This window comes from Lysobacter sp. DMC97, assembly GCF_056313745.1.
This window is the reverse complement of sequence record NZ_JBQUZR010000008.1, coordinates 1-56211: the sequence shown is the minus strand read 5'-3', so window position 1 is coordinate 56211 and position 56211 is coordinate 1. Positions and strand designations below refer to the sequence as shown.

Sequence of the window (56211 nt, the reverse complement as noted above, 5' to 3'; positions counted from 1 at the left end):
GCGCGCGCGCATGGCTGACGCGTGCGCGCCCGTGCTCGACATGCACGCCATCGTCGGCAGCCACGACGTGCTGTTCATCGTGCTCGACACGCTGCGCTTCGATGTCGCGCAGGCGTGTTTCGAGGCGGGCCGACTGCCGACGCTGGCGCCGCACCTGCCGGCGGCAGGCTGGGAGCGGCGGCACACGCCGGCGACATTCACCTACGCCGCACACCGCGCCTTCTTCGCCGGTTTCCTGCCGACGCCCGCGTCTCCCGGGCCGCACCCGCGCCTGTTCGCGCTGGCGTTCGCGGGCAGCGAGACGGCCGACGCCAACACATTCGTGTTTTCGGACGACGGCGGCGCGGATCGCGCGGACATCGGCGGCGGCTTCGCGGCGCTCGGCTACCACACGCTGTGCATCGGCGGCGTCGGTTTCTTCAACCCGGCGAATGCGCTGGGCCGCGATCTGCCGGGACTGTTCGACGAAGCGCACTGGAATCCCGCGTTCGGCGTGACCGCGATCGACTCCACCGAACGCCAGGTCGCGCTGGCCTGCGCGCGACTCGATGCCGACGACCTGCGCGGCCGGCGCTGCTTCACGTATCTCAACGTGTCGGCACTGCACCAACCGAACCGGCATTACCTCCCGGGCGCCGTCGAGGACGATGCCGACACGCAGGCCGCGGCGCTCGAATACGTCGATGCCGCGCTCGCACCGCTGTTCGCGGCCGCGCGGCGACGCGCCCCGACGTTCGTGATCGTCTGCTCCGATCACGGCACCGCCTACGGCGAGGACGGCTATCGCGGCCATCGCCTCGCGCACGACGTGGTGCTGCATGTGCCGTACGCGCATTTCCTGCTTGGACACGCCCCGAACGGAAGCGACCTCGACGCATGAACGCCGCAACTCCCTTGCCGTCGCTGGACGCACTGCTGCAACTGCCGCCCTACCTGGCGTATTCGTACTCGTATCCGCACAAGACCGCGTACCGCGCGCTGCCGGCGCCGCGCGCACTGCGCGAGGTCTGGGCCGACGAGGCGCGCGACGCGCTGTTCCTGTACCTGCACATCCCGTTCTGCCCGTACCGCTGCGGCTTCTGCAACCTGTTCGCGCTGGCGAAGCCGAACGACGACGCGGTCGAGCGTTATCTCGACCAGCTCGCGCTGCAACTGGACGTCACCGTCGATGCACTCGACGGCGCGCGCTTCGCGCGCTTCGCGCTGGGCGGCGGCACGCCGAGTTACCTGACCACGCCGCAACTCGAACGCCTGTTCGCGATGCTGCAGCGCCACGGCATCGACCCGCGTGCGCTGCCGTCGGGCATGGAAGTGTCGCCCGACACCGTCGATGCGGAAAAGATGGCGCTGTGCCGCGAGGCCGGCATCGATCGCGTGAGCATGGGCATCCAGAGTTTCGGCGATGCCGAGGTGCGCGCGCTGGTGCGGCCGCAGCAACGCGATGAAGTCGAACGCGCGATCGCCGCGATCCGCGCGCAGCGTTTCCCCACGCTCAACCTCGACCTGATCTACGGCATCGCCGGGCAGAGCGTGGACAGCTTCGTGGCCTCGATCGACAGCGCGCTCGCGTTCGCGCCGGAGGAACTCTATCTGTATCCGCTGTACGTGCGTCCGCTGACCGGGCTCGGACGCATGGCGGGACGCGACGGTCGCACGCGCTTCGCGGTGCACACCGAGCCGCAGGATGATCGCCCGGCGCTGTATCGCGCAGGCCGCGATCGCCTGCTCGCCGCCGGCTACACGCAGGTGTCGATGCGCATGTTCCGCGCACCGCATGCGCCCGCGGGCGACGCCGGCCCGGCCTACTGCTGCCAGGACGACGGCATGGTCGGCATCGGTTGCGGCGCGCGCTCGTACACGCGCGGCCTGCACTACGCGAGCGAGTACGGCGTGTCGCGACGCAGCGTCGCCGAGATCCTCGCGCACCACCTCACGCTGACCGCCGGCGACTTCGCGCAGGTGCGGCACGGCTTCGTGCTCGACGGCGACGAACAGCGGCGTCGGTACGCGATCCAGTCGCTGCTGGTGAAGCCCGGACTGTCGTTCGATGCGTGGCGCATGCGCTTCGGCAGCGATGTCTTCGACGACCTGTCGCAACTGGCGTCGCTGGAACCGCTCGGCCTCGCCCGGCGCGACGGCGCATTGCTCGCGCTCACCGACGAAGGGTTCGCGCGCGCCGACACCCTCGGCCCGTGGCTGGCGTCGCCGGCCGTGCTCGCGCGCATGGCCGAGCATGCACCGCGCTGACATGCACGTCCCGCAGGCCGCGATCGACGCGATGCAGGCTGCCGACGCGCCCGGGCATCTTTCGCTGCTGTATCGCGGTCAGCTGAGCAGTTGCAACTACGACTGCGCCTACTGCCCGTTCGCGAAGACCCGCGACACCCGCGCGACGCTGCAACGCGATGCCGCGGACCTCGCGCGCTTCGTCGACTGGGCGACGGCGTGGCAACGGCCGCTGTCGATCCTGTTCACGCCGTGGGGCGAAGGCCTGGTGCGCAAGCACTATCGCGAGGCGATGATCGCGCTGAGCCAGTTGCCGCACGTGCGGCGGGTGGCGATCCAGACCAACCTCTGCATCGGCATGCGCTGGCTGGACCGCGTCGATCCGCGCGCGTTCGCGCTGTGGTGCACGTGGCATCCCACGCAGGTGCCGCTGGCGACGTTCGTCGCGCGCTGCCGCGAACTGCACCGGCGCGGGCTGCGTTTCAGCGTGGGCATGGTGGCGCTGCGCGACGCGCTCGACGACATCGACCGGCTGCGCGCGGCGCTGCCCGACGACGTGCCGCTGTGGCTGAATGCGTACGACGGCCGGGATGCGGACTATTACGCGGCGGACGACGTGTCGCGGCTGCGCCGCATCGATCCGCACTTCGGTTTCAGCCTCGATCCGCCGCCCAGCCTCGGCGCGCCCTGCGCCACCGGCGAGTCGGTGCTGTCGGTCGACGGCGATGGCGGCGTGCGCCGCTGCCATTTCGTCGCCGAATCGCTGGGGAACCTGTACGACGGCAGTTTCGTCGCGCAGCTGCGCCCGCGCGCCTGCCCGAACCGCGCCTGCGACTGCTTCATTGGCTACGTGCACCGCCGCGACCTGCCGTTCGCGACCGACTACGCCGGCGGGCAACTGGAACGGGTGCCGGCCCGCGGGTCATCGCGACCCTGAGCCCGGAAACGCGAAACCCCGCCGGAGCGGGGTTTCGATGCAACCGGTCGGGCGGGCCCGATCAGTCCTTGGCAGCGACCTTCTTCACCGCGGCCTTCTTGGCCGGCGCCTTGGCGACCGGCTTGGCGGCGGCCTTCTTGGCGACCGGCGCAGCGCCGGCGGCCAGGCCGGTGGCCTTCGGACGGGCGTTGCCGTAGCTGGAGTTGTAGCGCTTGCCCTTGGCGGTCTTGCGGTCGCCCTTGCCCATGTCGAAACCCTCGATAGCTGTCGTGTTCGGTGTGATCGTGTTGGTACGGATCCGCGGCGATGCGCGGGCCGCGAATGCTACCACGCGGGGGGCCTCCGCGGGCCCGGGCCGGGCCGGGCGCCCGGATTCAGCCCACGTCGGCAGCGGCCTCGGCGGCCAGATGGGTGAGGCGCAGGTTGGCCACGTGGGCCAGCGCCACGAACGTCCCGCCCAAGGTCATCACGATGGCGTGCGGCACCACCGTGGCGTGCAGCGGCGCGTACAGGACGCCGAACCACAGCGCCGCCAGCCCCGGCAGCAGCAGGCCCAGTGCCCGCACCTCGCGGTGGCGCCGGTAGCCCCAGACCACGCTGAACAGGCCGACCATCGAGGCGAAGACGACGAACCATTCCTCGGCGTCCTTGCTCAGCCAGGTCGCCACGCCGATGCTCGGCAGCAGCGCGATCAGCAGCGGCAGCAGCGCGCAATGCACGGCACACAGCAGGGAGCCGACGGCTCCCATGCGGTCGAGCAGGACGCGGTAGCGGTGTTCCAGGGCCATCGTCATTCCGTGGGGGCGGACCGGTTGCGTCCAAGGGCCAGCACCTGCGCCAGCAGCGCGCAGCCGACCAGCGTCCAGACGATCATCGCACCGCTGGGCAGGTCCAGCAGCGCCGACAGCACCAGCCCCGAGACGTAACCGAGGATGCCGATGGCGTAGGCGATGCCCAGCCGGCGTCCCAGCGCCACCGTGCCCAGCGCGGGCACGATCAGGCTGGCAAACACCAGGTACACGCCGACCAGTTGGACCGAGGCGGTGATCGCCAGCGCGAACAGCGCGTAGAACAGCAGGCCGCGCGGTTCGCCGCGCTTCCAGATCATCACCGCCAGCAGCGCCGCCGACAGGATCGCCGCCGGGATCAGCTGGCCGTAGCTCACCCACAGGATCTGCCCGACCAGCAGGTCCTTGAGATGCTCGCCGCCCTGCGGGTTGTTCGCCAGCAGCAGCAGGCCGCCGGTCGCCGCCAGCACGAACAGGGTGCCGATCAGCGGTTCCTGGTATTTCGGCCAGCGCTTGTCGGTCCAGGCCAGCAGGCCCGCGCCGGCGAGACCGGCCACCGCGGCGGCGATCTCGACACCGAAGCCGTGCTCGTCGACGCCGAGATACTGCGCCAGGATCACGCCGAGGCCGGCGACCTGCGCGATCGCCAGGTCGATGAAGATGATGCCGCGCGCCAGCACCTGCCGGCCCAGCGGCACGTGCGTGGACAGCACGATCAGCCCGGCCAGGCAGGCCGGGCCGAGGATCGAGACATCGAGGCCGTCCCAGTTGAGCGTCACTTGGCGGCGCCCAGCAGCTTGGACAGGGTCGAGTCGAACAGGCCGAACAGGTCCTTCGATTGCGCGTCGCCGCCGACCGTGTACGGCAGCGTCACCGCCGGCACGCCGGTGCGCTCGGCCAGCCAGTCGGCCGGCTTCGGGTCCTGGTAGGCGGCGCGGACGATGGCCAGCGTGTTCGACGCCTTGGTGGTCGCGATCAGGCTCGACAGGTGCGCGCTGGTCGGCGGCACGCCGGGCTTGGGTTCGAGCGCACCGATCTGCTGCATGCCCAGCCAGTCCCACAGGTACACCCAGCTGATGTGGTGGACCACGACCTTGCGGCCGCGCAGCGGCGCGGCCTGCGCCTGCCAGCGCTTCATCGCGGCGGCCCAGCGGCCGGAGAAATCGGCCAGCCGCTGCTGGTAGACCGCGGCGTTGGCGGGATCGAGCTGCGCGAGGCGCGCGTCGAGGCGCTGCGCGATCACCAGCACGCGGCGCGGATCGAGCTGCACGTGCGGATTGCCGTCCGGATGCACGTCGCCGTTGGCGCGGTCCAGCGCAGTCGGCTTCTCCAGCGTCTTCACCTGCATCGCGGCCATGAACGAGCCGTTGCCGGACGCCACCTTCGTGTTGCCCGACTGGCGGATCAGCTGCGGCAACCAGCCCACTTCCAGTTCGGCGCCGGTGCAGACCAGCAGGTCGGCGGCGCGCAGCTTGGCGATCAGGCTGGGCTTGGCCTCGATCACGTGCACGTCCTGCAGCGCGGAGGTGGCAACGTCGACGTCGACCTTGTCGCCGGCGAGTTCGCGCACGAGCGAGCCCCACTCGGGCTCGCAGGCGAAGACGCGCAACTTGGCCTGCGCCGGCGCGGCGACGGCGGCGCCCAGCAGCAGGGGGAAAAGCACGCGGGAAGCGAAGGACTTCATGATGACGGCGGACATGACGATCGGTTCCTCAGAACTTGTGGGCGCCGTGCGCGCCGAGGCTGGTCTGGTACTGCAGGGTGACGGCGGTGTCGGTGTCGTCGGCGTTGGGGCGATCGCGGCTCAGCTGCAGGCGGAACAGGCTGAATTCGCTGTTGCGCCAGGTCAGTTCGGCGGTGTGGCGGTCCGGATCGAACGGGCTCGCGAACGGGCCGCCGTCGTCCGCCCACAGGCGGTCGTAGCGATAGCCGACGTCCCAGGTGCGGTTGAAGCGGTACACCGCTTCGAGATAGCCGCCGCTGCGGCGACCATTCCACGGCAGCACGTTGTTCGCATCGAGCGGATCGATGTAGGTGCCGTCGCGATCGTCGCGCATGTATTCGCCACGCACGGTGACGCCGCCGTCCTTGAAGTTGCCCTGCGGCGCCCACTTCCAGGTCGCGTCGGCGACGTACAGCCGGCCTTCGCCGTCGAAACCGTCCTCGGCGCCGGCCGCATGCGTGCGCAGCATCGACAGGCCGGCCAGCCATTCGCTGTCGCTGCCGATCGAGCCGCCCACGTGCGCGAACAGGCTGCGCGTGCCGATGCCGCCGTGCTGCGCGCCGCCGGACGGGAACCGGTCGCCACGGAACATTTCGCCGCCGAATTCCAGGAAGAACGGCGTCGGTGCCAGCCAGCGCAGTTGCACGCCGTCATCGCCGTACTGGTTGCCGAGGAACGCCTGGTAGGCCAGCGGCCGGTCGGCGAAATTGTCGGTGTGGGTGTGGTGGCTGTTGAGGTAGCCGATGTTCGAATAGAACCGGCCCATGCGCAGGTTGAAGCCGGCCGGCAGCGCGGTCGCATCGACGAACGCCTCCTCGATGCCGACTTCGTCCTGGCCGTCCTCGGTGCCGACCGCCAGCGTCACCTGGCCGTAGAACTTGTCGTCGATGTTCGCCGACATCGACAGCTCGCTCTCGCCCAGCGACAGCCCCTGCGGCGACGGCCCGCCCTCGCCCACCAGCGGGAAGCCGCTGCGCACGTAGGCGTCCGGATCGAGCGAGTGATGGCTGTAGCTGCCGTTGAGGATCAGGCTGATCGCCGGATTGAAGGCGTTGGCGTTGCCGCCCGACGACGACGCGGACGCATCGGGCGCGGCGGCGACGGAGGTCGAGGAACCCGCGTCCGGCGTGACATCGGCGGGTGCGCTCACGTCGTCCGCGGCGACGGCAGACACGTCGTCAGCCGGTGCCGCCGGCAGCGGCGCGGCGGCTGACGCGGCGCCGCGGAGGCGGGCGATTTCCGCGCGATTCGCCTCGGTCTCGCGGCGCAGCGCCTCGACTTCGGCGCGCAGGGCGCGGAGCTGTTCGGCCATGGCATCGACGGTGACCGCAGGCGGATCGGCCGCGAAGGCCGGTGCGCTCGACAGCGCGGCGGCGACGCAAAGACCGGACAGGACAGTTCTCATGGCGCTCCGAAGGCGTGGTTTTGCATGGTTATAACGTAACAATCATCGCACAGCCGGGGCCGGCTTTGGACGCCCGCCCCCGGCGGATTCAGCCGGGGACGATCCGGACGCGGCCCGTTGCGGCGGCGTGGCGTCCTCGGGCATGACTTCCGGGGGGTTGCGTCGATGTGTAACGTTATAACATTCTTTGACGACCTCCTCCCGATCCAGAGCCGCCATGTCCGACCGCCGTCTTCCTTCTCCTGCCCGCACCCCGGCCCGCAGCCGCCTGTGGATCGCGATCGCGCTGCTGCTGCCGGCCCTGGCCTCGGCACAGGACGCCGCGACGCCGGCCCGCGACACGCCCGACCAGGACAGCCGACACACCGAGGCGCACGACCTCGACGCCGTGGTCGTGACCGCCAGCCCGCTGCGCCAGACCGCCGAACAGCTCAGCCAGCCAGCCGAGGTGCTGACCGGCGAGGCGTTGGACCGCGCCAAGGCCGGCACGCTCGGCGACACTCTCAGCAAGCTGCCCGGCGTGCAGACCTCGAATTTCGGCGCCGGCGTCGGCCGGCCGATCATTCGCGGCCTCGACGGCCCGCGCGTGGGCGTGCTGTCGGGCGGGCTGAGCAGCCAGGACGTGTCCACCATCAGCCAGGACCACGCGACCGCGGTCGAACCGTTCCTGGCCGACCAGATCGAAGTCCTGAAGGGCCCCGCCACCCTGCTCTACGGCAGCGGCGCGATCGGCGGCGTGGTGAACGTGGTGGATGGCCGCATCGCCGAGCGGGTACTCGACCAGACCCTCACCGGCCGCGCGGAGCTTCGCTACGACACCGTCAACGCCGGCACCACCGCGATGGCGCGCGTGGACGCCTCCGGCGCCGACGGCGCGCTGGTGCTGCATGCCGACGGCGTCTATCGCGAACAGGGCGATTACGACACGCCGCGCGGCACGCAGCAGAACAGCGACGTGCGCACGCGCACCGGTGCGCTGGGCGCTTCGTGGGTCGGCAAGGACGGTTTCCTCGGCTTCTCGGCGTCGCGCTACCAGGACCGCTACGGCAATCCGGGCGAACCCGGCGACGCCGCGCTGGGCGAGCCGGCCGTCTACCTCGACATGCTGCAGACGCGTTCCGAAGTGAAGGCGGGCGTGAACCGGCCGTTCCTGATCTTCGAAAGCCTGCGCGGCAGCGTGGCGCGCACGAACTACGAGCACACCGAGTTCGAAGGCAGCGTGCCGGGCACGCATTTCGTCAACGACGCCACCGACGGCCGGATCGAGCTGACGATGCAACCGTTCGGTGCGTGGACCGGCGCGCTCGGCGGGCAGTTCGGCGACCGCACGTTCGAGGCCATCGGCGAGGAAGCCTTCGTGCCGCGCACGAACACGCGTTCCCGCGGGTTTTTCTGGATCGAACACGGCGACTACGGCGCGCTGCAGTTCGATCTCGGCGCGCGCATCGATCGCGTGCGCACCTCGCCCGACGGCGGACGTGTGCGCGATTTCTCGCCGGACAGTTTCTCCGCCGGCGCCGTGTGGAAGTTCGCGGATGCGTGGCGACTGAGCCTCAACCTCGATCGCGCCGAACGCGCGCCGGCCGAGGAAGAGCTGTACGCCGATGGTCCGCACGCGGCCACCGCGTCGTACGAGATCGGCAATCCCGATATGCGCAAGGAACGCGCCGACCAGGCGGAACTCGGCCTGCATTACCACGGCCAGCGCTTCGAGGCGAAGGCCGCGGTGTACCAGACCGACTTCAAGGGCTTCATCTATCTCGTCGACACCGGCACGACCACGCCCGATGCCGAGGCGCTGCCGATCCGGCAGTGGTCGCAGGCGGATGCGCGCTTCCGCGGGATCGAGGCCGAAATCACCGCGCACCTGCTGGACGACGCGCGCGGCAAGCTCGACCTGCATGCCTTCGGTGACCGCGTGCGCGGCACGCTCGACGACGGCGAGCACCTGCCGCGCGTGGTGCCGGACCGGTTCGGCCTGGACCTGCGCTGGAGCGCGGACGCCTGGCGCGCGAGCGTCGGCGCCACCCGCGTGATGCGCCAGGACAAGCTGGCGCCGGGTGAAACCGAAACCGCCGGCTACACCTTCGTCGACGCGCACTTCGCCTACCACTGGGACACGCCGACGCTCGGCTGGGAAGTGTTCGCCGACGGCACCAACCTCACCGACCAGGTCGGCCGCGTGCACACCTCGTTCCTCAAGGACACCGTGCTGCTGCCGGGTCGCGGCGTCGCCGCCGGCATCCGCGTCTTCTTCTGAACCAAGGTTTCCGCGATTCCGCTTCTCCGCGTGCCCCCTGCGCGCGTCGCGTGCCCGAAGGACCTCTCCCCCTCAGGGCATGCGGCGCGCGCAGTCTTTCGCGACGACGGCGGCTGCGTCGTCGGCGATGAGCAAAGCGGGGAACGTGGTGCGCGAAGGACGCGCGATCAGCGCGGCGCGCCGGCGCAGCGCGCGCACAGGCCGTGCACTTCCAGCGTCTGCGCCTGCGGCACGAAACCGAGCGCGCGGGCCTTTTCGTCGAGCAGCGCGACGATGCGCTCGTCTTCCAGTTCGACCGCGGCATGGCAGCGGTCGCAGATCAGGAACGGCACCGAATGCTGCGCCGTGCTCGGGTGATGGCAGGCGACGAAGGCGTTGACCGATTCGAGCTTGTGGATGAAGCCGTTGGCGAGCAGGAAATCCAGCGCGCGATACACCGTCGGCGGTGCTGCGGAACCGGCGCTGTCCTCGTCATCGAGTTTGTCGGCGCGGATGCGATCGAGCAGGTCGTAGGCCTTGATCGGCTTGCCCTGCGCGGCGATCAGGCCCAGCACCTTGGCGCGGATCGGCGTCAGCCGCAGCCCGCGCTCGCGGCAGGCGCGTTCCACCGCGGCCACGAAGCCGGGGGCGTCGTGGACATGGTGGTGCGGGTCGGTGCAGTGATCGTGGGCCATGGCCGGATGATGGCGACGCGCGGGGAACGACTCAACCCCGCGCCGACGGACGCGCCGGGCGGACGGGTCGTTCAGCCCGCCGCCGCGATCTTCGCCAGCGCGGCGTCGATGCGCGCCAGCGCCTCGTCGCGGCCGGCGAGGAACACCGTGTGCGAGATGTCCGGGCTGACCTGGGTGCCGGTGATCGCCACCCGCATCGGCTGCGCGACCTTGCCCATGCCGATGCCTAGCGCCTCGGCGACGGCGTGCAGCGCGACGCTCACGGCCTCGGCGCTCCAATCGCCTGCGTCGATCGTGGCCAGGCGCTCGCGCGCCTCGCGCAGCGGCGCGGCGGCCTCCGGCTTCAGGTGCTTGGCGACCGCGGCTTCGTCATAGGTCGTCAGCGGCCCGAACCACACCGCGGCGCGCTCGGCCATGTCCTTCAGCGTCTGCACGCGGTCGCGCAGCGCGATGACGAGGTCGGCCGGCTTCGGGCCCTTCGCCAGATCGTAACCGGCGCGCTCCAGATGGAACACGAGATGCCTGCCCACGGCCTCGGGATCGTCGCTCTTGAGGTACTGCTGGTTGAGCCAGCCGAGCTTCGCCATGTCGAGGCGCGACGCCTTCGGATTCACGTCCTTCAACTCGAACAGCGACACCATCTCGTCGCGGGTGAAGATCTCCTGATCGCCATGCGACCAGCCCAGCCGCACCAGGTAGTTCAGCAGCGCATGCGGCAGGTAGCCCGCGTCGCGATAGCCCATCACGTCGGCGGCGCCGGTGCGCTTGGACAGCTTCGCGCCTTCCTCGTCGAGGATCATCGGCAGGTGCGCGAAATTCGGCACGGTCGCGCCGAGCGCGCGGTAGATGTTGATCTGCCGCGGCGTGTTGTTGACGTGGTCGTCGCCGCGCACCACGTCGGTGATGCCCATGTCGATGTCGTCGACGACCACCGCGAAGTTGTAGGTCGCGTAGCCGTCGGAGCGGAAGATCACCAGATCGTCGAGTTCGCTGTTGGCGATCTCGATGCGGCCCTTGACCTTGTCGTCCCACGCCACGGTGCCGTCGAGCGGGTTCCGGAAGCGGATCACGCGGTTCGGGTCGTCGCGGAAGCCGGCGTTCGCGTCGCGGTACGCACCGTTGTAGCGCGGCTTGAGCTTCGCGGCCTCGGCGGCCTCGCGCATCGCCTGCAGTTCGTCCTTGGTCTCGTAGGCGTAGTACGCGGTGCCGGCGGCGACCATCTGCTCGGCGACCTCGCGGTAGCGGTCGAGGCGATGGGTCTGGTAGATCGGGCCTTCGTCGTAACCGAGGTCCAGCCAGTCCATCGCGTCGAGGATGGCGTCGATCGCGCCCTGCGTGCTGCGCTCGCGGTCGGTGTCCTCGATCCGCAGCACGAACTGCCCGCCGTCGTGGCGCGCGGCCAGCCAGCAGTACAGCGCGGTGCGGGCGCCGCCGATGTGCAGGTAGCCGGTGGGGCTGGGGGCGAAACGGGTGCGGGTGGTCATGGCGACGGCATCGGCTGCGTGAAGCCGGCCATTTTACCCGACCGCCGGCGCCGCCCGGTCCGCGGCAGGCGTCGCCGCCCTACAATCGCCGCCATGACGACCCTGTTCATTTCCGACCTGCACCTCGACCCCGAGCGCCCCGACGTCACCCGCCTGTTCGGCGAGTTCATCGACGGCGAGGCGCGCACGGCCGACGCGCTCTACATCCTCGGCGACCTGTTCGAGGCCTGGGTGGGCGACGACGATCCGTCCGAAACCGGCGCTTTCGTCGCGTTGAAGCTGCGCGCGCTGGCGGACGCCGGCGTGCCGGTGGCGTTCCAGCATGGCAACCGCGACTTCCTGGTCGGCCGCGACTTCGCCCGTCGCGCCGGCGTGCGCCTGCTGCCCGAGCACGCGGTGATCCCGCTGTACGGCGTGCCGACGCTGCTGATGCACGGCGACACCCTGTGCACCGGCGACGCGGCCTATCAGGCGTTCCGCGCGCAGACCCGGGCGCCGGCGTGGCAGGCGCAGTTCCTCGCCCAGCCGCTGGCCGCACGGCTCGCGTTCGCGGCGCAGGCGCGCGCGGCCAGCCAGCAGCGCCAGCAGGCGATGAAGAGCGACGACCGCACGCAGTTCGAGACGATCACCGACGTCGCGCCCGACGCGGTGCACGAGACCCTCGCCCGCTACGGTGTGGACACGCTGATCCACGGCCACACCCATCGCCCGGCGATCCACACGCTCGACGTCGACGGCCGCGCCTGCCGGCGCATCGTGCTGGGCGACTGGTACACGCAGGGCTCGGTACTGCGGGTGCAGCCGGACGGCACGACCGCGCTGTCCGCCCTGCCCCTCTGATCGCACCACGGGTTTTGTAGAGCGGAGCAAAGCCCCGCTACCCATCCCGGGACAATGCTCGGTAGAGCGGCCTTCAGGCCGCTGCTCTTTGCCGTTGATGCCAGAAAGCAGCGGCCTGAAGGCCGCTCTACCAAGGCATGGTGCGTCAGCGCATCAGCGACAGCACCACGAACGGCACGAGGTTGAACAACAGGACGCCGATCTTGTAGACGGCCATGCCGGCGTAATGCAGCGTGTCGAAGCGTTCGCGGCTCAGCGCGAACCAGCGCGCGTGCAGGCGATGCAGGCGGTCGTGCGCGAGCGTGAACGCGGCGAACCACACCAGCAGCACGGCGTAGTTCGCGAGCGTGCACCACCCGAGGAATTCGCGGATCGCGGCGAGGTCCATGGGTCGGCTCCGGAACGGGCGGAAGCGCCGCCGAGGAGTGTGCGCCTCGTCGCGGGCGGCGTCGAACCGCACCACGATCAGATGGCGAACAAGCGCCGGCATCACCGTCGAAATGCGGCGCGCTTCGTCTCCCTCCCCCGCTTGCGGGGGAGGGCCGGGGTGGGGGCATCGACATGATCCGCGCTTCGCCCCCCATCCCGACCTTCCTTCACGAGCGGGGGAAGGGGTGAACGAGGTCGCATCGCCCTGCGCGGCGACGCAGCACCAGGCCAGCCGAGACCGAAGCCTCAGGCCAACGCCGCGGCGGCCGCCTGCTCCAGCGCCTGCAGTTCTTCTTCGCTGAAGCCGGCGGCGCTGCGCGCGTCGTGGTTGAACGGGCCGTAGAGCACGCCGCGGCCGTATTCGACCAGCAGCCGGCGGAAGGTCGGTTCGGGATCGACTCCGTCGCGCTCGCAATGCCAGCGGAACCAGCGCGAACCCGCGGCGACATGGCCTACTTCCTCGCGCAGGATCACCTCGAGGATGTCGGCGGTCGCGTGATCGCCGAGTTGGCGCAGCTTCACGATCATGCCCGGCGTGACGTCGAGCCCGCGCGCCTCCAGCACCCGCGGCACCAGCGCCATGCGCTCCAGTCCGGAATGCGCGGTTTTCTCGGCCATTTCCCACAGGCCGTTGTGCGCGTCGAAATCGCCGTAGTCGTGGCCGAGCGCATTCAACCGTTCGCGCAGCATGACGAAATGCCGTGCCTCGTCGTGCGCGACCTGCGCCCAGTCGGCGTAGAACGCGTGCGGCATCCCGCGGAAGCGGTAGACCGCGTCCCAGGCGAGATCGATCGCGTTGAACTCGATGTGCGCGACCGAATGGATGAACGCGGCGCGGCCTTCGTTGGTGCCGAATCCGCGACGCGGCAGTTCGCGCGGATGCACGAGGCGTGGGCGCGCGGGGCGGCCGGGCATGCGGATCGGTTCCGGCGGCGGCGCGTCGTCATCAATGGCGAGTTCGCCGCGGGCGAACGCCTCGGCCGTGGACAGCGTCAGCGCGACCTTGTCTTCCGGCGTCGCGGCGCGGAGGCAGGCGTGGGCGGCGGTGAAGAGCGTCGGTGCCATCGGTTCGGCTTTTGCAGGAGCGACGTGAGTCGCGACTGGATGTCGTAGGTCGCCGGGTCGCGACTCACGTCGCTCCTGCAAAAGAATCAGCCCGCCACGCGCCGCTTCTTCTTGGCGTCGTCCGAGCGCAGTTGCTTCAGGCGCTCGAAGTAGCCGGGTTCGATGCCGGTGACGTATTCGCCGTTGAAGCACGAGCTGTCGAACTTGCGGCCCGGGAACTTCGGGCCGGCGACCGCTTCCTCCAGATCCTCGAGGTCCTGGTAGACCAGCCAGTCGCAGCCGAGCAGCTCCTGGATCTGCTGCTCGGTGCGGTTGTGCGCGACGAGTTCGTCGGCCGACGGCATGTCGATGCCGTACACGTTCGGGTAACGCACCGGCGGCGCGGCGGAGGCGAGGTAGACCTTCTTGGCACCGGCATCGCGCGCCATCTGCACGATCTGCTGCGAGGTGGTGCCGCGCACGATCGAATCGTCGACCAGCAGCACGACGCGGTTGCGGAACTCCAGCGGGATCGGATTGAGCTTGCGGCGCACGGACTTCGCGCGCTCGCCCTGCCCCGGCATGATGAAGGTGCGGCCGACGTAACGGTTCTTGATGAAGCCCTCGCGGTACTTCACGCCGAGCACGTTCGCGATCTCCAGCGCGGCGTCGCGCGAGGTATCGGGGATCGGGATGACGACGTCGATGCCGTGGTCGGGCCGCTCGCGCAGGATCTTCTCGCCGAGGGTCACGCCCATGCGCATCCGCGCCTTGTGCACGGAGATCTCGTCCATCATCGAGTCCGGGCGCGCGAAGTACACGAACTCGAAGATGCACGGCCGCAGGTCGCCTTCGGCGCACTGGCGCGAATGCAGTTCGCCACGCGGCGTGATCACCACCGCCTCGCCCGGGGCCACGTCGCGCAGGCGCTCGAAGCCGAGCACGTCCAGCGCCACCGATTCGGAAGCCAGCGCGTATTCGGTGCCGGCGTCGGTCTGGCGACGGCCCAGCACCAGCGGACGGATGCCGTTCGGGTCGCGGAACGCCACCAGGCCCAGGCCCAGCACCACGGTCAGCACCGCGTAGCCGCCCTTGGCGCGGCGGATCACGTTCTCGATCGCGCGGAACGCGGCGTCGGGCGTGAGCACGCGCTGCTTGTCCAGCTCGTGCGCGAACACGTTGAGCAGCACTTCCGAGTCGGACTCGGTATTGACGTTGCGGCGGTCCTGCTCGAACACCTCGCGCCGCAGCGTGTCGGTGTTGATCAGGTTGCCGTTATGCGCCAGCGCAATCCCGAACGGGGAATTGACGTAGAACGGCTGCGCTTCGTCGCTGCCCTCGCTGCCCGCCGTGGGGTAGCGGCAGTGGCCGATGCCGACGCGCCCCTGCAGCAACGCCATCTCGCTGGCGCGGAAGGCGTCGCGCACCAGGCCGTTGCCCTTGACCACGCGCAGCGCGGTGCCGTTGGCGGTGGCGATACCGGCGGCGTCCTGTCCGCGATGCTGGAGCACGGTGAGCCCGTCGTAGAGCTGGGCCGCGACGTCCGTGGTGCCGACGATGCCGATGATGCCGCACATGGTTGGGGACTCCGGGTCACGCGAAAACGCGCCTCGCGGGCGCGGGACACACGATGGCCGCTGCGCCGGACCGAGCCGGCGCGACGGTCAGGGATACGGGCGGACGATGCCGTCGACGCCGACCTTGGCCTGCACCTGCGCCTTGAGCTGGTCGGCGGCGGCGCGGTCGACGGTGGGGCCGACGCGGACGCGGGTGAGCTTGCCCTTGTCGGTGCTGACGGTCTCGGTGAAGGCGGTGAAGCCGGCGGCGCGGAGCTTCTCGCGCAGGGCGCCGGCCTCGGTGGCGTCGGAGAACGCGCCGACCTGCACCGCGAAGCCGACCTTGGCGGCGGCGGGCACGGTCGCCGCGGGCTTCGGCGCGGTCGGCTTCGGCGCGACGGGCGTCAGCGTGGAGGACTTCGGGGCGACCGGGGTCAGCGGCTGGGTCGCGGCGGCCGACGTCGGCGCCGGCTTGGCCGGGGCGGGTGCGGGCTTGGTCGTGGCGACCGGCGCGGTCGGCGTCGGCTTCGCAGGCGCAGGCGTCGTGGTGGCCGGCTTCGGTTCGGGCTTCGCGGCGACCGGCGGGGCGGGCTTCGGTTCCGGCTTCGCCGGTGCGGGCTTCGCGGGTTCGACCGCGGCCGGCTTCGGCGGCTCGACCGGCGTGGCGGCGGCGGTCGCGGGCGCCGGGGGCGTCGTCGCGGCCGGCGCAGGCTCGGCATCCAGCGCGACCACGCGCACCGGCACGTCGCTGCGCACTTCCAGCGCCTTCAGGCGGACGCTTTCGGCCTCGGCGCGGGTAGCGTACGGCCCGATCCGCACCCGGAACGCGGGCTTGCCGTTGACGCTCGTGGTTTCGCTGTAGGCCGGCAGCCCGGCGTTCTTCGCCAGCGCGACCACGGTGTCGGCGCCCTTCTGGGTGGCGTAGGCGCCGAAGTGGACGGCGTAGTCGCCGGCGGCGGTGGTCGGCGGCAGCGCGCCGGCCGGGGCGGTCGCGTCCGCAGGCGTGGTACCGGCGGCGGGCGGGGCGGTGCCGTCGGCCGGCGGCTGGCCGGGGACGGCAGCGGCATCGGCGGGCGTCGCGGTGGCGGCGGGACGATCGACCGGGGTCGCGTCCATGCCCACCGCACCGCCCTTCGGCACCTGGCCCGGGGCCGCCAGCGGCAGCTCGCGGGTCTCCATCTCGCCGGCCGGGGCGTCGGGCATCTTGAGCGACACGTCCGAGACGCCGCTGTCGGGCGCCGGGCCCTTGACCAGCATGGGCAGGAAGATGACCGCCAGCGCGACCAGCACGGCCGCGCCGATGAGGCGCTGTTTGAGGGCAGTGTCCAAGGGCCGTTCCCGCGGGAAAAAATGCGCGCGCAGTATACCGTCCCCGGACCGCGGCCCGCCGGCCGGATCGGCGGTCCGGCGACGCGGCCGGCCCCGCCGGTTCAGTCACTTCGGCAGCAGGTTGCCGGCTTCGGCGGGATCCCGCGGATGCCCGGCCAGCGCCAGCGCCCGCGCCAGCACCGGGTCGCGGCCCGCCGCGAGGTCGGCCGGCGTCGGCACGACCACGACATCCGGCACCACGCCGACCCGCTCCAGCCGCTGGCCGTCCGGCATCACCACGTCGCCGACGGTGACGCTCACCGCGCTGGACACCACGTAGTCGCCCTGCGACACGTTCACGCCGAACGACCGGGCGACCATCACCGAGCCACTGGTGCGCTCGCCGACGACCTGTCCGCGGCCCTTCAGCTGCACCGTGCGTGCCAGCAGTTCCGCGGCCGAGGCCGACTGCACATCGACCAGCACCAGCAGGCGGCCGGCGAACGCGGCATCGCCGCGGCCGCGCACCGTCTCCGTCTTCGACTTCTCGCGCTCACGGAACGTCGCGATCTCGACCTGACCGGGGAACAGGCCGCCGATCAGGGACCGCAGGGCGGCGAGTTCGCCGCCGGGGTTGCCGCGCAGATCGAGGATTAGCACCTCCTGCCCGCGCGCGGCATCGAGCAGGCGCCTGGGTTCGTCTTCTTCCAGACTGAATGCGTGCAGTTTCGCGACCAGCACGCCGTCGCCGGTCTTCGCCATGCGCAGGTGGTGCTTGCGGCGGTACTCGGCATAGGCGTTGCGGATGCGCGCCCAGCCGTAGCCGGCGCCCTCGCCTTCCAGCTCCAGCACGCGGCCCTGCGTCTTCACCTCGGCGGCGAGATCCAGTTCGCGGCGCCCGCCCTGCGGGTCGACCAGTTCCACATGCAGCCCGGGCTGCGGGCGCAGTTCGTTGAACAGGTATTCGATCTTCCACAGCGTTTCGCGCGACACCGGGAAGCCGTTGATCTGCCGGACCACGTCGCCGACATGCACGCCCTGCTTCGCCGCGTCGCTGCCGGGATCCACGTCCAGCACCATGCCCTGCTCGCCGACGATGCCGACGTCCCAGCCGTAGTCGACGTCGACCGTGCGGAACGGCGGCGAGAAGAACGTGTGGGAATCGTCGAATTCCAGCGTGAACTGGGCGATGGCGGCGATGGCCTGGCCGATGTCGGTGGCCGCCGCGATGCGCTGCCGTGCGGTCTCCGCCAGCGCGTCGGGATCACGTCCGCCGAAACCGGCGTCGTAGTAGTGCGCCTTGACCTGCGTCACCACCCGATCGAGCGTGCTGCGCAGCCGGCGGCGATCGGTCTCGCGCATGCCGTCGTCCGCGGCGCACGCCAGGCCCGCGAGCAGCAGCAGGCCGACACAGAGCCAGCGCGCGACATGGGCGGACGACCGGGGCTTCATGCGTCAGTCGCCCCCGCATCGGATGCCTGCAGGGCCGCCAGCGCCGCAGCCGCGGTGTGGAACGAGCCGAACACCAGCACGCGCGCGCCCGCAGGCGCGGCGGCGCGGGCGGCGGCCAGCGCCTCGGCGACGGTCGCGCAGCGGGTGCCCGCGGCGGCGGGCGTGCCGGCGAGCGCGCCCGCGAACGCGTCCACGTCGCGGCCACGCGGGCCGACGTCGGCGAGGCCCGCCAGCCACCAGCGGTCGACCTGCGGCGCGAGTGCGTCGACGACGCCGACGATGTCCTTGTCGGCCAGCGCCGCGAACACCGCGAACGTCGGGCCGGCGGCCGGCGATACGGCCAGCGCATCGGCCAGCGCGCGCGCCGCCTGCGGGTTGTGGCCGACGTCGACCAGCACTTCGACGCCGTCGCGCGCGAAGCGCTGCAAGCGCGCCGGCACCCGCGCGGCACGCACGCCGTCGACGAACGCGGCATCGGGCAGATCGTCGGGCAGCGCATGCAGCGCGGCGATCGCGACCGCGGCGTTGCGCAACTGCACCGGCGCCGCCAGCGCGGGCAGCGGCAGGTCGAGTTCGCGGCCGAGCGTGCGCCAGCGCCAGTGCGCGTCGTCGCCGTCTTCGGCGTCGATCGGCTCGAAGAAGAAATCGCAGCCGATCCGCACCGCCGATGCGCCGATCGCGTACGCCCGGCCGAGCACGCTCGACGGCGGGTCGTCGTCGCCCAGCACCAGCGGCGTCCATGCGCGGGCGATGCCGGCCTTCTCGGCGCCAATCGCCTCGATGGTGTCGCCCAGCCAGTCCTGATGGTCGAGATCGACCGTGGTGATGACGGCGACGTCGGGATCGACGAGGTTCACCGCGTCGAGACGCCCGCCGAGGCCGACTTCCAGCACCGCGAGATCGAGATCACTGCGCGCGAACAGCCACAGCGCGGCCAGCGTGCCGTACTCGAAATACGTCAGCGGCACGCCGCCACCGGGCATCGCATTGCGCGCGGCGTCCACCGCTTCGAACGCAGCGACGAGCGACGCGTCGTCCGCGTCGGTGCCGTCGATGCGCACGCGCTCGTTGTAGCGCAGCAGGTGCGGCGAGGTGTAGGCGCCGACCGTCCAGCCGGCGGCACGGGCGATGGCTTCGATGAAGGCGACGGTCGAGCCCTTGCCGTTGGTGCCGCCGACGGTGATCACGCGGCGCGCGGGTTTCGGCAGCGCCATCGCCTCGGCGACGGCGCGCACGCGCTCCAGTCCCATTGCAATCGTTTTCGGGTGCTGCGCCTCGATGAAGGCCAGCCAGTCGGACAGGGTGCGCGTGGTCATGCCGCTATTATCCGGCGCGGACACCCCGCCCGGCCACCGCGAGACCCGCATGCCCCTGCCCGCGCCCATCCTCGGTTCGATGCGTTTCGGCGACTGGGGCGCACGGCTGTCGCCCGACGCCGTGGCCGACCTGCTGTCGGCCGCGCTCGACCACGGCCTCGACACGCTGGACCTCGCCGACATCTACGGCGGCCACACCACAAACGCACTCGTCGGCGCCGCGCTCGCGCGCCGGCCGGGCCTGCGCGCGCGCCTGCACCTGATCGCGAAGATCGGCATCGTCATGGCGTCGAGCCCCGGCAACCCGCGCGGCGTGCAGCACTACGACCTGTCGGTCGCGCACCTGCGCCAGGCGCTGGACGACACGCTGATCGCGCTCGGGACCGACCACGTCGACACGCTGATGCTGCACCGCTTCGATCCGCTGCTGGACCCGGCGGCGATCGCCGACTGGGTGCGCGACGAGCAGCGCGAGGGCCGCATCGGCACGTTCGGCGTGTCGAACTTCGATGCGCACGCGTTGCCGCTGTTCGACGGCCACCTGCCGATCGTCGCGAACCAGATCGAACTGTCGCTGGCGAATGCGCGCGCGCTCGACGACGGCACGCTTGCCGTCACCCGTGCCCGCGGCGCCGAAGCGCAGGCGTGGTCCCCGCTCGGCGGCGGCGCGCTGCTCGATCCGCATTCCCCGACCGGCGGCCGCCTGCACGGCCCGCTGCGGGCGATGTCCGCCGAATTCGGCCTCGATCCCGCCTCGCTGCTGCTGCGCTGGGTCGCGACGCTGCCCGACACCCGCGTCGTCCTCGGCACCGCGAACCCGCACCGCCTCACCGACGCCATCCGCGCCTGCAGCGAACCGCTGTCGCGCGATGCGTGGTATGCGCTGTACGAAGCAGCGCGAGGCGTGGCAGTGCCGTAGGCAAAAAAACGCGCGCAGCCACAACGTCGACGCGTTCATCGTCCTCGCGAGGGCGCTCCGAGGCAGCTCCGTCCCGCGATCGGACACCCGGAGGGCGACGCACAGGAGGTGCGTCGTTTTTCGACGAGGCAGGACGCCTCGTCGAAAAATGCTGGCCACGTCTCAGCCGGCAGGTTCGACTTGGACCTGAGTGTTTTCTTTCGTCACTTTCTTTTCGAAAAGAAAGGGACCCGCGCACCAGCGCGGAAAAGATTCCGGGCTTTGCCCGCGCCGTCTATCGCGCATCGCGAAACGCTCACGCGGCCATGTGCACGGGCGACGCATCACTCGTATGGAAACGATTTCGGGCAGGCAACAGCAGGTCCCTCGCCTGCGGCTCGGGATGACATCCCTTGCGTGATCGCGACGATACGGCGCCCGGACATCGGACGCCGCACGGCCGCCGTCACATCACCGATCGCGACGGCGGATCACGCCAAGCCTCACAGCGCCCGATGCACCGCCTCCCCGAACAGCGCGGTGTGGTGCGCGCAGTCGTTGAGCCGCACCACTTCCATACGCGCGGCCTCCGGGCCTTCGAGCAGGTTCAGCGTCGCCGGCGCCTGGCGGAAGCTCCACAGGCGATTGAGCGGAATGCCGAGGATCCGGCACAGCAGCACGCGGTTGACGGCGTCGTGGGCGACGATCAGCAGCGTGTCGCCGTCACCGAGGCCGGCGGTGGCGCGCTCGAACGCGGGCCACGCGCGATCCAGCACCTGCTGCAGCGATTCGCCGCCGGCGCCGGGCATCTGCACGGATTCGGGCGCTTCGCGCCAGGCCAGCAGGCGCTCCGGATCGCGTTCGCGGATCTCGCTGGCGAGCAGGCCTTCCCATTCGCCGTGCGCGATCTCGAGCAGGCCGGCGTCGGTGCCGAGCTGCGCCTTGCGTGCATCGCCGAGCGCGAACTCGGCGGTGGTGCGGGCGCGGGTCAGCGGCGACGCGATGGCACGATCGATGCGCACGTCGGCCAGGCGCGCACCGAGGGCGCGCGCCTGGCCTTCGCCCGTGGGCGAGAGCGGGATGTCGATCTGGCCCTGGTAGCGGCCTTCGGCGTTCCACGGCGTTTCGCCGTGGCGTGCGAGGAGGACACGCATCGGTCAGACCTGCTGCAGCGAGAGGATGCCCGGCGTCGCCTTGACCGCGGCGAGCTGGTCGTCGGTGAGCGGCTTGTCGACCGTGATCGCCGCGCGGGCCTGACCGTCGCCGGCGGCGCCGAGCGCGAAGTTCACGATGTTCACGCCGGCCGCGCCGAGCTGCGAACCCACCAGGCCGATCATGCCGGGGCGGTCCTCGTTGCGCATCAGCAGCACGTGCGCGAGCGGGTCGAACTCGATCTCGACGCCGTCCAGACGCACGACGCGCGGGCCGCGATGCAGCGTCGCCTCGATCTCGCGGGTGCGGACCTTGCCGGTGCCGTTGTCGCCGACCACGCGCACCTTCAGCAGGCGATCGAAGCCGTCGCCGTCGCCGCCGACGGTTTCGGCCACGGTGAGGCCGCGGGCCGCGGCTTCGGCGAGCGCATTCACCGGAGTGACGCGGCCGGACGCGGTGCCGAGCAGCGCGGCGACCAGCAGGCGGGTCAGCGGGCGGGTGTCGAGCGCATCGGTGCGGCCGGCGTAGGTGATCTCCAGCCGCGTCGGCGCACGCACCAGGCGCACGGCGAGACGGCCGAGCGCGGACATCAGCGGCATCCACGGGCCCACTTCGCGCGCGGCTTCGGCGGTCAGCGGCGGCAGGTTGACGCAGCCGGCGACCGCACCGGTGGCGACGAAGTCGATGATCTGCTTGGCGAGGATGGTGCTCACCGCCTGCTGCGCTTCGCTGGTGGACGCGCCGAGGTGCGGGGTGAGGATCAGCTTGGGATGCGCGCGCAGCGGCGAATCGGCCTGGAGCGGTTCGGTGGAGAAGGTGTCGAGCGCGGCCCCGGCGAGGTGGCCTTCGTCCAGCAGCGCCAGCAGTGCGTCTTCGTCGACCAGTCCGCCGCGCGCGGCGTTGACGAGGTACGCGCCCTTCTTCATCTGGCGCATGCGCGCTTCGGACAGCAGGTTGGTGGTGTCCTTGGTGCGTGGGATGTGCAGAGTGATGATGTCGGCCCAGGCCAGCAGGTCGTCGAGCGTCTTCAGCGCGACGCTGCCCTTGGCCGCGGCGTTGGGTGGCAGGAACGGATCGTACGCCGCCACTTCCATGCCGATGCCCTGCGCCTTGCGCGCGACGGTGCCACCGATGCGGCCGAGGCCGATCACGCCGAGGCGCTTACCTTCCAGCTCGAAGCCGGTGAGGCCGGCCTTGGGCCACTGGCCGGCCTTCATGCCGGCGTCGGCTTTCGGGATGTGGCGGGCCAGCGCGAACAGCAGCGAGATCGCGTGTTCGGCGGCGGCGAGCGTGTTGCCGTCGGGGGCGTTCATCACCGCGATGCCGCGGGCGGTGGCGGCATCGACGTCGATGGTGTCGACGCCGGCGCCGGCGCGGCCGATGACCTTCAGCTGCTTCGCGGCCTCGATGGCCTCGGCGGTGATCAGCGTGGACGAGCGCACGAGCACGGCATCGACGCTTTCGAGCGCCACGGCGAGCTTCGCGGGGTCCTTGATCGGATCGGAGATTTCGACGGTCCAGCCGGCGTCACGGAACATCGCCAGGCCGTCTTCGTGGATACCATCGCATGCCAGCACTTTCATTGGGGTCGGCTCCTGAGTGGGGAAGAATCCCGCGGAGCCCTGCTGGCCGGCACTGCGCAAACATCATGGATCGATGCGTGGACCGATGACGCTGGTCCGGGGGATCGGCTGCAGCCGTGAGGGCTGGACAGGCGATCCACCTGCGGGTCGGGAGACGGGGCCGGCTGGCATGGGAATCCGCGACCCGGAAAGCGTAGCAGAGGCGGCACCGGCGTGACCAGCGCGGCCGCGACCGGCCGTCGGAATCCTCCGGCGCGGCCACGACGGCCCTCGCCCGCGGGCGAAAACGCGATCGCAACACCGGCATCACGACATGCGAACACCGACGCGGCTACAGTCGGGCTGCCGGGCCCTGTCCCCGGCATCCGTACACACAAGGAGTCCTGCGATGAAGACATCGATCCTGCGCGGCCGCCGGCCGTGGCTGCTCGCCCTGTTCGCTTCCCTCGCCCTCGGCACGGCGTTCGCCGCGAACCCCGGGCCGACCTCGATCGGCGAGTTCTACTACTACTTCGACGCCAGCGGCAACACGATCGGCTACCGCGCGATCGACTGCAACGGCAACCTCACGGCGTGGGGCAAGACCAGCGCGCGCTACTCCAACGGCTACGCGCTCTGCCTGCCACGCGACTGACCGCCACGCGATGCGTCGCACGCGAAAACGCCGGCTTGCGCCGGCGTTTTCGTTTCCGCGATGCGGCAGGCGATCACTTCTTCGCCGGCACGCCCAGTTCCTGCAGCAGCTGCGGCGCCGGGAACACTTCCTGCATGATCCAGCGCATGTAGCGCTGGTCGACCGAGATCATGCGGTTGATGCTGCCGTCGTACACCCAGTTGGAGCTGACGGATTCCCAGTTGCCGTCGAAGGCCAGGCCGACGAGGCGGCCGTTGGCGTCCAGCACCGGCGAACCGGAATTGCCGCCGGTGATGTCCAGGTCCGACAGGAAGTTCACCGGCACCGTGCCGAGCTTCTTGTCGACCAGCCCGCCGTAGCGGCGTGCCTTGATCGCTTCCAGCAGCGATGCCGGGGCGTCGAACGGATCCTGACCGGTCGCCTTCGCCGCGACTTCCTCCAGCAGCGTGAACGGCTTCTGCCGGGTGCCGTCGCGCTTGGTGTAGGCGACGACGTTGCCGAAGGTGATGCGCAGCGAGCCGTTGGCGTCGGGGTACACCGCTTCGCCGCGGCTCTTCTTGTAGTCGGCCACCGCCTGCAGGTAGATCGGGCGGGCGGCCAGCATGTCGCCGGCACGCGCCTTGCGCGCTTCCTCCAGACGCAGCAGCGCCGGCATCATCGACACCGCGTAGCGGATCGCCGGGTCCTTGCTGGTCTCGAACGCCTTGCGGTCGGCCTTCAACCAGCGCAGGCGCTCGTCGGTGCCGCCCAGCTTGGTCGCGCCCATCGCCTTCAGCGCATTGGCGATCGCCTTGTCGTCGTTGCCCTTCAGCCACGCGTCGAGCGGCGCCACGCGCTGCTCCTTCGGCAGCCGGACGTACTGCTGCAGCCAGTAGCGGGTGAGTTCGCGATCCATGCTCGGCGCGTAACGACGCTCCATCTGGCGCAGGTCGCCTTCGATGCGGGCGTAGTCGCGCTGCTGGTAGCCGGGCTCGCGCTCGGCGTCGGGCTTCGCGCGTTCGATCGCCAGCCGGTACAGCTGCACCGCGGTGCCCAGCACGCCGTTGCGGCCGAGCTGCGCCAGCACCAGGTCACGCTCGCGGGTGGCCGCGGCCTGCGTCTGCAGCCCGACCAGGGTCTTGTACGCCGCCAGCGCCGGCTCACCGGCGCGGCCGCGCTTGCGGAGGAACAGGTCGACCGCTTCTTCCTGCTTCCGCTTGATGCCGATCGCGCCCATGCGCTCGAAGCCTTCGAGCTGGCCGTCGTAGTTCTTCAGCGTGTTTTCCAGGCTGCGCACGATGCTGGCGTACTTCACCGCGACGTCGGGGTTCTTGCGGCCCTCGGCGTCGACCAGCGCGACCATCGCCTTGTAGTGCCGACTGATGGTCGGATAGGACCAGTCCACCGTCTGCATGAACTCGTCCGCCAGCGCGTAGCGATTGGTGCTGCCCGGGTAGCCGGCGACCATCACGAAGTCGCCCGCGGCCAGCGGCTTGTCGGCGAGCTTGAGCCACTGCTTCGGGCGGTAGGGCACGTTGTCGGCCGAATACGGCGCCGGGCGGCCGTCACGGGCGACATAGGCGCGGTAGAACGAGAAGTCGCCGGTGTGGCGCGGCCACATCCAGTTGTCGACCTCGCCGCCGTAGTTGCCGACGCTGCCGGGCGGCGCGTAGACCAGGCGCACGTCCTTGATCTCGAGGTTGCGGAACAGCCGGTAGGCGCCGCCGCCGGCGAAGCTGTACAGGCGGCAGCGGAAGCCCTCGGTCTTCTCGCAGTCGGCGATCAGGCGTTTCTCGATGGTGTCGTAGGCGCGGCTGCGGGCCAGCGCGTCGGGCGCTGCGGCAATGGCGGCCTGCACCTGCGTGGTGACGTCATCGATGCGGTCGAGCACGAAGATGCGCGCGCTGGAGCCGGCACTCAGTTCCTGCGCCTGGGTGGCGGCGTTGAAGCCGGTCACGATCAGGTTCTTCTCCGCCGTGGAGTTCAGCTGGATCGCGCCGTAGGCGCAGTGGTGATTGGTCGCGAGCAGGCCCTGCGGCGAGACGAAGCTGCCGGTGCAGCCGCCCAGCGAGACCACGGCGCCCAGCGGGTCGCCGGTGAGGTCGGCCATCTGCTTCGGGGTCAGCTTCAGGCCGGCGGTCTTCAGCGGCCCGGTGATCTCGGGCAACTGCTGCGGCACCCACATGCCTTCGGCGGCGCGGGCGGTGGACAGCGGCGAGACGGCACCGGCGGCGGCGGTCAGGGCGGCGACGGCGAGGACGAGGGGACGCATGGCGGAACCGGGACGGGACATGGGCAGGTCAGGCGCGGGACAAAGAGCGCGAGTGTATCGGCTGGCCGGCGATGGCCGCCATGCCCGTTAGTCACGCCCTGGCTGCGCCGCGACCTGTCGCCCGGACATGGCCATCGGCACGGTCCGGAGGGCGCGGGCCGGGGCTTATAATCCGCGCCCCAGTAGTACGAACGGGCAGGCCATGGCCGCGACGACGATGAAGGCGCTGGTGAAGCGCGAGGCCGCCAGGGGCATCTGGATGGAACAGGTGCCGGTGCCCTCCCCGGGCGCCAACGAGGTGCTGATCAAGCTGGAGAAGACCGCGATCTGCGGCACCGACCTCCACATCTACCTGTGGGACGAGTGGAGCCAGCGCACGATCCGCCCCGGGCTGGTGATCGGCCACGAGTTCGTCGGCCGCATCGCCGAGATCGGCCCGGGCGTCACCGGCTACCGCGTCGGCCAGCGGGTGACCGCCGAAGGCCACATCGTCTGCGGCCACTGCCGCAACTGCCGCGCCGGCAAGCAGCACCTCTGCCCGAACACCGTCGGCATCGGCGTGAACCGCGACGGCGCGTTCGCCGAATACATGGTGATCCCGGCCAGCAACCTGTGGCCGATCCCGGACCAGATCCCCAGCGAGCTGGCCGCCTTCTTCGACCCCTATGGCAACGCCGCGCACTGCGCGCTGGAGTTCGACGTGGTCGGCGAGGACGTGCTGATCACCGGCGCAGGCCCGATCGGGGTCATGGCGGCGGGCATCTGCAAGCACATCGGCGCCCGCAACGTGGTGGTGACCGACATCAACGACTACCGCCTGAAGCTGGCCGCCGACATGGGCGCCACCCGGGTGGTGAACGTCTCCAAGGCCTCGCTGAAGGAAACGATGGCCGACCTGCACATGGAAGGCTTCGACGTGGGCCTGGAGATGAGCGGCAACCCGCGCGCCTTCAACGACATGCTCGACTGCATGTACCACGGCGGCAAGATCGCCCTGCTCGGCCTGCAGCCCAAGGGCGCGGGCATCGACTGGGACCGGATCATCTTCAAGGGCCTCACCCTGCACGGGATCTACGGCCGGCGCATGTACGAGACTTGGTACAAGATGACCCAGCTCGTCCTCTCCGGCTTCCCGCTGGGCAAGGCGCTGACCCACCAGCTGCCGATCGACGAGTTCCAGACCGGCTTCGACCTCATGGAGTCCGGGCGGTCCGGCAAGGTCGTCCTGAGCTGGAATTGATCGCTGAATACGATTTCAGGTCGAATTACGACAATTCTGAACCGTATTGATAGGTATTCCGGATGGCGTGACCCCCAACGAAAACGGGCGCCACGAGGGCGCCCGTCGGGTCTTGCGGCGGTCGCGGACGGGATCAGCCGCCGATCGCGAACGTCAGGACGACCTTGTCTTCGGCGTTGTCCTTGCCGAACACGTTGTCGGCGTTGCTGTTGGTGCCGACGTAGCCCAGGCCGACGTTGACCGGACCGAAGTCGCGGTTCACGCCGACCGAGTAGTCGAAGTAGCCGCTCTCGGTGGCGATGTCGTTGTCGAGGGTCGTGTAGCCGACGCTGGCGGTCAGGTTGACGTCCTTGCCGACGCCCCAGCTGCCGCCCACGGCGAGGTAGGTGCTGTCGGTGTCGGTGTTGAGGTAGTCGTTGGTGTAGCCGAGGGTGACGGTGTAGTCCTCGGCGATCGTGGCCTTGCCGACCAGTTCGTTGTAGGCGTAGTTCACGCCGTCCGGCTCGCCGGCATAGTTGTAGCGGACCAGCTGCACGTCGAGGTTGACCTTGTCGGACACGTCGCCGTTCCAGCCGACGAAGGTGTCGATCTCGGCGTCGGTGGGATCGTTGTGACCGAAGTCGACGTTCGAGGCCCAGGCGCCGACGTACAGGCCGTTGGTCCAGCTGTAGCCGACGCCGCCCTGCAGGGCCGGATGGTCGTCGGTCTGGGACACGCCGCGGAAGAAGTATTCGGACGTGGCGGCGGCGTTCCAGTTGAGGCCGGAGCTGTCTTCGTCCTGGGCGAAAGCCGCGAACGGCGTGGCGGCCAGCAGGGCGAGGGCGATGAGATGTTTGCGCACGGGGTCCTCCTGAAGGAAATGGGATGGCGGAATCTGGGGGGGGGGAGTGGGTGCGCGTTTCGGCGTCACCGTCCCGAGATTAACCCATATTTAACCCTTGCGGGTGCGGGGTGTCCGGGCCGGCGAACAGGGCCCGTTCATCTTTGGCACCTTCCTTGCTTCCACCCCGCGGGGGATTCGACGCCCGTCACCCGGGCCGTCAAAGGGAAATCTGAAGCCATGACCTACGCCGTCGCGCTCTGTGGACTCACCGCCAGGGATTCCAGGCTGCTGGAGATCGTCGTCAACCGCGCCAGCAGCGGCCGCCATGCATTCCATGCCGCGGAGGTCGAGAACACGACCGACCCGCGCGTGGTGATCGTCGACGCCGGCTCGCCGCGCTCGATGGAACTCTATGAAACGCTGCGCCAGCACCATCCGGGCGTGATCTCGGTGACCATCTCCGACCACGGCATGGCCGGCGACACCCGCTACCGGATCCAGCGCAAGTCGCTGCTGCTGCACGTGATGAAGGTGCTGGACGACCTGGCCGACCACGAGTTCGTCGCCAGCAAGGTCCGCCCGCATCCGACCGCCGCCGCCCCGGCCACGCAGCCGGACACGGGCGCTGCCGACGCCCGGGAATCGGCGTTCGTCGCCGGCGGCGCGGGCGAACCCAAACCCCTGCGCGCGCTGGTGGTGGACGACAGCCTGACCGTGCGCGAACAGATGCGCCAGGCGCTGCAGCGGGTCGGCATCGCCAGCGACCTAGCCGACAGCGCCGAGGCGGCGATGCGCCTGCTGGAACACGGCAGCTACGACCTCGCCTTCCTCGACGTGGTCATGCCCGGCACCGACGGCTACGAGCTGTGCCGCCGGATCAAGCACAACAGCTACCTGCGCGGCATGCCCGTGCTGATGCTGACCAGCCGCTCCTCGCCGTTCGACCGCGCCCGCGGGGCGCTGTCCGGCTGCGACAGCTACCTGGTGAAGCCGATCACCTGGGAGATCTTCAGCCAGGCCGTCGACAAGGCGCTGCTGAAGCACTTCCGCAACGACCGCGCGCAGATGATCGCCCGCGGCTACCGGCTCTGAGGCGCGACCCGCGCCGCATCCACCCCGCCTTCCTTCTCCACGCTTCCGCACGGACCCCCGAATCCCCATGCCCAAGGCCCTGATCTGCGACGACTCCGCCGCCGAGCTCGCGAACCTCCGCACCATCCTCACCGACGCCGGCTGGCATTCGGTCACGGCCTCCAACGGCGCCGAAGCGGTCCAGAAGGCGACGGCCGAGCGGCCGACGCTGATCTTCCTCGACATCATCATGCCGGACATGGACGGTTACGAAGCCTGCCGCCAGTTGCAGGCGAACGCCGAGACCAAGGGCATCCCGGTGGTGTTCGTCTCCAGCAAGAACCAGAAGGCCGACCAGATCTGGGCGAAGATGCAGGGCGCCAAGGCATTGATCGGCAAGCCCTACTCGCCCGACCTCATCCTCGAAACGCTCCGCGCCTACAGCTGACCGCGCCGATGACCGAGCCCGTGCCCGTCGGCCTGGAGGCCATCGCGCCCGACGCGGCAGTGCCGCGCGCCGCACCGCGGATCGCGTTCCGCGCGCATCCCGCGCTGCCCTGGCTGGTGCTGCCCGAAGGCCTGCCGATGCAGGTGCTGATCGACGCCGCGCCGGTGCGGGTGCCGAACACGCATCCGTGGTTCCTCGGCGTGGTCAGCCAGCGCGGCGTGCTGCTGCCGGTGTTCGACCTCGCGGCCTGGGCCGGCCTCGGCCACGACCCGGCGACGCGCACGCAGATCGTCTCGATCGGCAACGGCGCCGACGCCTGCGCGATGCGCTGCAGCGGCATGCCGATCCTGCTGGCGCTGGCGCCGGCCACGTCGCCGGCGGCATCGGCGGGCACCGACCACGGCCCGCTCGACGCCTACCTCGACGACCGTTTCGACAGCGCCTCCGGCGCGGCCCGCCGTTTCGACATCGCGCGCTGGCTGGCCGTCGAGGCGCCGAAGATCGGCGCCGGCGGCGCCATCGCGCTCTCCGGCTGATCCGGCCCCTCCGCCAGCCCCACTCCTCTTCGCAACCTTCCGGGCGAACCCCATGACCGACCAGACGCCTCCTTCCCCCGCCCGCCGCAGGTCGCTGATCGGCCGGCTGCGCTTCCCGCAGAAGCTGACGCTGCTCTCGCTGGTGTTCGTGGTGCCGGCGATCGTGGCCATCGCGTTCCTGATCCGCTTCACCCAGGAGCAGATCGACTTCGCCGAGAAGGAAAAGCTGGGGACCGCGGTGATCGCGCCGCTCGGCGATCTCGCGCTGACGGTGCAGCGCCACGGCGGCGCGCTCGACCTGGCCGCGACCACCGGCCAGCCGCGCGCGCAGGACATCACCGCGCTGCGCCAGCGCGCCGGCAACGACATCACGGAAATCGACCGCTGGATGGCGCAGCACGGCGCCACCTGGCGCATGGCCGACGACTGGGCCGCGTTCAAGGCCGGCTGGCAGGGCCTACAGCGCCCGGTCGCCGGCACCGCCGCGACCGCCATCGCCGACACGCACCTGATGCAGCTGCAGCGTCTGAGCAAGCTCGTCTCACAGGCGTCCGACGTCTCCAACATCACCCTGGACCCGGAGATGGCGGCGTACATGATGGGCGACACGGCGGTGAACAACATCCCGACCGCCAGCGCCAACCACCACCGCGCCCGCGCCGCCGCGCTGGCCGGCCTCGCCGCCACCGGCTTCTCGCCCGAAAGCCGCACCCGCCTGCAGAGCAGCGAGGCGCTGCTCTCCGACGCCGTGGTGCGTTCGCGCTCGGACACCGACAAGGCGATCGCGGCGCAGCCGTCGGTGAAGCTGTCGGTGGACACGCCGATGCGCAAGGTCGAGGCCGCGCAGCTCGCGTTCTCCGGCGCGCTCGACCAGTTGCTCGCGGCCACGCTCGCGCCCGAGGAACTGCAGGCCCGCAGCGACCAGGTCTACGCCGCCGGCGATGCGGTGATGTCCGCCTTCAACGACCTGCACCTGGCCGTGGTGAAGGAGCTGGACCGCCAGCTCGACATCCGCCTGGACACGCTCAACCGCCAGCGCGCGATCGTCGTCGGCACCTGCGTCGCCGCGCTGCTGGTCGCGCTGCTGCTGGCGTTCTCGATCGCGCGCAACTTGATCGGCGACGTCGGCCGCATCTCCGACACGGTGAACCGCGTGAACCAGGGCGACTACGCCGCGCGCGTGCGCCTGGGCACCGCCGACGAAATCGGCAACCTCGCGAACGCCTTCGACACCCTGCTCGACCAGCGCGTGGCCACGCTGCAGTCCAGCCAGCAGGAGAACGAACAGCTCAACAACTCGGTGATCGACATCATGACCTCGGTCGCGCAGCTGGCGCAGCGCGACCTGACGGTGCGCGTGCCGGTGTCCGAGGACGTGACCGGCGCGGTGTCGGACGCCATCAACATGATGACCGGCGCCACCGCCCGCGCGTTGCGCGAGGTGAACACGATTTCGGCGCAGGTGTCGGACAGCTCGACCCGCGTCAAGGCGCGCGCCGACTCGGTGCTGCGCCTCGCCGACGAAGCCAGCGACCAGGCGAACGCCGCGTCGGCCGAGCTGGGCAGCACCGCGAACGCGCTGCGCCAGATCGGCGAACAGGCGCAGGACGCCGGCCGCGAAGCCGAACGCGCGCTCACCACCACCGCCGAGGCGATGACGGTGGTGCGCGCGACGGTCGAGGGCATCACCGCCTCACGCGACCAGATCCGCGAGACGGAAAAGCGCGTGAAGCGCCTGGCCGAACGTTCGCAGGAGATCTCCTCGGCGGTGACCATCATCGGCCAGATCGCCGAACGCACCTCGGTGCTGGCGCTGAACGCGTCGATGCAGGCGGTCGCCGCCGGCGAGGCCGGCCGCGGCTTCGCGGTGGTGGCCGACGAGGTGAAGCGCCTCGCCGAGAACGCCCGCGAGGCGACGCAGCAGATCGCCGGGCTGGTGAGCGCGATCCAGTCCGACACCACCGAAACGCTGCAGGCGATGAACGGCACGATCTCGCAGGTCGTGGACATCACCCGCCTCGCCGACCGCGCGGGCACGCAGATGAGCGACACCCGCGCCGCGACCGAAGCGCTGGTGAACTCGGTGCGCACGATTTCGCAGGCGACGCGCGCGCAGGCCGAGACCTCGCAGCGCCTGCTGGCGCGCGCGAACGAACTCATCGACGCCTCGCAGCGCACGCTGGTGGAGATCGAACAGCAGCGCGGCGACACCGACGCGCTGAGCGCCTCGGCGACGGCGCTGGTGCAGACGGTCGGCGAATTCAGGCTGCCCTCCGCGACCTGACCCGCCCGCGCGACCGAGGACGCCTTCCGCCATGACCTTCCTGTCCGGCAGCGACGCCGCATCACCGACGCCCGCGGCCTATCGCGCCCAGCTCGACACGCTGGTGTCGCTGCTGCGCGCGGCCAACGCCATGCCCGGCATGGGCGATGCGGTGCTGCTGGAATCGATGGTCGATGCGCTGCAGCGCGACGCCACCGCGCTGCCGCTGCCCGGCGTCGCCGAACTGCTGCGCAGCTGGCAGGCCGCGCTGCGCGATCTCGCACGCGCCGACGGCACGCCGAGCGAGGACGATCTCGTCCGGATGACGCTCTGGTTCACCGGACTGCAGGAACACCTGGCCGGCCGCCTCGACCGCGACGGCCGGCGCATGCTGGCGGAGCTGCCCGAAGGCATCCGCTGGCTGCCCAAGCTCTCGCCCGGCTTCGTCCACGCGATCGCGCGGCGGCTGGAACTGTCCGCGCCGCCGTCCGAAGCCGCGCCCGTGATCGCGACGCCGCTGTCGGCGGAATCGGTCGCCGCCGACGCCGTGGTCGCCGAGCCACTTGAGGTCGAATCGACGACCGACGAAGCCGTCGCCGTCGAAACGCCCGTGGAAACCGCCGCGGAGAGCGCCGTGGAAACGGCGGCGATCGAATCCATCGCCGTCGATGCCGACGCGCCCGCCTTCGTTTTCGAGGCGCCGGCCGTCGCGGCGGAAGCCGACGGCGCGATCGCGGCGACCTCGACGCCGCCGGACATCGCGCACGACGACATCGTGCTCGGTGACAACGCAGCGGACGACAGCGTCGCGCCCACGCACGACGATGCCGCGCCCGCGACCGACGACACCGCCGCGCCGGCCACGCTGTGGATCGGCCGCGACGAACTCGACCTCACCCGCCAGGCGATCGCCGACCAGGTGATGCCGCTGGCGCAGGCCTGGGCGGAGGCGCTCGACGGCGACGACGCGACGGCCGCGGCCGGTCACGTCGTCGAGTTGACCTACCAGACGCAACTCATCGCCAACGTGATGGCGCTGATCGGCACGCCCATGCTGGAGCGCGGCGTGCTCGCCGTGAACGCAGGCCTGGAGCGCGGCGATCCCGCGATCGGGCCGGACACCGTCGCCGCCTGGTGCGGCGCGCTGCTCGGCGTGCTCGAAGCCCCGGGCCGCGACTCGGGCGAACTGCTCGCGCTGGTGTCCGACGGCATCCAGGGCCTCGACGCCGACTGGGCGACGGCGCTCGGCGACGAACTCGATCGGGTGACGGTCGGCCTCGATCCGGCGCTGGTCGCACAGCGCAAGACCGTCGCCGAATTCGACGACATCGGGCTCGCGCCCGCGGACGACGTGCTGCCGAGCGTGCTCGAAGGCATGTACCGCGAACTGCCGGGCAACGCCGCGCGCTTCGGCGCGTCGGTGCGTGCGCTGGTCGACACGCGCTCGCCGGAACCGATCGACGAAGCGCGCCGCGTCGCGCACACGCTCAAGGGCGACGCCAACACCGTGGGCATCCGCGGCCTGGCGAACCTCACGCATGCGCTGGAAGACATCCTGCTGGTGCTGAACAAGCATCCGGAGCGGCTGGACGACGCCTGCGCCGACCTGCTGACCACCGCCAGCGACACGGTCGAGGAAATCGCCGACCACCTGCTCGGCCGCGGTCCGGCGCCGGACCACCTGCTCGACGTCTACCAGCAGGTGCTCGACACCGCCAACGCGCTGGCCGACGACGCGACGCCACCGTCCGCGGCGACCGCGCGCGCCGCCGTTTCCGCGGACGACGTGGCGACCGCGCCCCCATCGCCCCTGCCCGCGACCGCCGCACCGGCGCCGCAGGCCGACACCGCTGCCGTCGGCATGGCCGCGAGCGGCATCCAGAGCCTCAACGTGCCGAGCGCGCTGCTCGACGAATTGCAGCGCCTCTCCGGCGAAGGCCTCGTCACCTCGCGCCAGATCGACCAGCAGCTCGACGGCCTGGGCGCCATCCATCGCGAACAGCGCCAGTCGGTGCGCAGCGCGCAGGACCTGATCGCGCGCCTCGACGACCTCGTCGCGCTACGCGGCGCGGCGCTGCAATCCACCGCGCAGAAGGCCGGCGCCGAACTCGATCCGCTGGAGATCGACCAGTACAACGAGCTGCACGTCATCTCGCGCCAGTTGCTGGAATCGCATGCGGACAGCGCGGAATTCATGCGCCGCATCGAGCGCATCATGAACGCGCTGGCCGAACTGCGCAGCGGCCAGGAACAGCTCAACCGCGACCTGCAGCGCACCATCCTGCGCACGCGCACGGTGCCGTTCGGCCAGATCGCCGCGCGTTTGCAGCGCATCGTGCGCCAGACCGCGAAGCAGGTGTTCAAGCCGGTGCGTCTGGACATCGTCGGCGAAGAGATCCCGGTCGACGCCGAACTGCTGGAACGCATCGTCGAACCGCTGGCGCACCTGCTGCGCAACGCGGTCGACCACGGCATCGAAGCGCCGGCCGTGCGCACCGCCGCCGGCAAGCCCGAGACCGGCGTGCTGACACTGCGCGTGGGTCTGCAGGGCGACGCCGCGCTGATCGAGTTGCAGGACGATGGTGCCGGCCTGGACCTCGTCGCGATCCGCAAGCGCGCCATCGAAGCCGGCCTGCTCGAAGCCCACCACGCGATCGACGAACGCACGCTGGCGCGCATGATCCTGCTGCCCGGGTTCTCGACCCGCACCGCGACCACCGAAGTGTCCGGCCGCGGCATCGGCATGGACGTGGTGGAACGCCGCATCGCCGCGCTGCGCGGCACGCTGACGCTGTCGACCGAGACCGGCCGCGGCACCCGCGTGCAGTTGCGCCTGCCGGTCACGCAGACGCTGGCGAACGTGATCGTCGCCCGCGGCCAGCGCCAGCCCAGCGCGGTGGTCGCGGCGTCGATCGAACGCGTGGTCAGCTTCGGCGCCGGCGAATGCCGCGAGGTCGACGGCCGCCTGGTCGCGCTGGTCGATGGCGAGACCGCGCCGGCGCTGCCGATCGAAGCCTTCTACGGCGAGACCGCCGATCCCGCGCAGTGGGCCAACGGCGGCATCGGCCTGTACCTGCGCGACACCGACGGCGTCGGCCACGTCGTGCTGGTGCGCGGCATCGACGAAGTCCGCAGCGTGGTGGTGAAACCGCTCGCGGCCTACCTGCCGCCGATTCCCGCGGTCCGCGGCATCACCCAGCTCGGCGACGGCGGCCTGGCGCCGGTGATCGATCTCGACGTGCTGCTGCGCGCCGCGCGCGAACGGCGCTTCGACATCGCGGCGCTCGCGCACGACACCGTGCCCGTGCAGCGCGTGGTGGTCGCCGACGACTCGCTCAGCGTGCGTCGCGCGCTGGAGCAGCTGATGCAGGACGCCGGTTTCGAGGTCGCCACCGCGCGCGACGGCTTCGAGGCGCTGGCCGCGGTGCAGGCGAAACCAACGCAGGCGCTGCTGATCGACCTCGAGATGCCGCGCATGAACGGCCTGGAAGTCGCGCGCAACCTGCGCAACCACGCCGAGACCCGCGACCTGCCGGTGGTGATGATCACCTCGCGCGCCACCGACAAGCACCGGGCGATGGCCGAAGAGGCCGGCGTGACCCGGCTGCTGGGCAAGCCGTTCGCCGAGGACGCCCTGGTGGCGCTGGTGCGCGACCTGATCGCCGCGCAGGCCGACGGCACCGCGATGCCGGCCTGACGCGGTCGCAGATTGCGACGACGGACGACGGGTGATCGATCGCTCGTCGATACGGCCCCGCACGGCGTCGCCGCGGCCCGCCGCGTACACTGTGCGCCCGTTCCCGACGCCGCGCCTCGCCATGACCGACGCCGCCCTGACCCGCCGCTACGCCGACGAACTCGACCAGATCCGCGCCCAGGGCCTGTTCAAGTCCGAGCGCATCATCACCAGCCCGCAGTCGGCGGAGATCACGCTGGCCGACGGCCGCACGGTGCTGAACTTCTGCGCGAACAACTACCTCGGCCTCGCCGACCATCCGGACATCATCGCCGCGGCCAAGGACGCGCTGGACAGCCACGGCTTCGGCATGGCGTCGGTGCGCTTCATCTGCGGCACGCAGGACCTGCACAAGCAGCTCGAACGGACCATCGCCGGCTTCTTCGGCACCGAGGACACCATCCTCTACGCCGCCTGCTTCGACGCCAACGGCGGCCTGTTCGAGCCGCTGCTGGACGAACAGGACGCGATCATCTCCGACGCGCTCAACCACGCCTCGATCATCGACGGCGTGCGCCTGTGCAAGGCGAAGCGCTACCGCTATGCCAACTGCGACATGGCCGATCTGGAAAAGCAGCTGCAGCAGGCGAAGGCCGACGGCGCGCGCACGATCCTGATCACCTCCGACGGCGTGTTCTCGATGGACGGCTTCATCGCGCCGCTGGACGAGATCACCGCGCTCGCCGCGCAATACGGCGCGCTGGTGCACATCGACGAATGCCACGCCACCGGCTTCCTCGGCGCCACCGGCCGCGGCTCGGCGGAAGTGAAGGGCGTGATGGACAAGATCGACATCTTCACCGGCACGCTCGGCAAGGCGATGGGCGGCGCGCTCGGCGGCTTCACCACGGCGCGCAAGGAAGTGATCGAAATGCTGCGCCAGCGCTCGCGGCCGTACCTGTTCTCCAACTCGCTGCCGCCGCACGTGGCCGCGGCCGGGATCAAGGCGTTCGAGATGCTGTCCGCCGCCGGCGACCTGCGCGAGCGGCTGGCCGACAACACCCGCTATTTCCGCGAGAAGATGACCGCCGCCGGCTTCGACATCCGCCCGGGCGTGCATCCGATCAGCCCAGTGATGCTCCACGACGCACCGCTGGCGCAGAAATTCGCCGAGCGGCTGCTGGAGGAAGGCATCTACGCGATCGGCTTCTTCTTCCCGGTGGTGCCGAAGGGCCAGGCGCGCATCCGCACGCAGATGAGCGCCGCGCACACCCGCGAGCACCTCGACCGCGCGATCGACGCGTTCACCCGCATCGGCCGCGAGCTGGGCGTGATCAAGGCCTGATCCGGGACTGCGTTGCGCCTGGCCCTGCGTCGGCTGTTCCTGCGCGCGCTGTCGACCGACGGCGCGGCCACGCTGCACGACGGCATCTGGGAAACGCGCTGCCTGCACTGCAAACGAAGGCTGCAGGTGCGCGCCGACGGCGAGGCGCTGGGCCACGCGACGCTGGAGCACGTGGTGCCGCAGGCGTGGTTCGGCAAGCGCGCCGCCGCGGCACTGACCGCGCAGGTCGGCGACGACGCCGACGACGCGCGCAACCTTGCCCTCGCCTGCGCGGGCTGCAACCACGGCAAGGGCGTGCGCCACGATGCGCGCGGGCCGTCCGATGCCCGCGCCCGGGAAGTCGTCGCGCAACTGCTGGAACATCGGCTCGCGCGCTGGCGCGAGCCGCCCGGCGACTAGCCGCTCAGCGCCGTTTCGCCGCCGTGCCGCCACCGCGTACCGGCAGCGCGTCGGCTTCCGTGCGCGCCGCGGGCTTCGATCGGGTCGTGCGGGGCGTGTTCGCGGGCGCGCCCTTGGCCACGCGGATGCCGCGCGCCTTCATCCACGCGTCGAAATCGTCGGCGGTCATCCGCTGCCCGTGCTGGGTCATCTCGAACCGGTTGCTGCCCTGCGGTGCGATCACCGGCGGCGGTGCGGACTTCACCGCCGCGGGCGTGGCGTGGCCGGCGCAGCCGGCAAGCGAGAGCGCCGCAACGGCGGCGGCGGAGAGAAGAACAAGACGCATCGGCGGGATTCCTGCAACGGACGATCCGGATTCCCCCGCGGCAGTCTAGGCCGACCGCCATGCGATCTGCATGAATATGCGGGTGATCCGGCGCACATTTCCGGACATTGCGTCGGCTTCAGCGCCGCAGCGCCGCCAGATCGTCCGCATCGAGCCGCCGCCACGCGCCCTTCGCCAGTTCGCCCAGCACCAGACCGCCGATCGCCACGCGCATCAGCCGCAGGGTCGCGATGTCGAACGCCGCCAGCAGCCGGCGGATCTGCCGGTTGCGGCCTTCGTCGAGCACGATCTCGATCCACGCGTTGCGCTGCCCCGCCCGCAGCAGCGTCACCGACACCGCCGACAGCCGCTCGCCGGCATCGACCGTACCGGCGAGCAGCGCGTCCAGCAGCGCGTCGTCGGGGATGCGGTCGATCTGCACGCGGTAGGTCTTCGTCGGCCCGGTGTCGGGATCGGTGATCGTCGCCGCCCACGCCGGGTCGTTGGAGAACAGCAGCAGGCCTTCGCTGGCCTGGTCGAGACGGCCCACCGGCGCGAGCCACGGCAGCGGCGCGCCGTCGAGCAGCGCCCCCTCGAAACAGCGGTAGACCGTGTCGCGACCGCGCTCGTCGCGCGCGGTCGTCACCAGCCCGCGCGGCTTGTTGAGCATGAGGTACAGCGGCGCGGCTGCCTGCGTGGACACGCCTTCGACGACGATGTCGTCGTCCGGCAGCGTCGGCGATTCGGGGTCGCGCACCACGCGCCCGCCCACGCGCACGCGTCCGGCGCGCACCCACTCGGCCGCCTGCGTGCGCGAGCAGACCCCGCGCTTGGACAGCACGCGCGCGAGGCCGTGACGCGGGACGCGGGTCATCGCACGATCAGGCGATCGATGAGCGCGGTATCGGCGGAATTGCCGAGATGGATCAGCACCATCAGGCCGAGCGTGAATCCGGTCCACACCAGCCCGAACATCGCGAGCATCAGCGTGGACTTGTTGAGCCCGTGCGCGAGCGCCGCCTCGGCGGGATCCGCGGGGTTGTAGCGCACGCGGACGCGATCGCCGCGCATCAGCTTGTCGTAGATCGCCTCGTGGCTGGCCCGCCCGCTGCTGCCGACGTAGCCGAACGCCACACGGTCGCCCTCGTAGCGACGACCGACGACGGTGTAGGCGTAGCGGACATTGACCTTCCAGGTGCTGCCGTCGGAATCGCTGTTCTCGTCGAGCGACCGCTGCAGCAGTTCGCCTTCGACGGACGGCCATTGCTCGACCTGGGTCGATTTCCACCACGCACGACCGGCGAAGCCGAGCATGGCCAGGCCAATGAGGAGGAACAGCGCGAAGAAGGCGGTCAGCACGAAGGTCGATGTCCGCTTCATGGCATCGGGGCCGCCGGCCGGGTTCGCATGCGGCGGGAAGGTGCGACGAGGCTCAGCGCTTCCGCTTCTTCGGCGGCGGCGCCGGCGGTGCGGGCGGCGGCGGTGGCGGCGCGGCCGGCTTCGGCCCCTGGACGACGCGCACGCCGCGCGCCTTCATCCAGGCGTCGAATTCGTCCGCCGTCATGCGCTTGCCGTTCTGGGTCATGTTGAAGCGCCAGGCCTGCGCATCGTTGCCGGCCGGCTGGTAGGCGCCGGCCGCACCCGACAGCGGCTGCGTCGCGGCGGCGGTCGCCAGGCATTCGCTGTGCTTCGCACGCGCCAGCACCAGTTCCACCGTGATGCCATCGGCGAACAACTGCGCGAAGCCGACACCGCTGCCGACCTGCGCATCCGGCGCGGCCAGTTCCCCGGCCAGCGGCAGGGTTTGCAGCGCATTGGCGGGCGCCGGCGGCTGCGGTTGCAGCGTGGCGCAATCGACCGAGGCCTGCGCGGCGAACGAAAGGCACAGCACCGACAGCCCGATCAGGCCGCGGGCCGGGATCGCGCGGATCGCGAAGGCAGCCGCATGGAAACGCATCAGGAACTCTCCCGCAGGTCGATGCCGGCGAGTGTAGGTCGACGGCCGTGCCGCGGACAACCCGAAGCCGGCGCGGATCGGCCGGAGCGTGATCGTCCGCCGCAAAAGCACGGGCGCGGCGGCCGCGACGATGCGTGCCTCCGGGTTCGTGCCTCCGGAAACGACGAAGCCCGGCACGAGGCCGGGCTTCGGGGGTTGCGACGAGCGCGTCCGGAATTACTGGACGTTGAGCTCGGTGCGACGGTTGGTCTCGTTCTTGCACTCCGGCAGCGTCTGCGCGGTCTGGACCAGCGGACGGCTCTCGCCGTAGCCGTTCGGACCCGCCAGGCGACCGGCGTCGACGCCGTTCTTGGTCAGGTAGTCGTACACGGCCTGGGCACGGCGCTGCGACAGATCCTGGTTGTAGCCGTCGTTGCCGCAGAGGTCGGTGTGACCGGCGACTTCGACGCGGATGTCGGGGTAGCGCTTCAGGATTTCGACGGCCTCGTTCAGGATCGCAACGGCGTCCGGACGCAGGGTGGCCTTGTCGAAGTTGAAGTTCACGCCCTTCAGGTCGATCGAGATCTTGACCTTGCAGCCGTCGGGACCGATGGTCTCACCGGCCATCGAGTTCGGACACTTGTCGTTGCAGTCGTTGACGCCATCGCCATCGCTGTCCTTGTCGGCGCAGTTGGCGACCGGCGGCGGCGGCGGCGGCGGAGCGACGACGTCGGCAGTCGGTTCCGGGCCCAGCGGGATGATGAAGCCGACCGAGGCCAGCACGTCGCCGAACCAGTCTTCGCCGGCGGCGTTGACGCTGGTGTCGTCGAAGTCGGCGCGGTAGGCGACTTCGGCACGGATGCCGACGCGGCCCAGGTCACCCTGCAGACCACCACCGATCTTGGCGGCGAGGTTGCCGTCGGTGCGCTGGCCGGGGGAGTTCGGGTTCGGGAAGTTGTCGAACTCTTCTTCCGAACGCTGGTAGCCGAGGCCGACCAGGACGTACGGGTTCCAGTTGCGGCCTTCGGCGGTGAAGTGACGACGCAGGTCGACCGACACGCCGTACTGGCTCCAGTTCTGGTTGATCGCGCGCTGGTACGGGGCGCGGATGTTGCTCTGGTTCTCGAAGTGCGGGTTCTGGTAGTTGAACTGCCCGTCGAGCGACCACTTGTCGTTGATGAACTTGCCGAAGCCGATCGTGCCGAACGGGGCGTTGTGGGTGCCGCGGTCGCCATCCTGCAGGTTGAAGCCCGCAGAGGTGGAGAGATACCAGCGGCTATCGAAATCCTGCGCGGAGGCGGTCTGGGCCACGGCCAGCCCGCTCAGCAGCGCGGCACAGAGGAGTTTCTTGTTCATTGACTCAATGCTCCTTGGAGGAAATTGATGAAGACTCGGTAGATCAATGTGGGACGTGGGCGCCGCGAAGGCGGGCCATATCCTACCGTCCGGCCGCGTCATGGCCTTGTTAACACTAGCATAACAGTTGGGGGAATCCAAGCACGGTTCAGGTTTCCGGAAAGTTCCCGGGAACCATCGAATCCGGATCGTTGTCCCATCCTTGGCGGCTATCATTCACCGTTCATGCTGAATGAACTCATTCATGCGGAACGCGGCGGGCGCCATGCGGAACGCCCTGCTGCGGCGGACATCTCCCGGACGCCCGGCCGGCACGCAGGTCACGCACACCGGTCCGACACCTCCGCGGCGACCGGATCCCGATCATGATCCCCTCTTGAGGCGCCGCGCGTTTCGCGGCATGGTGCGCGCTTCCATACGTCGACGTATGCCGACCGCAGCCCGGACCCGATGACCGCCTCGTCCGCTTCCTATCCGCACCTCTTCTCCCCGCTCGACCTCGGCTTCACCACCCTGCGCAACCGGGTGCTGATGGGGTCCATGCACACCGGCCTGGAAGACCGCGCCAGCGATTTCCCGAAGCTCGCGGCCTATTTCGCCGAACGCGCCGCCGGCGGCGTGGGGCTGATCGTCACCGGCGGGTTCTCGCCGAACATGATGGGCTGGCTGGCGCCGTTCGGCAGCAAGCTCAGCTGGCCGTGGGAGGCGCGCAAGCACCGGCAGGTGACCGCGGCGGTGCATGCGCACGGCGCGAAGATCTGCCTCCAGTTGCTGCACGCCGGCCGCTATGCCTATCACCCGCTGCAGGTGGCGCCGTCCCGGATCAAGGCGCCGATCAACCCGTTCACGCCGCGCGCGCTGACCGGGTTCGGCGTGGAACGCACGATCTCCGCCTACGCGAGCGCCGCGAAACTGGCCCGCGACGGCGGCTACGACGGCGTCGAGATCATGGGGTCCGAGGGTTACCTCATCAATCAGTTCCTCAGTGCGCGCACCAACCGCCGCACCGATGCCTGGGGCGGCGACCTGCAGAAGCGCATGCGCTTCGCGACCGAGATCGTGCGCCGCGTGCGCGAGGCCTGCGGGCCGGACTTCATCATCATCTATCGCCTGTCGATGCTGGAACTGGTGCCGGAAGGCTCGGCGTGGGACGAGATCGTGGCCCAGGCGAAAGCCATCGAGGCCGCCGGCGCCACCATCCTCAACACCGGCATCGGCTGGCACGAGGCCCGGGTGCCGACGATCGCCACCTCGGTGCCGCGCGCCGCGTTCGCGGGCGTCACCGCCAAGCTGCGGCCGGAAGTGACGCTGCCGCTGGTCGCGACCAACCGCATCAACATGCCGGACGTGGCCGAAGGCATCCTTGCCGGCGGCGGCGCGGACCTCGTGTCGATGGCGCGCCCGCTGCTGGCCGACCCGGACTGGGTGAACAAGGCGCGCGCCGGCCGCGCCGACCGTATCAATACGTGCATCGCGTGCAACCAGGCCTGCCTGGACCACGTGTTCGCACAGAAGAAGGCCAGTTGCCTGGTCAACCCGCGCGCCTGCGCCGAGACCGAACTGATCTACACGCCGACGACCGCACCGAAGCGGATCGCCGTGGTCGGCGCCGGCCCCGCGGGACTGGCCTGCGCCACCGTCGCCGCCGAGCGCGGCCACCAGGTGACGCTGTTCGACGCCGCGGACGCCATCGGCGGGCAGTTCAACCTCGCCAAGCGCATCCCGGGCAAGGAAGAGTTCCACGAGACGCTGCGCTACTTCGACCGCCGCCTGCAGGACACCGGCGTCGAGGTGCGGCTGTCGACCCCGGTCGATGCCGCGGCGCTGGCGGGCTTCGATGCGGTGGTGGTCGCGACCGGCATCCTGCCGCGCAAGGTCGATTTCCCGGGTGCGGACCATCCGAAGGCGATCAGCTATCTCGATGTGCTGTCCGGGCGGGTGCGTCCGGGCGGGCGCGTGGCGATCATCGGCGCAGGCGGCATCGGCTTCGACGTCGCGGAATTCCTAGTACATGACGGCCCGTCGAGCACGCTCGATCGCGACCGCTGGCTGGCCGAATGGGGCGTCGCCACGGATTTCTCCGGCTCGGGCGGCCTGCGCCCACCGCAGCCGGAACCGCCGGCACGGCAGGTCTGGCTGCTGCAGCGCAGCCCGGGCAAGCCGGGCGCGAAGCTGGGCAAGACCACCGGCTGGATCCACCGCGCCACGCTCAAGGCCAAGCAGGTGGCGATGCTGGGCGGCGTGAGCTACCTCGGGCTGGACGACGACGGCTTCCGCATCCGCGTCGACGGGCAAGAACAGGTGTTGCCGGTCGACCACGTGGTGATCTGCGCCGGCCAGGAGCCCCGTCGGGAGCTGTTCGACGCCCTGCAGGCGGCTGGAACCCCGGCCCATCTCATCGGCGGCGCGGACGTCGCGGCCGAGCTGGACGCCAAGCGCGCCATCGCCCAGGGCAGCCGGCTGGCCGCCACCCTCTGACCGGTCCCGATCCCGGGCCGGACACGCGCAGTTCGGCCCCGACCCGGGGCCCGCAGGCCGGAAACGGACCGGCGTCCCGGTTCAGTTGGCACGCCTGCACGGCGGCGCCCTCCCCTGCCGCGACAGGGGCTTACGCCACCTTCTGAACAAAAACTCCAATCGAATCAGGCGCTTCCTGTTTTTGCGTTCAGCTGGCGTTACGTTTCAGACCCTACCCTACGCCCGCTTTCCCGCCACCGGATGCGGGACCAGCGCGCGATCGCCCGGCGATGTCGCACCCCGAAGGCGGGTCCGACCCCGATGCGATCCACGTTTGGGCTACAAGCGGCCATAGAGCACGCAGCCCTCCCCAGTACGCCATGTCGTCCCGTCGAACGGTTCTTGTCGCGCAGTCCGCTGCCGGCATCCCGCGCCTCGGCCCGAAGCAACGGAGCAAGGAGTTCACATGAAGCTCGCATGGATCCTCTGGATCGCGTCGGTGTTGCCGCCCCAGGCCGCCGACTCTTTGTGTCTCAGTACCACCCTGTATCTCGAAGCGCGCGACCAGCCCGTCATGGGCCAGCGTGCGGTCGCGGAGGTCGCCCTCCGCCGCGAGGACAGCGGGCTGTGGGGCGACTCGATGTGCGAAGTCGTCACCGCCCGCAAGCAGTTCGCCCCGGCCCTGGTCTCGCCGGGCACCGAACTGGGCAATGCCGAAGCCTGGTCCCGGGCGATCACCATCGCCCTGGAGTCGGAGCGCAACTGGGCGCTGCCGCCCGGCGAACGCCAGGAGATCGTCCCCGGCGCCAGCCACTTCGCGGCGCTGGGCATCGCCCAGCCGAGCTGGCGCAACGCGTACCAGGTCGCCACGATCGGCGATCACAGCTTCTTCAAGGTCCAGTCGTTGAAGCCGCAGAAAGACCATCCCGGCCGGGGCTGACGCCCCACCGGACCACGCAACTCCGGAACACCTTTCGACGCCGCCTCGTGCGGCGTCGTTTTTTTGCGGGTTTGGTCTTTTCACCGCGGCGCTTGCGCGGACCGCAGGACGTCGCCATATCGGCGGTCCCTTTCTCCCTTCCCCTGCACGGAGTTCCGCATGAAGCTCTACTACTCGCCCGGCGCCTGCTCGCTGTCCGACCACATCGTCCTGGAATGGATCGGCAAGCCCTACGAGGCCGTGCGCGTCAGCCGCGAAGAGCGCAAGTCGCCGGAATTCCTCGCGATCAATCCCGCCGGCGCGGTACCGGCGCTCGTCGACGGCGACTGGGTGCTGACCCAGAACGCGGCGATCCTGACCTACCTCGCCGAAACTTCGCCCGAAGCCGGCCTCTGTGGCGACGGCACCGCGCGCGGCCGCGCGGAAGTGATCCGCTGGCTCGCGTTCGCGAACTCCGATGTGCATCCGGCGTTCAAGCCGATCTTCGGCAGCACCGCGTATCTCGAAGATGCGGCGCTGATCGAGAAGAGCATGGCCGACGCGCGCGCGAAACTGCGCGACCTCTACGCCGCCGCCGACCGGCAACTGGCGGGCCGCGACTGGATCGCCGACAACCGCCGCAGCATCGCCGACCCGTACCTGTACGTGACGCTGCTCTGGGCGCGCGCCAAGGGCGTGGACCTGTCGGGCTTCGACAACCTCGCCCGCTACATCGCCGCGTTCGAGGCCGATCCCGCGGTGCAGCGCGTGCTGAAGGACGAAGGCCTGGCCTGAGTCGTCGCATCCGCATCGGCACGACGAAGCCGCCTCCGGGCGGCTTCGTCGTTTGCGCACGGTGGAAAGGCGTCAGCCGCCGCGCAGTTCGCGCAGCATGTTGCAGAACAGCGCGCCCTGTTCGATCGCGTCGTCCAGTGCGACATGCGTGTGCGGCATCGGGTCGAACCAACGCCGCGGCATGTTGCGCTTGGTGGCGTCGCGATAACCGCCACCGAGCATCGCCATCGCCAGCGTCTTGATGTCCAGCGCGGAATGGCTGAAGGGGCTCTCGCCGGCGAAACGGATCAGGTACCAGTGGACGAACATGAAATCGAAGCCCGCCGGATACGCCACGAACACCGGTTTGCCCGGCAGCGCCTTCAGCCAGTCGCGGTAGCGTGGCATCGCGACCTGCGGCGGCTCCGCATCGCGACGGCAGGCGGCCCACGCCTCCGGCTGCGTCGCCCACCACGCGGCGGTGCGCGGATCGGGCGCGGCATCGGGCAAGGTGTCGAGGTTCGCCGAGAAGGTCGCGATCAGGCGCTTGTCGGCGGTGTACACCGCGGAGCCGAAGCTGAGCATCGAATGCGGGCCGGGAATCGGGCCGTCGGTCTCGACGTCGGTGCTGACATAGAGTTCGGTCATGGCGCGAGGATAGCGCGCCGGGTCAGTCGTCGCGTCGCCAGTAGCGCGACATCTCCAGATAGGTGAAAGACGCCGACCACGTCACCAGCAGGAAGCCGGTCAGCGATTCCATGCCCGACAGCAGCCGCACCGCGCCCACCGGCGCGAGGTCGCCCAGCCCCAGCGTGGTGTACATCGTCGCGGACAGATAGATCGCGTCGAACACGTTGTCGAAGCCGTGCTCGCCGTGGACGTAGCCGACGTCCGGCACCTTCAGCAGCGCCCAGAAGGTCAGGCCGTAGCACCAGATCTCGATGATGTGCAGCGCGAGCAGCGCGAAGATGATCTTGAGCATCACCCGGCGATCGCGGCTGGGCGCGCGGCCGGAATAGCGCCTGGCGAGGCCGTGCAGGCCTTCGTAGTGGATCACGACGACCAACGCGGTGATCACGAAGGCGGCCACTGCGACGAGCAGGTGCTCGCCCCAGCGTTCGGCGGGAATCAGCCAGGTCGTGTCCATTCGGGAAAGAAGATGCGGCAGTGGCCCCTAGCGTACGCGACGAAGGGGGCTCGCCGGAATCGCTGCGGTGGACGGGATCGAGAAACGCCACGGGGCGCCCGGAGGCGCCCCGCGGAAGCAGGTGACGGCGGCGGTGCCGGTCAGCCGCGCTTGTCGATCGCCACGTAGTCGCGATCTTCCGGACCGGTGTAGTTCGCGCTCGGGCGGATGATCTTGCCGTCCTCGCGCTGCTCGATCACGTGCGCGCTCCAGCCGGTGGTGCGCGCGATCACGAACAGCGGCGTGAACATCGGCGTCGGGATGCCCATCATGTGATAGGCCGACGCGCTGTACCAGTCGAGGTTCGGGAACATCTTCTTGGTGTCCATCATCAGGTTTTCGATGCGCTCGGACACGTCGAACAGCGTCTGGTTGCCGCCGTCCTGGCACAGCTTGCGGCTGATTTCCTTGATGATCGGATTGCGCGGATCGCCGATGGTGTACACCGGGTGGCCGAAGCCGATGATGATCTCCTTGCGCTCCATCCGCGCGCGGATGTCGGCCTCGGCCTCGTCGGCGGCGCCGTAGCGGCTGATGATGTCCATCGCCACTTCGTTCGCGCCGCCGTGCTTCGGGCCGCGCAGCGCGCCGATCGCGCCGGTGATGCACGAATGCAGGTCGGAACCGGTGCCGGCGATCACGCGCGCCGTGAACGTCGAGGCGTTGAACTCGTGCTCGGCGTAGAGGATCAGCGACTTGTCCAGCGACTCGGCGTGCAGCTTCGACGGCGGCTCGCCGTGCAGCAGGTGCAGGAAGTGCGCGGCGACGGAATCGTCATCGGTTTCCAGATCGATGCGGCGACCGTTGCGGGTGAAGTGCCACCAGTACAGCAGCATCGAACCGAAGCTGGCGATCAGGCGGTCGGCGATGTCGCGCGCCTCGCTGGCCGGATGACCTTCGCGCTCCGGCAGCACCGTGCCCAGCACCGAGCAGCCGGTGCGCATCACGTCCATCGGGTGCGCGTTGGCGGGCACCAGTTCCAGCGCTTCCTGCACGATCGCCGGCAGGCCGCGCAGGCGCTTGAGCTTGGCCTTGTACGCCTTCAGCTGCGAGGTGGTGGGCAGCACGCCGTGCACCAGCAGGTGCGCCACTTCCTCGAACGTCGACTTCGTCGCGAGGTCGTGGATGTCGTAGCCGCGGTAATGCAGGTCGTTGCCGCTGCGGCCGACGGTGCACAGCGCGGTGTTGCCCGCCGCTGTGCCGCTCAGCGCGACGGACTTCTTGGCTTTCGGAAGCGTTTGGTTGGCGTTGTCGCTCATGGTCGTGTCCTTGTTTGCGTATCGCGGTATGCGTATCGCGGTCGGCTCATTGCTTCGCGGCGAACAGCGCGTCGAGCTTGCCCTCGAACGCGTGGTAGCCGATGCGGTCGTACAGTTCCTCGCGCGTCTGCATCGTGCCGACCACGGCCTGCTGGTGGCCGTCGCGGCGGATGCTTTCGTAGACGTTTTCCGCGGCCTTGTTCATCGCGCGGAACGCCGACAGCGGGAACAGCTGGATGGCGACGCCGGCCGACGCCAGTTCGTCGCGGGTGAACAGCGGGGTCTTGCCGAACTCGGTGATGTTGGCCAGCACCGGCACTTTCACCGCGTCGACGAAGCGGCGGTAGGTCGCGAGGTCGTACGCGGCCTCGGCGAAGATGCCGTCGGCGCCGGCCTCGACGCAGGCGATGGCGCGTTCGATCGCCGCGTCCACGCCGTCGACGGCGATGGCGTCGGTGCGCGCGATCAGGAAGAAGTCGGGGTCGGTCTTCGCATCGGCGGCAGCCTTCACGCGATCGACCATCTCGCCGGTGGTCACGATCTCCTTGCCGGGACGATGGCCGCAGCGCTTGGCGCCGACCTGGTCCTCGATGTGGCAGGCCGCGGCGCCGGCCTTGATCAGCGACTTCACCGTGCGCTCGATGTTGAACGCGCTGGGGCCGAAGCCGGTGTCGATGTCGACCAGCAGCGGCAGGTCGCAGACGTCGGTGATGCGGCGGGTGTCGATCAGCACGTCCTCGAGCGTGTTGATGCCGAGGTCCGGCAGGCCCAGCGAGCCGGCGGCGACGCCGCCACCCGACAGGTAGATCGCGCGGTAGCCGGCGCGCTTCGCGAGCAGGGCGTGGTTGGCGTTGATCGCGCCGATCACCTGCAGCGGGGATTCTTCGGCGAGGGCGGCGCGGAACCTTGCGCCTGCGGACGGATGGCTCATCGGGAAACTCCTCGTGTCGACGGGCCCGGAGCGGCGCCCCGGGCCGCAGGCATCGTCGCGCGGGATCGGCGACGGCGCCTGTCGGGGCGCAAATCTGGCAGCATCCCGAGGGTTGATCAATCTTGATCGGACGAATCAATCTGTCGCCATGCCCGACCTGCTCACCGCCCGCGAAACCTGCCGTCTGCTCGGCATCAGCCAGGCCACGCTGTACGCCTACGTCAGCCGCGGCCTGCTTGAATCCCGGCCCGGCCCCGACCACCGCACGCGGCTGTATCCGCGGCTGGACGTGGAGCGCCTGGCGCAGCGCAAGCAGGTGGGCCGCAGCGCCGCCGCCGCCGCCGCGCACAGCCTCGATCGCGGCCTGCCGGTGCTGGAAACGCGGATCTCGCTGATCCGCCCCGACGGCCCGTACTACCGCGGCCGTTCCGCGATCACCGCCGTGCGCGAGGGCGCGACGCTGGAAGACGCCGCGCGGCTGCTGTGGGACTGCGGCGACCACGACCCGTTCGCCGCGCTGGAAGGCGGCGACTGGCCGGCGCACGTCGCCGCCATCGCCGAAGCCGACACGCTGCCGCCGCTGGAACGCGCGATGGCCGCGATCCCGCTCTTGGCGGTCGGCGCCCGCGGCGCGCTGAACTCGACACCGCGCGCCCGGCACGAGATTGCCGCTGCCCTGCTCCGCCAGAACGCCGCGCTGCTGGTCGGCCGCCCGCCGCCGGCCGGCCCCGTGCATCAACTGCTGGCCGACGTGTGGAAACCCGGCGACGCCGGCTTTGCCGACCTCGTCCGCGCCGCGCTGGTGCTGTGCGCCGACCACGAACTCAATGTCTCCGCCTTCGCGGCGCGCGTGGTCGCCTCCACCGGCGCGCACCTGCACGCGACCGTGTGCGCCGGCCTGGCCGCGCTCTCGGGCCCGCGCCACGGCGGCGCGACCGCCCGCGCCTACGCGCTGATCGCGGACGCCCGCGACGCGGCCTCCCCGCGTGACTTCATCGAAACCCGGCTCCAGCGCGGCGACGACCTCCCCGGCTTCGGCCACGCCCTGTACCCCCACGGCGACCCCCGCGCCGCCGAACTCCTCGCCCGCCTCCGCACCCAGCACGCCGGCGAACCCGCTATGCGCGAACTCGATGCCCTCGTCGCCGCCACCGAAGACGTCAGCGGCCAGCACCCCAACATCGACTTCCTCCTCGCGGCGATCTGCCACGCGAATGCCCTGCTCGCGACCCCGGCGCTGGTGATGTTCGCCGCGGGCCGACTCGCCGGCTGGCTCGCGCATGCGCTGGAGCAGCAGGCGGAGGGGAAGCTGATCCGGCCGCGGGCGAGGTATACGGGGGTGGAGCCGTGATGGGTTGCGTCACGCAGACCTGTCGTTTCTGACAGGTGGCCTTGATGGCGCCGGACCGGTTAGAACGACAGACATAGCGCCTTCATGAAGACAGCCCCGGCATGGCCGGGCTGATCAAGGGGAACCGACACGCGCTGCAAGGGCCACCATCAAGGATCGGGGGGATCCGATGTTCGGTTTTCTGACGCTTTGCCTGAAGCTCGCCATCTATGCGGGCGCACTCACGACCGTGGTTGCCGGCGCGGTGTTCGGCCCGGAGATCACGACGGAACTGGGCTTCCCGGGCATATCGCCGGCCATCGCTTATGCCGTCGGCGGCGTGATCGGCATTTTCTCCGCCGCGATCCTCTTCGGCATCCCGATCGTGCTGCTCAGCATCAACGCCAATCTCGAACGGGCCGTGGTGTTGCTGAAAACGATGCAGCCCGTGCGCAAGGAATCGGGGCTCGTCGAGTCCCTGACGCCGATACTTGTCGATCATGCGCTCGGCGCGCTGGAATCTGATTAGAAATCACATGACTCTGATTTTCCGCCACAGAAGACGCAAGCGGATCTAAGTGTGCGCTTCGGGCCGCGCCAGCAAAAACACCCATCATCGCTATAAGTCAAGATCGACATTTTAATCACAAGCCCACCAAAAAAGGAATAACATGAAAAATTTGAACGTATTTATTGACGGCTCATGGCTATTTAAGGCTTGCGCACCAGAAAGAGCGCTTGCCAATAGAATGGAATTTCCGGATCGCGCTTTCCAGCTTGACTTCAATAAGTTAAAGACTTTATTGCTGACGCACGCTCAGAAAAGCAATGCCGAATGCAAGTCATTCGGCGATCTATTGTTTTCCACAAGCATATTTAGCTTGCCAGATGACTTGGACAAATGGCCAGAGGAAAGAGATGACGTCTCCCAGGCCGATATTGACAATGTACGCCGAAGCGCACACGCGCGAGAACAATTTGCAAAAAAAGCATTGGCCGCAGGATTTTCTGATAGTGCAATATTTCGCCCCAAGCTAAAAGGCTGGATGTTGCAGAGGCTGAGAGATAATCGATTTCAAGAAAAGCAGGTAGATACCACCGTCGTCGCACTTCTTGTGAAAGCAGCAATAACAAAGTCTGACGACGTGCATGCAATAATTACTGGAGACTCAGACATCCTACCGGCAATCAAGGTGGCCTACCCAGAATATTCAAAGAATGTTTTTGTGGCCACAATACATCCAGACCAGCTTCTCGCTGAAAACAGACAAACTGCATTTGCGCTTGCAGACATGGAATACACAATTGAGCCCTTATTTTTGGATCAAAATGCGCAACACATCCTGCACGGAGAACACACCTACGTTTGCAGCCATTGTAACAAGGCATTTCTTCGCCCAACCCCAATACCACGGCTTGCACAACCCTGCTGCATTCATTGCCACCAGAAAAGAACTTAACAACCAAGATCGTACGCATACCAGATGGCGCATCAGTGATGCACCTTCTTCGCGAGATCAGCTAGCAGGGCGGGCTCAAGCCCGCCGCAACGCCTGCCTACATCATCACACTTGGCCCGCGATCACCACCCGATCGTTGCTTATGCCATCGGATACACCCCCATGATGGGCTTGAGTCCGGCCCGCGGCACTTAAGCCAATCCACAGGCACAGGCACAGGCACAGGCACAGGCACAGGCACAGGCACAGGCACAGGCAAGAGAAATTTTCCGGCAACTCTAACAAGGCAAATCAAGAAAAGAGGGGAACATGAAAATAATGCTTATTCTAGCTGCGATTTTTTCCCCGAACATAGCCATTGCCCAGCAGTCTAGCCCAATGGAATACAATCAAAAAGAAGCCCTGGCCTATTTTAATGGAATGCAAGAAATTCAAACCTCTGGGTGGGGGGCAATGAACTCAAGAGTAGGTAAAGTTGCAAACCAACTGGCCGAATACAGTGGGCAGATATTTAAAGTTATCCCGTCGCAAACCAACCAATGGGGGCAAGCCCATGCTGGCGGCTGGATACTTTTTGATCTATCAAGCGCATCAAGACCAGAGCCAATACTAGCGTTTCGCTTGGCTCATGAATGGGGGCATGAGGCATTAGGGCACCAACCAAACCTGTATCATCCGGCCGGAAGGCAATGGGAGTTTCTCTCGTCTAGCACAACAACTGAAGATGAAGCAGACGCATATGCCGGCAGTTTCCTCGCAATTTTCGGATACCCGTTAGACCCAGTGGTGTCCGAGCTAAAAAATCTGCCAATTACAACCCCTGGAGACACCCATAGCGATGGCTCGGTTCGAGCGAAGATAGTTTCCGACGCATATAGAACAGCCATTCGATTGAAAAGCGACAATCCAATTTGTCGATCAATTCAAAACACTTTTTCCGAAGGAGAAAGAATTCTTTCCAGTGCCGATGTTGGCAAAAAGAAGAGATTTGAAGGTTTTTATTGCGATGCCAGCAGTGACAAGCGATCTCTAATTTGCCTCAGGAATTTTGAAAATGAAAATGAAGCCAAAGTCTTTCAGGAAAAAATTTTTCGTGAAGTTGGAAGCTGCCTGCCCTCTGAATTCAAATATTCTAGTTCACACATCTTCCAATTATGGAATAATTTTTCCACCCATCAAAGCGTAGTGATTCAAAGGGAAATTGAAGGCGAAAGAGTCACTCTTAGCATTGCATTTGAATGACGCACCCAAGACCATGATTTTCATGCATGGGACGGCAAGAGAAGCGCAATATGAGTCGCATATCCCTAGCTGCCCGTGAAGCACACTGCTGAATGGCACATCCTGCGGAGGCAGCCTATAAGAGTGCATGATCTTGTCTGCCGTGGATGCCGTGGCTCACGCACCTACCGCACAAGCCACAAGCCACAAGCCACAAGACGCATGCACGGAGCACGCAAGAGAACGCCACCCGCATGCCCACTCCGATTGACCACCTCCGCATCCACCGCTAGATTGACCACAGGTGCTCAACACACCTTTTTCGTAGGCGGTCGCCGCACCCGTCAGCCAAGCGGTTTTTTTGCGTCCCGAGACCTGCTATGGCCGGGTGGCGCGCAGTCATGCAATACCCGAAAGGGAAAAGCTGCGGGCGGCCCTACGACCGTGTTGAAGCACCCGGCCACCTCTCAACAGGGTGAATCTCAACGCATTCGTAGGAATTCCGCCATGCCCACCCGCAAGCGCATCCCCGCTCGCCCCCGCCGTCTCACCGTCGGCTACCACTATTACGACCAGCGCCTCGACGGCGAACGCATCCGTCCCCGCACCGTGCCGGTGCTCCGCTTCGGCGGCGACTGGCTGCAGCAGGCCGGGTTCGCCATCGGCCAGCCGGTGCAGGTCCGCGTGGCCGACCGGCGGATCGTCATCGTGCCCGCGCCGGCGCTGCCGGCGGGACGCCCCGGCGCCTGAGCCGGGCAGGCGACGGTCGTCGCGCTCGGCGGCAACCTTCGTCCTTCCGGCCGGCCGCACGCCCCTTTTTCCGGCAGGCGCCACCCTTTGCGGGTGGCGTTTGCCGCTTTTCGGGTCACGCGCGGCGCTTTTTTGGTCACGCGCCACCCTTTTTGGCTGGCGCGCGCCGCTTTTTCGGTCGCGCATGGCGCTTTTTCCGCCATCCGCCACGCTTTTTCACTGGTGCACCACCCTCGAAGCGTGGCGTATGACGCTTTCCGCCTCGCGCGCCACGCTTTTCCAGTGGCGGCCGACGCTTTCCGGGTGACGCACGGCGTTTCGACCCTCATGCGCCACGGGACGGGCCCCGATCGCGCCCGTCCGGGGCGGTCAGCCGTCCTTCGCGGCGGCAGCGGCCGCCTTCGAGGGCCGGGCGAAGCGCGCCGACAGGGCCTTGCGCAGCCCTTCCAGCCCCTGATTGCGGCCGGACACCTTCAGCAGCGCATAGCCTTCCAGCGCGAACGACATCACGTCGCTGCCGAGGGCGTCCTCGCTGTCCTGCCACCGCTCCGAGAGGCGCTGCATCCGCGCCAGCCGCGGGCGCAGCTGGTCCAGCGCCGCCAGGTCGGCCTGGGCCTCGGCCAGATCCAGACTCGGCGGGATGACCTGCGGGTTCTCGCCCAGCACGGTCAACGTCTGCCGGCAGAAGGCCTCCGACTTCGGCCCCATCCGGTACAGGCCCTTGCGCTCGTCGGGCGTCAGCGAGATCAGCCCCTGCAACTCGGTTTCGAGCGCGGCCAGGGCGTTGTCGATGCGCGCAAGCTGTTGATCGTCGAAGCTCAGGGACAGCAGGTTCTGACTCATGGTGTCGGTCATGGGCAAACCCGCGTGCTGCGGGCGGCGGAAGCCTACACCGGGCGCGGGAGACGGGGCATGAAGCAGGCCGCATGGCCATAGGGCGGGCTCAAGCCCGCCGGCTCAAGCCCGCCGAGACAGGATCACGATCACCCGCAACCCGCATCGCGGCTCGATCATCTTCGAGACGGCGTGATGTGTCGCGATGGCGGGCTTGAGCCCGCCCTACGAGCTCGCGGCAGCGCGCGAAACAAGAGAACAACGGCAAAGCCTTCAAAGCGGGATCCCGGCGTCCGCCGGGATAACGAGGAATGGTGCTGCGGGATCAAGAAGATCCCTCGCCTTCGACCCGGGATGACACGAGAGGGGTCGAACTCACCTGACCCGATGATCTGCCGGGACAAAAAGTGGGGAGACCTCAGGCCCGGGCCCGCCGCAATGTCTGCCCGCATGGGCATACTGGGACAGCGATCGCCCATCGATCGTCGCCTGCGTCATCGGACAAGTCCCACATCCACGGAGCCCATTCCACGCCATGCAGTACGAACTTCCCACAGGCAGACTCGAAGACGTGTTTTCCGGCCCGCGCGCGATCACCGCCGACGAGCGCAGCGCCCTGTACGAGCTGATCATCAATGCGATGCGCGAGCGCTTCGGCGAACACCTGCAGCATCTGGTGCTGTACGGCTCCACCGCGCGCGGGGCCGCCCGCCCCTACTCGGATGTCGACCTGTGGGGCGTGATCGACGACGAGGTCTACGGCCCCGGGTTCCAGAAACAGGTCGAATGGGTCTACGGCCCCGGCAAGGCGCTGGTGTACCTGCTCTCGCGCACCGCGGCCGAGGCGCTCGCGCGCGTGGTCGACGAAAGCTGGCCGATCAGCCGCGGCAAGTTCGTCTATTCGCACGTGGTGTGGACCGCGCCCGGCCACGAGAACCTGCTCGCCGAGCTGCGCGAGATCGCCACGCATCCGGATTCGGACATGGTCGAGCGCTCGATGGCGCGGATCGTCTCGGGCACGCTGTACGAACTGATCGGCAAGCTGCGCAACCGCTCGGCGCCGCACGCGATGATCGCGGGCACCTTCGCCATGCATCTGGCGCTGGTGACGGGGCTGTCCGCGCGCTATCCGTACGCGACCTTCGGCACGGTGCTGGAAGAAGCCGCGCGGCTGCCGGCGCCCGATGGCGCGAAGGAACTGTACGCGATGGTGATCCAGGGCGACCTGGCCGATCTGGCCCGGGTCAACGACGTGGTCGAGCGCGCCTGGGCCGGGCTGGCCTCGTGGCAGGCCGGCCCGGCCTTCACCGCGGCGGTGGAACGGCGCGTCACCCCGGTGTTCGAACCCAGCGCCGAAGACACGCACTGAGCCGGATGCGCGGCGCGCCGGCGCGCGGGTTCGCCTGCCGGTGCGTCGCTGCTCCAGCGGGCGCCGGCCAGGTGGGCCGTGGGCGGGCATGAAACAGAGCGCACGACCATAGGGCGGGCTCAAGCCCGCCGAGATGGGATCGCGATCACCCGGAAACTGCATCGCGGCTCGATCATCTTCGAGACAAGGTGATGTGTCGCAATGGCGGGCTTGAGCCCGCCCTACGGTGGCTCGCGGTGTCCCGGGTGCGCTTCGCTTACCCGGGCTACTTCTGCGCCCGGAATGAGCTGACCTGCGTACGGATTTTGTAGCCACTCAGGCGGTGAGTCCTGTGGTGATGGTATCGGGTTCGGACCAGTTCCGG

52 protein-coding genes (1 of these 52 only partly in view) are annotated in these 56211 nt (G+C 69.2%); 25 read left to right on the top strand and 27 right to left on the bottom strand.

Features of this window, described 5'->3' with window-relative positions:
* The 4 genes in view from ACT53Q_RS17070 to ACT53Q_RS17055 are tightly spaced (at most 31 nt apart) and all read left to right on the top strand, a layout consistent with a single transcriptional unit that may run on beyond the window.
* On the top strand, positions 1 to 18 hold the 3' portion of the coding sequence (locus ACT53Q_RS17070; protein ID WP_476187853.1) for an STM4014 family protein. Its footprint begins 1155 nt before the window's first position; the window shows 18 of its 1173 coding nt (coding positions 1156-1173); its start codon lies beyond the left edge, outside the window; the stop codon is at positions 16 to 18.
* On the top strand, positions 11 to 880 hold the full coding sequence (locus ACT53Q_RS17065) for an STM4013/SEN3800 family hydrolase (RefSeq protein ID WP_476187852.1): 870 nt from the start codon (positions 11 to 13) through the stop codon (positions 878 to 880). Before ACT53Q_RS17070 ends, ACT53Q_RS17065 begins: the two co-directional genes overlap by 8 nt.
* Complete coding sequence (locus ACT53Q_RS17060; protein WP_476187851.1) at positions 877 to 2247, top strand: STM4012 family radical SAM protein; 1371 nt, start codon at positions 877 to 879, stop codon at positions 2245 to 2247. Before ACT53Q_RS17065 ends, ACT53Q_RS17060 begins: the two co-directional genes overlap by 4 nt.
* 31 nt (positions 2248 to 2278) lie before the next feature.
* The gene (locus ACT53Q_RS17055) at positions 2279 to 3163 is read left to right on the top strand and encodes an STM4011 family radical SAM protein (RefSeq protein ID WP_476188043.1); all 885 of its coding nucleotides are present in this window, start codon (positions 2279 to 2281) and stop codon (positions 3161 to 3163) included.
* Positions 3164 to 3224: 61 nt separating this feature from the next.
* On the opposite strand, the gene ACT53Q_RS17050 is transcribed toward ACT53Q_RS17055, so the two are convergent.
* From ACT53Q_RS17050 to ACT53Q_RS17030, 5 genes are all read right to left on the bottom strand, one after another.
* Complete coding sequence (locus ACT53Q_RS17050) at positions 3225 to 3410, bottom strand: 30S ribosomal protein THX (RefSeq protein WP_476173395.1); 186 nt, start codon at positions 3408 to 3410, stop codon at positions 3225 to 3227.
* Between the two features lie 127 nt (positions 3411 to 3537).
* Positions 3538 to 3951, bottom strand: coding sequence for a MerC domain-containing protein (locus ACT53Q_RS17045; protein ID WP_476187850.1), 414 nt, complete (start codon positions 3949 to 3951; stop codon positions 3538 to 3540).
* Between the two features lie 2 nt (positions 3952 to 3953).
* The gene (locus ACT53Q_RS17040; RefSeq protein ID WP_476187849.1) at positions 3954 to 4730 is read right to left on the bottom strand and encodes a metal ABC transporter permease; all 777 of its coding nucleotides are present in this window, start codon (positions 4728 to 4730) and stop codon (positions 3954 to 3956) included.
* On the bottom strand, positions 4727 to 5650 hold the full coding sequence (locus ACT53Q_RS17035; protein ID WP_476187848.1) for a metal ABC transporter substrate-binding protein: 924 nt from the start codon (positions 5648 to 5650) through the stop codon (positions 4727 to 4729). The genes ACT53Q_RS17040 and ACT53Q_RS17035 overlap by 4 nt, the downstream gene beginning before the upstream one ends.
* A 13-nt stretch (positions 5651 to 5663) precedes the next feature.
* A complete protein-coding gene (locus ACT53Q_RS17030; protein WP_476187847.1) occupies positions 5664 to 7079 on the bottom strand; it encodes a hypothetical protein in 1416 nt (471 codons plus the stop codon).
* Positions 7080 to 7296: 217 nt separating this feature from the next.
* Here ACT53Q_RS17030 and ACT53Q_RS17025 point away from each other — a divergent pair, with 217 nt between their 5' ends.
* Positions 7297 to 9339 (top strand): TonB-dependent receptor, encoded by a 2043-nt coding sequence (locus ACT53Q_RS17025; RefSeq protein ID WP_476187846.1) that lies wholly within the window; start codon positions 7297 to 7299, stop codon positions 9337 to 9339.
* A 167-nt stretch (positions 9340 to 9506) separates the two neighbouring features.
* Here the strand turns inward: ACT53Q_RS17025 and ACT53Q_RS17020 are convergent, their stop codons facing one another.
* The gene (locus tag ACT53Q_RS17020) at positions 9507 to 10013 is read right to left on the bottom strand and encodes a transcriptional repressor (RefSeq protein ID WP_476187845.1); all 507 of its coding nucleotides are present in this window, start codon (positions 10011 to 10013) and stop codon (positions 9507 to 9509) included.
* Between the two features lie 71 nt (positions 10014 to 10084).
* Complete coding sequence (gene gltX / locus ACT53Q_RS17015; protein ID WP_476187844.1) at positions 10085 to 11497, bottom strand: glutamate--tRNA ligase; 1413 nt, start codon at positions 11495 to 11497, stop codon at positions 10085 to 10087.
* Positions 11498 to 11590: 93 nt separating this feature from the next.
* On the opposite strand from gltX, the gene lpxH reads away from it, so the two are divergent.
* A complete protein-coding gene (lpxH, locus tag ACT53Q_RS17010; protein ID WP_476187843.1) occupies positions 11591 to 12337 on the top strand; it encodes a UDP-2,3-diacylglucosamine diphosphatase in 747 nt (248 codons plus the stop codon).
* 145 nt (positions 12338 to 12482) lie between these two features.
* On the opposite strand, the gene ACT53Q_RS17005 is transcribed toward lpxH, so the two are convergent.
* From ACT53Q_RS17005 to folC, 6 genes are all read right to left on the bottom strand, one after another.
* Entirely contained in the window at positions 12483 to 12725 is a 243-nt protein-coding gene (locus ACT53Q_RS17005; protein ID WP_476187842.1) for a DUF6868 family protein, read from the bottom strand.
* Between the two features lie 287 nt (positions 12726 to 13012).
* Positions 13013 to 13831: a ferritin-like domain-containing protein gene (locus ACT53Q_RS17000; RefSeq protein WP_476187841.1), complete on the bottom strand. Its 819-nt coding sequence runs from the start codon at positions 13829 to 13831 to the stop codon at positions 13013 to 13015.
* An 86-nt stretch (positions 13832 to 13917) separates the two neighbouring features.
* Positions 13918 to 15387, bottom strand: a complete 1470-nt coding sequence (purF, locus tag ACT53Q_RS16995) for an amidophosphoribosyltransferase (RefSeq protein WP_476187840.1) — start codon at positions 15385 to 15387, stop codon at positions 13918 to 13920.
* Positions 15388 to 15474: 87 nt separating this feature from the next.
* Complete coding sequence (locus ACT53Q_RS16990; RefSeq protein ID WP_476187839.1) at positions 15475 to 16695, bottom strand: SPOR domain-containing protein; 1221 nt, start codon at positions 16693 to 16695, stop codon at positions 15475 to 15477.
* A 105-nt stretch (positions 16696 to 16800) separates the two neighbouring features.
* Entirely contained in the window at positions 16801 to 18126 is a 1326-nt protein-coding gene (locus ACT53Q_RS16985; protein ID WP_476187838.1) for a S41 family peptidase, read from the bottom strand.
* Entirely contained in the window at positions 18123 to 19442 is a 1320-nt protein-coding gene (folC, locus tag ACT53Q_RS16980; RefSeq protein WP_476187837.1) for a bifunctional tetrahydrofolate synthase/dihydrofolate synthase, read from the bottom strand. The genes ACT53Q_RS16985 and folC overlap by 4 nt, the downstream gene beginning before the upstream one ends.
* Before the next feature lie 49 nt (positions 19443 to 19491).
* Between folC and ACT53Q_RS16975 the strand changes: the two genes are divergently transcribed.
* Entirely contained in the window at positions 19492 to 20361 is an 870-nt protein-coding gene (locus ACT53Q_RS16975) for an aldo/keto reductase (RefSeq protein ID WP_476187836.1), read from the top strand.
* 482 nt (positions 20362 to 20843) lie between these two features.
* Here ACT53Q_RS16975 and ACT53Q_RS16970 read toward each other — a convergent pair whose 3' ends face one another.
* Together ACT53Q_RS16970 and serA are read right to left on the bottom strand one after the other, a co-directional pair.
* Positions 20844 to 21494 carry a histidine phosphatase family protein gene (locus tag ACT53Q_RS16970; protein WP_476187835.1) on the bottom strand — a complete coding sequence of 217 codons (651 nt, stop codon included), beginning with the start codon at positions 21492 to 21494 and terminating at the stop codon, positions 20844 to 20846.
* Between the two features lie 3 nt (positions 21495 to 21497).
* Complete coding sequence (gene serA, locus ACT53Q_RS16965; protein ID WP_476187834.1) at positions 21498 to 23075, bottom strand: phosphoglycerate dehydrogenase; 1578 nt, start codon at positions 23073 to 23075, stop codon at positions 21498 to 21500.
* A gap of 388 nt (positions 23076 to 23463) precedes the next feature.
* On the opposite strand from serA, the gene ACT53Q_RS16960 reads away from it, so the two are divergent.
* Positions 23464 to 23709, top strand: a complete 246-nt coding sequence (locus ACT53Q_RS16960) for a DUF6289 family protein (protein ID WP_476187833.1) — start codon at positions 23464 to 23466, stop codon at positions 23707 to 23709.
* Positions 23710 to 23782: 73 nt separating this feature from the next.
* Here ACT53Q_RS16960 and ACT53Q_RS16955 read toward each other — a convergent pair whose 3' ends face one another.
* Entirely contained in the window at positions 23783 to 25960 is a 2178-nt protein-coding gene (locus tag ACT53Q_RS16955; protein ID WP_476187832.1) for a S46 family peptidase, read from the bottom strand.
* A gap of 217 nt (positions 25961 to 26177) precedes the next feature.
* Here ACT53Q_RS16955 and tdh point away from each other — a divergent pair, with 217 nt between their 5' ends.
* Positions 26178 to 27200 (top strand): L-threonine 3-dehydrogenase, encoded by a 1023-nt coding sequence (gene tdh, locus ACT53Q_RS16950; protein WP_476188042.1) that lies wholly within the window; start codon positions 26178 to 26180, stop codon positions 27198 to 27200.
* A gap of 133 nt (positions 27201 to 27333) precedes the next feature.
* Here tdh and ACT53Q_RS16945 read toward each other — a convergent pair whose 3' ends face one another.
* Entirely contained in the window at positions 27334 to 28041 is a 708-nt protein-coding gene (locus ACT53Q_RS16945) for a TorF family putative porin (protein ID WP_476187831.1), read from the bottom strand.
* A 219-nt stretch (positions 28042 to 28260) separates the two neighbouring features.
* On the opposite strand from ACT53Q_RS16945, the gene ACT53Q_RS16940 reads away from it, so the two are divergent.
* From ACT53Q_RS16940 to ACT53Q_RS16910, 7 genes are all read left to right on the top strand, one after another.
* Complete coding sequence (locus ACT53Q_RS16940) at positions 28261 to 29115, top strand: response regulator (protein ID WP_476187830.1); 855 nt, start codon at positions 28261 to 28263, stop codon at positions 29113 to 29115.
* Positions 29116 to 29182: 67 nt separating this feature from the next.
* Positions 29183 to 29542, top strand: coding sequence for a response regulator (locus ACT53Q_RS16935; RefSeq protein WP_476187829.1), 360 nt, complete (start codon positions 29183 to 29185; stop codon positions 29540 to 29542).
* Between the two features lie 8 nt (positions 29543 to 29550).
* Positions 29551 to 30078, top strand: a complete 528-nt coding sequence (locus ACT53Q_RS16930) for a chemotaxis protein CheW (RefSeq protein ID WP_476187828.1) — start codon at positions 29551 to 29553, stop codon at positions 30076 to 30078.
* A 52-nt stretch (positions 30079 to 30130) separates the two neighbouring features.
* Complete coding sequence (locus tag ACT53Q_RS16925) at positions 30131 to 32362, top strand: methyl-accepting chemotaxis protein (RefSeq protein ID WP_476187827.1); 2232 nt, start codon at positions 30131 to 30133, stop codon at positions 32360 to 32362.
* Positions 32363 to 32393: 31 nt separating this feature from the next.
* Positions 32394 to 36038 (top strand): hybrid sensor histidine kinase/response regulator, encoded by a 3645-nt coding sequence (locus ACT53Q_RS16920; protein ID WP_476187826.1) that lies wholly within the window; start codon positions 32394 to 32396, stop codon positions 36036 to 36038.
* A gap of 121 nt (positions 36039 to 36159) precedes the next feature.
* Positions 36160 to 37362 carry a glycine C-acetyltransferase gene (gene kbl, locus ACT53Q_RS16915; protein WP_476187825.1) on the top strand — a complete coding sequence of 401 codons (1203 nt, stop codon included), beginning with the start codon at positions 36160 to 36162 and terminating at the stop codon, positions 37360 to 37362.
* A gap of 12 nt (positions 37363 to 37374) precedes the next feature.
* Complete coding sequence (locus ACT53Q_RS16910) at positions 37375 to 37761, top strand: HNH endonuclease (protein WP_476187824.1); 387 nt, start codon at positions 37375 to 37377, stop codon at positions 37759 to 37761.
* A 4-nt stretch (positions 37762 to 37765) separates the two neighbouring features.
* Here ACT53Q_RS16910 and ACT53Q_RS16905 read toward each other — a convergent pair whose 3' ends face one another.
* The 5 genes from ACT53Q_RS16905 to ACT53Q_RS16885 all read right to left on the bottom strand — a co-directional run bounded on the left by ACT53Q_RS16905 (position 37766) and on the right by ACT53Q_RS16885 (position 41357).
* Positions 37766 to 38086 (bottom strand): hypothetical protein, encoded by a 321-nt coding sequence (locus ACT53Q_RS16905; protein ID WP_476187823.1) that lies wholly within the window; start codon positions 38084 to 38086, stop codon positions 37766 to 37768.
* A 118-nt stretch (positions 38087 to 38204) separates the two neighbouring features.
* Positions 38205 to 39017 (bottom strand): pseudouridine synthase, encoded by an 813-nt coding sequence (locus tag ACT53Q_RS16900; RefSeq protein ID WP_476188041.1) that lies wholly within the window; start codon positions 39015 to 39017, stop codon positions 38205 to 38207.
* Positions 38936 to 39445: a DUF3592 domain-containing protein gene (locus ACT53Q_RS16895; protein ID WP_476187822.1), complete on the bottom strand. Its 510-nt coding sequence runs from the start codon at positions 39443 to 39445 to the stop codon at positions 38936 to 38938. Before ACT53Q_RS16895 ends, ACT53Q_RS16900 begins: the two co-directional genes overlap by 82 nt.
* A gap of 52 nt (positions 39446 to 39497) precedes the next feature.
* Complete coding sequence (locus tag ACT53Q_RS16890) at positions 39498 to 40022, bottom strand: hypothetical protein (RefSeq protein ID WP_476187821.1); 525 nt, start codon at positions 40020 to 40022, stop codon at positions 39498 to 39500.
* Positions 40023 to 40238: 216 nt separating this feature from the next.
* The gene (locus ACT53Q_RS16885; RefSeq protein WP_476187820.1) at positions 40239 to 41357 is read right to left on the bottom strand and encodes an OmpA family protein; all 1119 of its coding nucleotides are present in this window, start codon (positions 41355 to 41357) and stop codon (positions 40239 to 40241) included.
* A gap of 450 nt (positions 41358 to 41807) precedes the next feature.
* Here ACT53Q_RS16885 and ACT53Q_RS16880 point away from each other — a divergent pair, with 450 nt between their 5' ends.
* From ACT53Q_RS16880 to ACT53Q_RS16870, 3 genes are all read left to right on the top strand, one after another.
* Entirely contained in the window at positions 41808 to 43835 is a 2028-nt protein-coding gene (locus tag ACT53Q_RS16880) for an oxidoreductase (protein WP_476187819.1), read from the top strand.
* A 445-nt stretch (positions 43836 to 44280) separates the two neighbouring features.
* A complete protein-coding gene (locus ACT53Q_RS16875; RefSeq protein ID WP_476187818.1) occupies positions 44281 to 44754 on the top strand; it encodes a cell wall hydrolase in 474 nt (157 codons plus the stop codon).
* Between the two features lie 159 nt (positions 44755 to 44913).
* Positions 44914 to 45528 (top strand): glutathione S-transferase family protein, encoded by a 615-nt coding sequence (locus tag ACT53Q_RS16870; protein ID WP_476187817.1) that lies wholly within the window; start codon positions 44914 to 44916, stop codon positions 45526 to 45528.
* A gap of 72 nt (positions 45529 to 45600) precedes the next feature.
* Here ACT53Q_RS16870 and ACT53Q_RS16865 read toward each other — a convergent pair whose 3' ends face one another.
* The 4 genes from ACT53Q_RS16865 to prpB all read right to left on the bottom strand — a co-directional run bounded on the left by ACT53Q_RS16865 (position 45601) and on the right by prpB (position 48883).
* Positions 45601 to 46155, bottom strand: coding sequence for a 3'-5' exonuclease (locus tag ACT53Q_RS16865; protein ID WP_476187816.1), 555 nt, complete (start codon positions 46153 to 46155; stop codon positions 45601 to 45603).
* A gap of 22 nt (positions 46156 to 46177) precedes the next feature.
* Complete coding sequence (locus tag ACT53Q_RS16860; protein ID WP_476187815.1) at positions 46178 to 46654, bottom strand: ion channel; 477 nt, start codon at positions 46652 to 46654, stop codon at positions 46178 to 46180.
* 140 nt (positions 46655 to 46794) lie between these two features.
* Positions 46795 to 47952, bottom strand: coding sequence for a bifunctional 2-methylcitrate synthase/citrate synthase (gene prpC, locus ACT53Q_RS16855; RefSeq protein WP_476173339.1), 1158 nt, complete (start codon positions 47950 to 47952; stop codon positions 46795 to 46797).
* A 46-nt stretch (positions 47953 to 47998) separates the two neighbouring features.
* Complete coding sequence (prpB, locus tag ACT53Q_RS16850; protein WP_476187814.1) at positions 47999 to 48883, bottom strand: methylisocitrate lyase; 885 nt, start codon at positions 48881 to 48883, stop codon at positions 47999 to 48001.
* 148 nt (positions 48884 to 49031) lie between these two features.
* Here prpB and ACT53Q_RS16845 point away from each other — a divergent pair, with 148 nt between their 5' ends.
* The 5 genes from ACT53Q_RS16845 to ACT53Q_RS16825 all read left to right on the top strand — a co-directional run bounded on the left by ACT53Q_RS16845 (position 49032) and on the right by ACT53Q_RS16825 (position 53644).
* Positions 49032 to 50234, top strand: coding sequence for a citrate synthase family protein (locus ACT53Q_RS16845; RefSeq protein ID WP_476187813.1), 1203 nt, complete (start codon positions 49032 to 49034; stop codon positions 50232 to 50234).
* Positions 50235 to 50403: 169 nt separating this feature from the next.
* On the top strand, positions 50404 to 50742 hold the full coding sequence (locus tag ACT53Q_RS16840; protein ID WP_476187812.1) for a hypothetical protein: 339 nt from the start codon (positions 50404 to 50406) through the stop codon (positions 50740 to 50742).
* Positions 50743 to 50884: 142 nt separating this feature from the next.
* Positions 50885 to 51673, top strand: a complete 789-nt coding sequence (locus ACT53Q_RS16835) for a PIN domain-containing protein (RefSeq protein WP_476187811.1) — start codon at positions 50885 to 50887, stop codon at positions 51671 to 51673.
* 309 nt (positions 51674 to 51982) lie between these two features.
* Positions 51983 to 52915: an ImmA/IrrE family metallo-endopeptidase gene (locus ACT53Q_RS16830; protein ID WP_476187810.1), complete on the top strand. Its 933-nt coding sequence runs from the start codon at positions 51983 to 51985 to the stop codon at positions 52913 to 52915.
* Between the two features lie 486 nt (positions 52916 to 53401).
* Positions 53402 to 53644, top strand: coding sequence for a SymE family type I addiction module toxin (locus tag ACT53Q_RS16825; RefSeq protein WP_476187809.1), 243 nt, complete (start codon positions 53402 to 53404; stop codon positions 53642 to 53644).
* Between the two features lie 369 nt (positions 53645 to 54013).
* On the opposite strand, the gene ACT53Q_RS16820 is transcribed toward ACT53Q_RS16825, so the two are convergent.
* The gene (locus ACT53Q_RS16820; RefSeq protein WP_476187808.1) at positions 54014 to 54499 is read right to left on the bottom strand and encodes a hypothetical protein; all 486 of its coding nucleotides are present in this window, start codon (positions 54497 to 54499) and stop codon (positions 54014 to 54016) included.
* A gap of 514 nt (positions 54500 to 55013) precedes the next feature.
* Here ACT53Q_RS16820 and ACT53Q_RS16815 point away from each other — a divergent pair.
* Entirely contained in the window at positions 55014 to 55847 is an 834-nt protein-coding gene (locus ACT53Q_RS16815; protein WP_476187807.1) for a kanamycin nucleotidyltransferase C-terminal domain-containing protein, read from the top strand.
* Positions 55848 to 56211: the final 364 nt, after the last annotated feature.

What these genes read in the sequence shown, in the direction of transcription:
- ACT53Q_RS16955 (WP_476187832.1), bottom strand. Translation starts at nt 25,960, where the DNA reads ATGCGTCCCCTCGTCCTCGCCGTCGCCGCCCTGACCGCCGCCGCCGGT.
- ACT53Q_RS16835 (WP_476187811.1), top strand. Translation starts at nt 50,885, where the DNA reads ATGAAAAATTTGAACGTATTTATTGACGGCTCATGGCTATTTAAGGCT.
- ACT53Q_RS16870 (WP_476187817.1), top strand. Translation starts at nt 44,914, where the DNA reads ATGAAGCTCTACTACTCGCCCGGCGCCTGCTCGCTGTCCGACCACATC.
- ACT53Q_RS16940 (WP_476187830.1), top strand. Translation starts at nt 28,261, where the DNA reads ATGACCTACGCCGTCGCGCTCTGTGGACTCACCGCCAGGGATTCCAGG.
- ACT53Q_RS17045 (WP_476187850.1), bottom strand. Translation starts at nt 3,951, where the DNA reads ATGGCCCTGGAACACCGCTACCGCGTCCTGCTCGACCGCATGGGAGCC.
- ACT53Q_RS16920 (WP_476187826.1), top strand. Translation starts at nt 32,394, where the DNA reads ATGACCTTCCTGTCCGGCAGCGACGCCGCATCACCGACGCCCGCGGCC.
- ACT53Q_RS16830 (WP_476187810.1), top strand. Translation starts at nt 51,983, where the DNA reads ATGAAAATAATGCTTATTCTAGCTGCGATTTTTTCCCCGAACATAGCC.
- ACT53Q_RS16960 (WP_476187833.1), top strand. Translation starts at nt 23,464, where the DNA reads ATGAAGACATCGATCCTGCGCGGCCGCCGGCCGTGGCTGCTCGCCCTG.
- ACT53Q_RS17055 (WP_476188043.1), top strand. Translation starts at nt 2,279, where the DNA reads ATGCAGGCTGCCGACGCGCCCGGGCATCTTTCGCTGCTGTATCGCGGT.
- ACT53Q_RS16845 (WP_476187813.1), top strand. Translation starts at nt 49,032, where the DNA reads ATGCCCGACCTGCTCACCGCCCGCGAAACCTGCCGTCTGCTCGGCATC.
- ACT53Q_RS17025 (WP_476187846.1), top strand. Translation starts at nt 7,297, where the DNA reads ATGTCCGACCGCCGTCTTCCTTCTCCTGCCCGCACCCCGGCCCGCAGC.
- ACT53Q_RS17020 (WP_476187845.1), bottom strand. Translation starts at nt 10,013, where the DNA reads ATGGCCCACGATCACTGCACCGACCCGCACCACCATGTCCACGACGCC.
- prpC (WP_476173339.1), bottom strand. Translation starts at nt 47,952, where the DNA reads ATGAGCGACAACGCCAACCAAACGCTTCCGAAAGCCAAGAAGTCCGTC.
- ACT53Q_RS17030 (WP_476187847.1), bottom strand. Translation starts at nt 7,079, where the DNA reads ATGAGAACTGTCCTGTCCGGTCTTTGCGTCGCCGCCGCGCTGTCGAGC.
- ACT53Q_RS17000 (WP_476187841.1), bottom strand. Translation starts at nt 13,831, where the DNA reads ATGGCACCGACGCTCTTCACCGCCGCCCACGCCTGCCTCCGCGCCGCG.
- lpxH (WP_476187843.1), top strand. Translation starts at nt 11,591, where the DNA reads ATGACGACCCTGTTCATTTCCGACCTGCACCTCGACCCCGAGCGCCCC.
- ACT53Q_RS16860 (WP_476187815.1), bottom strand. Translation starts at nt 46,654, where the DNA reads ATGGACACGACCTGGCTGATTCCCGCCGAACGCTGGGGCGAGCACCTG.
- ACT53Q_RS16865 (WP_476187816.1), bottom strand. Translation starts at nt 46,155, where the DNA reads ATGACCGAACTCTATGTCAGCACCGACGTCGAGACCGACGGCCCGATT.
- ACT53Q_RS17035 (WP_476187848.1), bottom strand. Translation starts at nt 5,650, where the DNA reads ATGTCCGCCGTCATCATGAAGTCCTTCGCTTCCCGCGTGCTTTTCCCC.
- kbl (WP_476187825.1), top strand. Translation starts at nt 36,160, where the DNA reads ATGACCGACGCCGCCCTGACCCGCCGCTACGCCGACGAACTCGACCAG.
- purF (WP_476187840.1), bottom strand. Translation starts at nt 15,387, where the DNA reads ATGTGCGGCATCATCGGCATCGTCGGCACCACGGACGTCGCGGCCCAG.
- ACT53Q_RS16880 (WP_476187819.1), top strand. Translation starts at nt 41,808, where the DNA reads ATGACCGCCTCGTCCGCTTCCTATCCGCACCTCTTCTCCCCGCTCGAC.
- gltX (WP_476187844.1), bottom strand. Translation starts at nt 11,497, where the DNA reads ATGACCACCCGCACCCGTTTCGCCCCCAGCCCCACCGGCTACCTGCAC.
- ACT53Q_RS16975 (WP_476187836.1), top strand. Translation starts at nt 19,492, where the DNA reads ATGCCCCTGCCCGCGCCCATCCTCGGTTCGATGCGTTTCGGCGACTGG.
- ACT53Q_RS17050 (WP_476173395.1), bottom strand. Translation starts at nt 3,410, where the DNA reads ATGGGCAAGGGCGACCGCAAGACCGCCAAGGGCAAGCGCTACAACTCC.
- ACT53Q_RS16905 (WP_476187823.1), bottom strand. Translation starts at nt 38,086, where the DNA reads ATGCGTCTTGTTCTTCTCTCCGCCGCCGCCGTTGCGGCGCTCTCGCTT.
- ACT53Q_RS16890 (WP_476187821.1), bottom strand. Translation starts at nt 40,022, where the DNA reads ATGCGTTTCCATGCGGCTGCCTTCGCGATCCGCGCGATCCCGGCCCGC.
- tdh (WP_476188042.1), top strand. Translation starts at nt 26,178, where the DNA reads ATGAAGGCGCTGGTGAAGCGCGAGGCCGCCAGGGGCATCTGGATGGAA.
- ACT53Q_RS16985 (WP_476187838.1), bottom strand. Translation starts at nt 18,126, where the DNA reads ATGAAGCCCCGGTCGTCCGCCCATGTCGCGCGCTGGCTCTGTGTCGGC.
- ACT53Q_RS16875 (WP_476187818.1), top strand. Translation starts at nt 44,281, where the DNA reads ATGAAGCTCGCATGGATCCTCTGGATCGCGTCGGTGTTGCCGCCCCAG.
- ACT53Q_RS17060 (WP_476187851.1), top strand. Translation starts at nt 877, where the DNA reads ATGAACGCCGCAACTCCCTTGCCGTCGCTGGACGCACTGCTGCAACTG.
- ACT53Q_RS16820 (WP_476187808.1), bottom strand. Translation starts at nt 54,499, where the DNA reads ATGACCGACACCATGAGTCAGAACCTGCTGTCCCTGAGCTTCGACGAT.
- ACT53Q_RS17065 (WP_476187852.1), top strand. Translation starts at nt 11, where the DNA reads ATGGCTGACGCGTGCGCGCCCGTGCTCGACATGCACGCCATCGTCGGC.
- prpB (WP_476187814.1), bottom strand. Translation starts at nt 48,883, where the DNA reads ATGAGCCATCCGTCCGCAGGCGCAAGGTTCCGCGCCGCCCTCGCCGAA.
- ACT53Q_RS17005 (WP_476187842.1), bottom strand. Translation starts at nt 12,725, where the DNA reads ATGGACCTCGCCGCGATCCGCGAATTCCTCGGGTGGTGCACGCTCGCG.
- serA (WP_476187834.1), bottom strand. Translation starts at nt 23,075, where the DNA reads ATGAAAGTGCTGGCATGCGATGGTATCCACGAAGACGGCCTGGCGATG.
- ACT53Q_RS16815 (WP_476187807.1), top strand. Translation starts at nt 55,014, where the DNA reads ATGCAGTACGAACTTCCCACAGGCAGACTCGAAGACGTGTTTTCCGGC.
- ACT53Q_RS16935 (WP_476187829.1), top strand. Translation starts at nt 29,183, where the DNA reads ATGCCCAAGGCCCTGATCTGCGACGACTCCGCCGCCGAGCTCGCGAAC.
- ACT53Q_RS16895 (WP_476187822.1), bottom strand. Translation starts at nt 39,445, where the DNA reads ATGAAGCGGACATCGACCTTCGTGCTGACCGCCTTCTTCGCGCTGTTC.
- ACT53Q_RS16925 (WP_476187827.1), top strand. Translation starts at nt 30,131, where the DNA reads ATGACCGACCAGACGCCTCCTTCCCCCGCCCGCCGCAGGTCGCTGATC.
- ACT53Q_RS16930 (WP_476187828.1), top strand. Translation starts at nt 29,551, where the DNA reads ATGACCGAGCCCGTGCCCGTCGGCCTGGAGGCCATCGCGCCCGACGCG.
- ACT53Q_RS16840 (WP_476187812.1), top strand. Translation starts at nt 50,404, where the DNA reads ATGTTCGGTTTTCTGACGCTTTGCCTGAAGCTCGCCATCTATGCGGGC.
- ACT53Q_RS16885 (WP_476187820.1), bottom strand. Translation starts at nt 41,357, where the DNA reads ATGAACAAGAAACTCCTCTGTGCCGCGCTGCTGAGCGGGCTGGCCGTG.
- folC (WP_476187837.1), bottom strand. Translation starts at nt 19,442, where the DNA reads ATGACCACGCGCACCCTGTCCGACTGGCTGGCCTTCATCGAGGCGCAG.
- ACT53Q_RS16825 (WP_476187809.1), top strand. Translation starts at nt 53,402, where the DNA reads ATGCCCACCCGCAAGCGCATCCCCGCTCGCCCCCGCCGTCTCACCGTC.
- ACT53Q_RS16970 (WP_476187835.1), bottom strand. Translation starts at nt 21,494, where the DNA reads ATGCGTGTCCTCCTCGCACGCCACGGCGAAACGCCGTGGAACGCCGAA.